The following is a 57,671-nucleotide window of genomic DNA, read 5'->3' as shown; positions in this document are numbered from 1 at the left end:
AGTCTCCTGCCAGGGGCACTGCCAACTTCCAGAATCTTTAAGTTAAATAGATTTGGCAAATACTTTCGGCACAATCTGTCAAAAGCTGAAAAGGTATAGCTTTTGAAATATTTTGTTTCATTCAGTTTATCACCTATATTCTGCAGAAAGTGATTTTTATTATCTGTATGAACATTATCCCAGTGGTTAATTTTTGTAAGACGTTTCATAATACACTCTCAATGCAATATGACTCTGTTATTTAATCGGTTTTTGCTAAATAGTCAATTTTTCAATCCAATGACAGCAATGACTTACGGCAACAACTTTTCTGAAAATTTGAAAAGAATCGAATTATATCAACAGAGTCATATATCATGTTTAGCTTTTGCTGGTATCAGTTTTTTGGCTAAATTAATCATCGTAAGAATGACCAGAACAGTGCAAATACCAATAACTCTATTAATAAGTGTTATCGAAATCGCCATTTCGGCTTCCAGTCCTGATAGATGCAATACAAATGCGGATATAGCGTCTCTTACTCCAAGACCTCCGGGAACAAAACTTATTAAACCTAAAATAAATGCTGCAGTTGTCGCAAAAAGTATATTCTGCAAACTGATGTAACTCCCCGTTGCCAGCACTAAAAAGTACATAAGTAAGCTTCCCAGGATCCATATTGTAGAGGTAATTAAAAAGTTGTATATAGCCTGCGGCATTTTAAAAGCGCCTGCAAAATGACTAATAAAACTCTGGATGAAACTGTTCCCTCGAAAAAAAATGAGACCTGCAATAAGCACAATCACGATACATATCCCTGGAATCAGGAACCTGGAAGCACCTGCAATTTTGCTTCCCACCTGATCATAATACTTTATTGCAAACACAATAAAAACCATACCGGCAAAAAGTATATCATAGATAATCTCCAGACCGATGGATGCAGTGGTCTTTGACACCTTTACTTTGTTTAACTTTAATAGTCCAACTTTTGCCCCGATACCAAGCCCCTGGATCGCAGAAGCATAATTGAGGATGACACCATACAGGTATATATTATATAATCTCAGGAATGGTATCTTAATATCACAAAAGCTCTTAAAACGGTATGTTCCTGTTAACAGATTCAATATCCAACAAAATATTCCCAGAAACAGGTACACAGGGCTAAGATGCAGAAAGGTATTTAAAAGATTACTAAATCCTGCCCTTCTTACCAGTAAATACAGGATGACAAATCCAGTCAGACTGGCAAACACACCAAATAAGTTTTTTATGTGTCTCTTGTATGGCGCAAGAATTGCGATCATTTTTTCATTCATATTTATCAATTAATTTGAAGCAAAATTTATAATAACATCAACAGTTGTAATAATTTCAAGTATTCATAAATCATTTTTCAGAAATTGATTCAACGTAAATTCAAACCAATCTACAATTAATGTATTCTCTCCAGGACACATTCAAGCTCATGAATAATTGCATTATCTCCTGATACATCAAGAAATGTTTCCCTTGCACTGGACGCAATTTTGTTCATTAATGATCCATCTTCTTTCAGCCTGATAATGGCCCTGGATAGGTCTTGAGGGTCGGCAGGGTTACATAACAACGCATTTTCACCATTTTTCAGACCTTCAACGATACCTGGTGTTCTGGCAGTAATGATAGCCTTACCCATAGCCATGTACTGAAAAACCTTATTAGGGATAACTCTTGACGCCTTCAGTGAATCTGAAAATATCCCTAAACATACATCAGTATTTGCAATGTATTGAGGTAATTCCTCATATTTTACCCACTCTATAAAATGTATATTATCAAGTTGCGCGTCCACTACCATACCTCTTATTTTTTGATAAAGCTGACCCTTACCAATGAAAGTAAATTGTATACCCGTATCATCTTTCATTATCTCTGCGGCTTTGACAATAAATTCAATACCATGCAATGGTGTATATTTACCCATGAATAGTACATTAAATTTTCCATTTTGCTTTCTTTGAACTCCAGGGGAAAATATCTCAGTATCAGCTCCGGCAAATATCCTGGCCATTTTTTCTCTGGGGGTACCGAACGTATTATTAAAATAATCAATATGCGCGTATGTATCCAGGATAACAACATCCGCAAGTTTACAGGAATATTTATCAAGCGAGTAAACAACCCTGGCAGAAAAAGAACCCACTTTTAACATCTCCCTGTCACATACCATCGTATCATAAAGTGAAAGAAACGTATCAAAGACAATCTTCTTTTTATTAAATATTGAGAATAATTTTATGAAAAATATATCAAGGTGACCAAAATAACCTACAAATATGATATCGTGATGACCAATAAACAGATATTTAATAAAAAGCCTTGGATAGATAGACATTAGCCTTAAGACGAATTGGATTTTACTTGCCACACCAACAAATGTCCTTGTTTTATCTATTTTGTCTCCCCACAATGAAATATGACACTCTTTTACTTCATGCCCCATCCTTTTGAGGGTCTTAATCATTATCTGGTTTCTTGAATATGTCTCCTCGTATGTACCAAAATAGCAGACCTGAGATTTAACCTTCAATATCTTCTCCAAACTCTCTCTCATAAATACCATTTACTAATTCACTTAAAATCCCCGCGGAAAACCACTGAAGCCCCAGGACCATTAACATGACGCCCATTAGTAAGAGGGTATAGTGGTTTCCAATATTACCCTCTATGAACTTAAGAACGCACAAATAGGCATTGATTGAAAGGCCGACTAATCCGACAGAAACTCCAATCCCTCCAAAAAAATGAAGCGGCCTACCCTGAAACCCTGTTAATAAAACTATTGTGAATAGATCCAGAAATGCCTTTGGTATGCGTGTTATACCGTATTTTGATTTACCGAACTGCCTTGGATTATGTGCTACTTTTATTTCTTCTATTTTATACCCTTTTCTTGCGATTAATATGGGAAAGTATCTATGCAGCTCTCCATATAACCTTAAATCCTTAATTACTGACCTCTTAAATGCCTTTAAACCACAATTTATGTCACTAAACGTTACCCGGCTGAATAGGGAAACTATTTTATTGAAGATCGCGGAAGAGAGAAGGCTAAAGAGTGGCACTTCAGTTCTATGGCCAATGACAAAGTTACAGCCCTTATCAATCTCTTTAATAAAATGATGAATCTCTCCAGGACTGTCCTGCAGGTCCGCGTCCATCGTTATTATTATCTCTCCAACTGAATAATTAAATCCTGCCTGAAGCGCCGAAGCCTTTCCAAAACGCTTGCGTAGCTGTATAATCTTGATACGATCATTTTTGCCGTATATGTCCATCAATATATCAAATGATCCATCATTGCTCCCATCATCGACAAAAACAATCTCGTAATTCTTTCCGCTGTTTGACAGATTTAATTTTAATGAATTATGGAGGATGCTTATACTTTCCCGTTCATTGTAAAGAGGAACGACTATTGACAGATCTACATCTCCGGTCTCCTTTTGATTGTCTCCAATATAATTCCTGATGCTTATCCCCCCCCCTCCCTTAGCTTGTGATATATTAGCAAGCATTTCAGAGAGGAATCCTAACGAAATGGATTGAGAACCGAAAAGAACAGATAAAACACCAAAGTAGGACAGTGGTCTATGCCCTAATATTGAACCGTATGTAATTTGCAAGTATGTTATAAAAAATAGGATTAAAAAACCGACAGTGAGAAATAATGATCCGGTAAATCCAAATAGATATATCGGGGTTCTTATATATTTTGTCAGTAATACAACGGTAAAAAGATCGAAAAAGCCACGGATATAACGTTTCAATCCGTATTTGGATTCTCCGAATTTACGAGGATGATGCTTTATGGGGATCTCTCCTACACGGTATCCCTGCCAATGCGCAAGGGCAGGAATATAACGGTGAAGCTCACCATAAACACTTATTTCATCAAGGATTTCACGTTTGTATGCTTTAAATCCGCAGTTGAAATCGTGTAATTTAAGTCCGGTAAAAAGTGATGTGATTTTATTAAACAGCTTTGATGGAAGCCTCTTCTCAAGAGGATCATGTCTTTTTTTCTTCCAACCGGACACAAGATCATAACCTTCATTAATCTTACTCAGAAAATTGGGGATTTCTTCCGGGTCATCCTGAAGGTCCGCATCCATGGTAAAGACAATATTCCCGCCTGCTACCTTAAAACCCCTGTTTAAAGCCTTTGCCTTACCAGCGTTTGTTCTGAACTTAATGGTCTTGACACATGAGTTCTTATTTTGAATTTTACTGATAATTTCATAAGAATTATCAGTACTGCCATCATCAACAAAGATAATTTCATACGAAATTGACAGTTCTTCAAGCACTCCTTTCAGCTTTTCGTACAAAACAGGTAGAGACTCTTCTTCGTTAAATAAAGGAATTACAACAGAAATGTCTATTTGCCTCCGATATCTATCTGATGTCATATTTTTCATTGGAGAATATAATAAGTGAGAAATATCTTAAGATAATCACAAACTGTTTTTTGTGATTATCATAATAATGAAATTCTTAAATCTGTTCTTCTTTATTTATATCTTTTTTCTTTAAAACTGCAGGATTACCCGCATATACACAGTTTTCCATTACGTCTTTTGTAACAACCGAATGAGCGGCTATAATTGAGTTATCACCGATGGTTACCCCTTTCAGGACCATACTGCCGTTACCAATCCACACATTATTTCCAATTCTTACCGGTTTAACATCTACTTTATCGACAGGCATTCCTAACAGTCTTTTTTCCGGACTAATAGGATGATCATCGCTATCCATGATGATACACGAAGCGATCATGCAATTGTCACCAATGATCACTTCTTTCGCGACACTGATAGTGACACCATAGCCAATATAGGTATTGTTTCCTACCTTTAATACCGGACTATCAAATACCTTACTTGCCCCAAAGGTTGTTCTCCCAATCCTTACATTGTCTCCTATATATATTTTCAGATGGTTTCCAATAACATATGGTATTCCATTCAGTAAACGCAAATCTCTGCCAACCGTTTCACATCTTGCCCTGAAAAGTGGGACTGACCAGAACACATTGATAAACCATCTAATCGTTGACTTAGTAAAACTGTCCAGATAGTAAAGAGGAAGGTGTACTAGTGAAATAGAAGGAATATTGAAATTTAAAAGAAAGTTGGCAATTTTATAGAGAGAAGCATAAAAAGAGTTCTCTCTTCTTTTTATTTTAAGTATTATGTTCTTGAGCATATTCTCTACTGGCCACTCTTTTACCGCATTCAAAGGTAACAGGAATAACTATGTTATTCTTTCAAGAAGGAGGGCTAATTCTTTTACAATATTTCCTGTATCATATTTTGACAAAACTTCAATAGAACTCTGGGTTGATAATAAATCCTTTTCTTTGAAAGCTTGATACAAAAACTCCTTAATTCCATCAACATCTGAGTAATTGAAAACCTGCCCTACTCCTGTAGATTTAATCAAATCCGATGTCTCTCCCTGTCCGGTCAAAGTAAGTATTGTCACTCCCAGACCTATATAATCATAAACTTTAGCGGGTATCTGCAGAGGCTGATCTACTGCCAAAAGCAGCGCTGAATGACTTCTCTTGATAATTTCTAATGACTTTAAATAAGGTACCTGACCTGAAATATCCACTACATGGTCAAGGCCATATGATTTGGCAATTTCAGATGTCAAATAACCGTCCAGATATTTACAGTTTCCGATTAACTTAATTCTCATTTCATCAGCATTGATCTTGCCCTCTGAAATTAACTCTTTTAAAGCTTTAAAAACCACCTCCGGGCTTCTTCCATGATATAGTGTGCCAGTGTAAGAGAGAGTAAAGGTGCTGAATTTATTCAGTCCATTACACCTGGAAACCAGTGCATTATCAAACCCGTTACTGATATGTATGAATTTGTCCGGGTGGTGCTGTTTAAATGATTCCTGGTAAGTACTGCAAAGCCTCCTGGTAGTAGTCAATACCTTATCGGCGTTACCTATCATTTTACGTTCCATCCATAGGCCAATCTTAGTATACAATAATCTACTCGGCCTTGGTTTTGTGTAATCAACCGGTGTTAACCATGGATCTCGAAAGTCAGCAATCCATTTAACACCTGTAATCTTTTTCACTAAAAGACCAACTACATGAGAGGTTACTGGGGGAGAAGAGGTGACAATACAATCAATCTTATTGCGCTTGATTTCCTTAACAGCTTTGAAGAGTGCCGGTATTGTCCACGTCCTATATTCATCCGGAAATCCAATAAATAACATTTCTACCAGGTCTTTCAGCTTTTGGGCTATTGTATCGTATTCAGGATGAACAAACGATTCCTCAAGCTCGTCCAGAGTAACTCCACTCTTCTTGATCCTCTTTAAATAAAACCCTTTTAATAGCAGGTAACCCTGTTTAATATTTGGAAGTCTGCCGGCTTTGAATACTGTTACCATATCCAGGTCTTTCAGTTTCGCTGTATCAAGTGCACTTAGATAGCGGTCTTTAATAGTTAATACGTATGTGTTCCATCCATTTAAAGGTAGTATTCTCGCAAAATTGAAAATTCTTTTTCCTCCGACCTCAGTACTTGGAGGAAAATGATAGGAAATTAATAATACTTTTTTTTTATGCATTTAAATAGATTAGTTAGATATTTGCGGTAGAAAAGGATCGACTATTTATGAAGAGCTGTTTAAAAAAAGCAGGTGCTGTTTTGTTAGTGCTTGAAGTTTTACTAGTTAACATACTTGTTGTATATAATTCTCAACAGGTTTGGTAAAAATAATACAAAAGTTCCAAAATCAATTTTCAATTGTATTAACAATGTATTAAAGTCAATTTTATGAGAATTTGCAATTTCATGTAACAATACTTTCAGAAAGGAATCTCTTCCCTCCTTGAGCCTTCCTCTTATTAATGTTCGTTGATCTATATTTAGAGTGAAACCATTCAAAATATACTTATTTTTTTTAATCTGATTTTGTGCAAACTTCAATGCATTTGATGTTCCCCATCCAGCACCTGCGCAAATGTTTATACCTTCTCCGCAAAAAACCTCAATATTTGTTGAAAAGACTACTTTTACGTTCAATTTAGAAAAATCAAGCCAGAATATCAGGTCCTCTCCATTGAAAAATTCTTCACGAAATCTAAAATTTGAATAATTCTCATATCTATACACAACAGTAGGAGTACCAATAAAATTATTTTGTAATAAAGAATCAAAAAAACTTCCCCTAAATTCATAAAGATTCATTTCTTTATCGATATTTACATGACTGTTTGCTGAAAACTTAAGGTTAGTATCAGGGTGTTGAAACCTGGAGTAATTTGAAAAGTGACGTTGAAAATTACTAAAATAAAAGTCATAACCTTTTTCCAACCCACAAACGGCATTCTTCAAATGTGAAACCTCCCATTCATCATCAGAGTCAAGAAACGCTACGTATACAGTATCTTTTGATACAGAATTTAGCCCCCTGTTTCTTGCACCAGCGGGGCCGGTATTTTTCTGTTCGATAATCTTTATAATACTTTTGTTATCTGCAAGTAAAGACCCCAGATCTTTTTTTGCCGGGACCGGGGAATCATCATCTATAACAATAATCTCATAATTATTGACACCTTTCTGCCTCAAGACAGAAAGAACCGATTTCTTTAATATTCCACTTTCTTTTTGAAAATATGGAATGATAATTGATATTTTATTATTATCCATATTTCAAATAATTTATTTTTTGTTTCGGAATGTAACAGTGACATAAATATTCTTGTTCAGGCATCTCAAACTTCAGAGTATGAGCAGCAGCTATATCGTGTAAAATTCTATATATCACTCATTTACCTCCGTTATATATTGCTTAATTAAGCGAATGACATTATTTCGATCATAATTACGGATTGTCACCTCCCGTGCGGCAGAACCCAATTTATTGCATAAATTGATACTATTGAGTAAATCAATACATGCTTCAGCAAAAGACGCGGGATCATCGCGTAAAAGCAACTCCCGCCCATCATACATTTCAATACCTTCTGCTCCAATTGTAGTCGAGACAACCGGTTTACCATAAGCCGCTGCCTCAATTATTTTAAGACGTGTTCCTCCGCCGGAAAGGATGGGACAACAGATAACTCTCGACTGTTGATATAACTTGTCAAGATCATCCACAAAACCTGTAAACTCAACTCCTGGGATTTTTGTTTTAAAACAGCTAATATTCTCCGGATAGGTCCCGGCAATTAATAATCGGGCATCAGGCACTGCCTTGTATACATAAGGCCATATTTTATTGATCAAGTACTCTGCCGCAATAACATTCGGCGTATAATTGTAGCTGCCAATAAATAGCAGTACCTGTGAATTTGTATGAGAAAGTGGCTTTGGAATAGCAGCCGCATTTGGCACAACGCGAACGCCAGACAATCCCCAAAAATTCTGAAGATAGTTACGGTCTTTTTCCGAACAGACAAAAGTTTTCCTTGCCATTTTAATTGCCCGGCGTTCACCCCACCATAGTGCCGGTACCTGTAAATATAGTAGTGGTTTCCCCATCCATCTCGGAGGCTGACCAATATTACGTATTAATGCCACATGCTCAATATCATCCAGGTCAAAATAGACAGGTATGTCTGTGTGGTTTGTAAGTAACAATGGACAGATCGATTCTAACCTGTGAGCGATGATCGATGTAGGTTTGCGCTGCAGACAATCCCTGAAAGCCTGTACCTGGCGCAACCCGCTTGTACCGGCAGATCTTAGCTGTTTGAAGAAACTGAAAGCTCCTGCCCCATAAAGACCCCAACGTGTCATCCTCTCTTTATGCTCAACCCTCGGGCAGAGAAATAATTTAATATCAACGTCCCAGTATGAGGAGAGAGACTGTTGAAATTTTGCTACTGCGGATTTGGAAGTATCTATATCAGAAGGTACATAAAATAACATATCAAGAGTACCAAGCTCTTTTACAGCACTTATAAACATTTCCATACGTTTATAAGTTGCAGTCGGTTTTCTATCTATGTTGCCCTTAAAGTGATTTGATATAAACAAGAAGTTCATTCAATTTACAAGCAGATTTATGAAACAAAGAAAGGAAAGCTATTCGATAATCTCTATTTCCAGAACTTTTTATGAAGAATCTTATGATTATAATAAGATTAATTGATTACGTACTACTACCAATCAAACTGAAGCTTGCTTTATGATTACCGAACCATAACAGGCAAATGGCAGTAGAAGACAAATCCTAGAAATGTCTCTCCTGAAAAGTCTCAGACAAATATGAAGTATTATCCGGAAATAAAACCAACTTTGCTCGTTTTACAATATGACTTTGCATAGCTCACCGCATCAATGACTACGATAATATAAGACTGATCTTTTGAGAGTGATTATGTCTGAAACTTCATAATTTATATTTCCTGCTCCACTTAACCTTCAAACAGCCGGAAATAAAACCAACTTTATCAAATAATTCTAACTCTTTCCGGAAGTGCCTTGACCATGAAAGAGGAAGCGTAAATATCCATTGAAAAAATATTATAAATGTTTGCCTGATCATATACAAAGGAACTCCAATTATATTTCTATCATGGCAAGGTCCCTTAAGAAGTGCCGACATCTCACTATTATCAAATCGCCATTTGCGAAAGTAAGATTTACGCATACGTTTAGCAGGGATACAGTGATGTACAATTAAATTTGGTGTATACAAAATCTTCTCTCCATTTTCAATCAATCTTTGGAGGAAATCTGTTTCATCGAATGAGCACAACTTTCCGAATATCCTCCCCAGCGAGGTGTTAAAGGTTCCATATTTTTCAAACATTATCTTTTTGACAACAAAGTTTGCTCCCCATATTTTCGGTTTATCCAGATAAAACGGGCTATCTCCGTAATCGAGCAATGCTAAATTACCATAAAAATCATGATTGTTGTCAAGCCATTCAGGACAGGATATCTCCCAGATAGGCAATATCTTACCACCCACACAGGAAATGCTGTTCTCTTTAAAAACATTATCAATATTCTGCAACCAGTATTTGTCAACAATTACGTCATCATCCGTATAGGCAATGATTTCGCCACAAGATTCATTAATTCCTCTGTTTCTTGCATGAGAGTGTCCTTGATTCTCCTCAAGAATATACCTGCAATTTAACCCGGAAGTACTTATAAATTCATCAACAACTTTTCTTGTATTGTCGGTTGAATTATTGTCAACAATAAGCAATTCCCATTCTATATCATCTGATACAGTCATTGCTTTAATACTCTGCAATGTCCTATTTAAACTATCAACGCGATTATATGTGCATACGATTATGCTTATATTCATGACTTAAGAACTTTATTAAATCTATTTCCTTTAAATAAAGATATTGGTCGTATCAGCAAAAACAAGGTTTCCGCTAGGGTTTTTATCTCTCTCTTTAACAAACCTTTTATCAAAATCTTATAAACCCATCTCTTTTGTATTACGTCGCCAATCATCTGGGAAAACGGGTATCTTACTCCCGCATATCTCCAGCCAAGACCCTCATTTTCACAACGATTTATTAGAGATTTCAAGTTATAATTGTGGCCATGATAAGCTATTGAATCCTTCGCATTTGTTATTTTGTAACCTTTATCACCTAATTTTCTTTGTATAACCTTATCTTCACACATCACGGCATCACCAAAACGAGTTTTCGACCATGCGTTACGTTTGATAGCAAAGCTACAGAAAGATACACCTATATTCCCGTAGTTTCTAATAAACTCATCCCCTTCACTGGTAAAATAAAATAACCCTTTTTTTTCCCAGTAGAAAACTGTTTTATCACGTGGAAGAATTGTTCTTCCCTGGACAGCATCTGCTTCACTCTGGATTAACGGTTTAACAAGTTTACTTAACCATTCTCTATTTGCGGGAATAACATCCTGTGATAGAGTTACAATGTATTTACCATTTGCGAGGCTGAAGGCATAATCCCTGGTTGGACCAAAACTGAATTCATATGGCTTTATCTTATATAGTCTGACAGGATATCTGTTCAAATATCTAAGTGTACCATCCGTTGATCCGGAATCAACGATTATAACTTCAAATTTAAAATCAGTTAGCTGTGAGTAAATTGCAATTAGACATGATTCGAAGTCACTACCGCCATTTTTAGTTAGAATTGCTATAGAAACCAGAGGTTTAATTTGTGGATCCATATTAGGTACACATTAATTCAATAATTGTATAAGAGAAATGCATTTGTTATATTCACAACTTATGGATTGCAACGAGCTTCTATGCGGATCAACACAACAATCACATTATTCAGAAAGGCCAAAGTTGTTATTATTTTTCTCAAGCGAATGTATTTGTCCAGTTAATTTTTGACATCAGTCACGGAAGAGAAAGTCTTATTATTTTTAAATAAATCTATCAATAATATCTAGGATTTTTGGAGCACAGACTTCTATATCATTTTTCTCTCTAACTTTTTCAGAAGCCCTGCATCCAAGTTTTTTTCTTAATCCGTCATCATTGGCCAGAATAATAACTTTGTCAGCCATTGCATGAATATCGAGATATGGCACAACAAAACCTGCATCATCCTCAACAAATTCAGGAGTACCTCCCGCTTTATCAAAGCAGATGATGGGTTTTCCAAGGGCTGCAACTTCAAGGTTTACTAATGGATATGAATCTTCACGTGAAATCATGGCAAAAACATTAAAGTCGGCGTAGTAATCAATGGGATTTGACACATGAGGTATTATATGTACTCGCTCTGATAAACCAGCGTGATTGATGTCGTGCTGAATCTGGTAGTAATCGATACCATTCCGCCCGCCCCCACCCACCCATACAAAATGTACACACCTATCCTGAAGCCTTCTAATAACATCAAATGCAAGTTGAACAAAAAGTGTCTTACCTTTTGCCCAGGTTGTCATACCGGAGCCGCCAACAATAAAAGCGGTTTCCGGAATATCAAGTAATTTCCGTATCTGACCAGCATTATCCGGTTTGATGCTTAAGACTGAACCTGGAACAAATCCATGAACCATATCTATTTCATTTTCCGGAATCTGGTGTTTTTGCACTAGATTGTTTTTAACGGCTTGTGACACGGCAATATAGTGCCGTTTGTTACTCTCAAACGTATTTGATTGAGCTTGGCGTATCGCATATTCAAGTTCATGAACATGAGTAATAACAGGACAATTTAGATCAAGCAGAAATCTCAGAATCTCACCATTTGTAATGGTGTTTGAATAAATAAGACCTATATTGTCATCACTAAGTTGCTTTTTAAGACGTTTTCGACAAAACCGATTTTTTAATGCCTGGATGCGGGGATGAAAAAAATTTTTTTAATTAAACCATCGTTGGGGATATTTTTAATATTAAAAATATTGACTGGAGCCAATGCTTGGAATTCAGGTTTTAGTTCGCCATCTTCTCTTAGAATAATCCTAAAAGGAATATTGGTATTATCCTGAAACCATCTTAAAAAGTTCAACAAAATGATTGGAGCACCTGTCCGTGAAGCATCATGACTAATGAATAGAATTTTTTTAGGCATTATCCTGAACAACAACTTCTTTTATTGGTATTAAGTGCAAAATAGATTTAGTAATAAGTTCTCATATAGCTGTATAACTATTCATCCAATAAGACAAAAATATCTTTAATTAATTATTATGACGGGTTAATTTATGATAGACTATTTTTCATGTCTGTCCAAATTAATCAAAAGTAAACCTTGATTGTATATCAAGAAAATAATTTTTAAAAGCCTCTGCCGTAACAAAAAAAAGTATGGTAAACTAACGATCGAGGTATAACTGCTTTTTCAATAGAGTCAATATCTTTATAACTCCCGGTGGAAACAAATCTAAAACTTCACGTATTAGTTTACGATAAGGTAAAACAGGATTACCGGGATATGCCTTAAAACATTTAAAAAGATATAAAACGGCACCTGACCGGTCGTTCTTCTGTTTGTATAGTTCATATAACAAATAATAACGATGAGAAATTCCAGATTTGATCAATTCTCCATATTTTCGATCAAGGTGCTTAAAAAAAATTCTATATGACTTGATTTCTCCTAAATAATTTTCGGCAAGTCCTTTTGAATACCACAAACCACCACTATGGATTCTGTAAACACCCATATCTTGAGTAATACATCCAATTTTTCCATGGTGTGCATTTAGAATGTGTAATGGCCAATCACCTAATGGTGTTTGATAAAACCAGTCTGGAAATTCAAGAATTAAGCCATTACGAAACATAGTGGAGCATGAACCAATGAAATTCCCTTTAATCAAGTCTTCGATGGTGTAACTTTTTTTTACTTGGGGAGAAGGATAAGCTTCTGATTCTTTTTTTCCATTTTCAAAAATCATCGTCAATTTATGGAAACAAATTGTAATTTCTGGGTTATTATCCAAATAATCAACCTGTTTCTGTAGCTTGTACTCATCTGTCCAGTAGTCATCACCATCAAGCAAAGCAACATATTCTCCACTTGCATGTTTAAGGTTATTAATGAAGTTCCACCTTCCTGTGGGCTTTCCATTGATGAAGATAACATTCCTTCTATCATTTAAAAACAATCGAATTTTATCAGGGTATTTTTCAGCATATTCTTTTACAATCTCCCTGGTATTGTCTGATGAATCATCTTCTCCTATCAGCAATTCATAGTCAAAATCAGTTTTTTGCATCAGTACACTTTCAATTGCCTGAGATATGAATTTCTCATGGTTATACGTTAGCATACAAACACTGACTTTCATACCTCATCACCTCTATCCAAGTCTATTCATTCCTGCCTTTCCGTTAACCTTGAGCTTATTTCATCACCATGTTCCACAGCAAATCCAATAATTTGACAGATTTCTTTTATGTCTTCGGGTCGAACAGCTGATCCAGTAGGCAAGCACAGTACACGTTCAGAAAGTTTCTCTGTCTCAGGTAATAGTAAACCCGCAGTCGGATAATATGAGCGGTATGGTTCCATCCGGTGACAGCTTGGATAGAAATAACGCCGCACTCTAACATTTTCAGCATGGAGAATATTCATCAACTGGTCACGACTAATTTCTATCTTATCAATATCTATTTCCATAATTATATAATGGAAATTATTATCCTCACTTTCATCATAGCGTTGCAGGTTGATTCCTGAGATACAAGACAAATAATTGTGGTACAAATCATAGTTTTGCCGGTTTATGTTAATGAATTCGTCTAAACTTTCCAATGAAACCAAACCCATCGCTGCAGATACCTCGTTCATCTTACCATTTGTTCCGATATAAGTCACATTGTCCATCCCATCAAAACCAAAATTCTTCATCAGCCTGATCTTAGTTGCTAATTCATCATTATTCGTTACAACGGCCCCTCCCTCAAGAGAGTTGAAAAACTTAGTTGCATGGAAGCTGAATACCTCCGCATCACCAAAGTTGCCAATCTTCTGCCCGCTGTGCGAGCATGCAAACGCATGGGCCGCATCATACAACAGCTTCAGATTCCTTCTTTGCGCAATCTCTGCTAAAGCTTTTACATCACAAGGACGTCCCCAGATATGTACACCGATGATGCCGGTTGTACGAGGTGTGATCAATTCTTCAACTCGGCCCGGATCAATATTATGAGAGTCAGGGTCTATGTCACAGAACACCGGCGTTATTTCCTGCCACTGTAATGCATGGGCCGTAGCGATGAAAGTAAAGGAAGGAATAATAACCTCCCCCCTGAGGTCTAAAGCCCTGATTGCAATCTCCAATGCCACCGTACCATTGCACATTGCAATACAGTGTTTTACACCAATCAGATCAGCTATTTTTTGCTCAAATTCTCGCACATAGTGACCTCTGTTAGTCAACCAACGCTGATCGAGTATATCGTTGATATACTTCAAAAACCTTTGACGGTTACCAATGTTTGGACAACCAACATGAAGCACTTCGTTGAAAGCCGGCTTACCACCGAAGATTGCCAGATTTTTTACTGTTTTAATCATATGTTTATATCCGCTTTTGATAATTTCTTAAAAGCATCTGAACCTTCAAAATATTTTTTTATTTGCCAGTAGAAGTTTTGACTTTGACTCCTGCTAATAATTTTCCTTTACTTGAAGTTGAGTAATGCCTGCTTCAGACCAAGCTTTCTTTGTATAAAAAATCATTATTGTAAATAATGTACAATTGCATGCTTGTCAGGCGTTCCGTCGTTCCTGTAAAAATTCTCCATATTAAATAGACTCATTATTTCATAACCCCTGTCAATAGTTGAATTGCTTATCAGATTTGCCCATGAACGTATTGTATTTGAAGGCTTTAATAAATCACTGCTCTTTCTCGTTGTGTGGGTGGGTTTATTTAGAACTTGATTTGCATGTTTGAAATCAATTTCTATATGTAAGTTATTTATAATATATCTCAATTCCTCGTCTAAGTTTGTAATTAAGTTTTCATAACATATGATTGATATGTCTTTCGGATTGAATTGTTTCAATGGAACATAATAATAAATACACCAAAAAAAAATCGCTCTTAAATATGCATCGTCAATAGCAAGATAATCATGCTTAAATGGTTGCAAGAAGTCATTGATTAATTCTTTTTGCGCTATAATTCTAGATCTGGAACGAGAACCATCTCCAAAGTTAGCATTTATCCATGAGTCCGCTACAGCAAATGGATTCCTCATAAGTAAAATTATTTCTATATTCGGAAAGTGAGTGTTTATCCATTTTAAAAAAAGATTAATCCTAATATCCTTAATTAATAATTTTTTTGATGATTGATTTGTGTTGAGTTCTTCTGTCCATTGATTTTTTACAGTTCCTGTTAGTATTTTTCTGGCTGGAACTAAATATTTCCTGTCTTTATTTTCAGGTCTTATGTATAAGGGATAAATAAATGGTTTTGCAAGTGCGACTTTTTCAGGGAAAAATGGTTCAAAAATCCCTCTAAAGTCAGAGTTACAATTAAGTAAATTATTTAAGAGTGTGCTGCCACTTCTTCCCATACTTGATATTAAAATAGTTTTATTATAATCTTTCTTTGAGAATGTGAGTATTTTCATCTTTGTTATGTATTTTAAAATTCACATTATTATTTCAATTAATTTTCTGTTTAAGAAACAGAATGCCACCTGCTTATTTCTCACATGCTTATATTATCTCTGAAAATTTTATAGGCAGCCTTAATTTTTGAACGATACTCTCAATAACAAAACATGTGATAAGGCACTCAATGGTCTGTGGTTTTCTATATGTGAGTATAAAGAAAAACCATTATGAGTCACGATCCCTATTTGATTCCGATCTAAATATAATCCCTGCATATAGTGACCTAGGCTAGTCAACCAACGTCGATTGAGTATATTATTGATATACTTCTAAAACTTTTGGTGATTACCAATGTTCTACAACGAACATGATGCACTTCATTGAAAGTAGGCTCTCCATTAAAGTTAGCAAAATCATCTAATCGTTTTTTGTTCATAATACTAACTCCTCACCTGAAAAAAACTTGTAAGATTCAATGACTTTTTCGCCTTCCTCTTCTGGCAATCGAATCTGATTTGTGGGTTGAAAACTATCCTGTCCTGTATAACGCCAATCTGCCCTGTAACCCTGATCTGCTAATTTATTAACAATCTGTTGAAAAATTTTCTCTGGGTCCATACAAAACTCTTCATAGTTGACGTTCAGACATCGTTTAGCATCAATTTGGCTAAGCCCTTTTTCGATAGCACAATTCGTATGAAACACTTGTCCCGCAACCTGTCTGCACGGTTCAAGGTCTTTGAGTCCCTCATATTCTCTCGGTTTGAACGAATACCATGCCTTTCGATTACCGTAATACTTGACTCTGGCGTCTAATAGTGATTGAATGCTATAAAACGGATGACGCTTAACATTGATGAATAAAATCTTATCAAATATGCTGGAGACATAAGGGATATTCCAATTTATGATCAAACCTTTTAAAGCAACAGGTTTATTGAATACTGCCTCAACGGCTGCTAGCTCGGCTACAAATTTGTCAGCGTCAACCTGTTTCAAAGATTGTTCGTCCAGATATTGAATTTCTCCATATGGGAAAAAACGTCTCCAGAAATACCAGAATTCATTGGGAGCTAAAGCTCCCTTAGTTTTACCAAGAACAGATTCAAAAGGAACTTCCTCATTAAAATCGAATATTTCATTATTAAAGTCATATTTTGTCAGCATCAATTGAATTTTAGCACCTATACACGGAGCACCATAAAACCTCGATAGTATATTTGATGGGTAACAAAAATACCCTAAACCTGCTAGCCACTGCAATAATAGTGTAGAACCTGATCTTGCGCATCCAGTGATTAAAACTATTGGATATTCTGGCATTCTATAGTTTTCTATGATTTTATCCTCAATCGGACATAAGATGCTGTTAATTTCCTTTAATATAATCTCTAGGTTTTCATTTTTTTGATGCTTGTTTCTCCTTTTCATCTTTATATTTTACTTGTCAACTTAATCACATAATTTATGAAGTAAAATTACATTAATTTTAATATTAGTATTGCTCTTTAATAAATCTATTTCAGACAAAGTTTATTACCATATCAATAATTTTATTCACATCACTCGATCCATATCTTTGATCTATGGGTAAAGGAATTAGAAATTCTGTAAACTTGTATTCTAAACTACTCTTCTTTACCCTTTCTAAAACCTCCTTCCAATATGTCGCAACGTAAATACCATTCTTGATCAAATACTCTTTTAAACCATCTTTTGAGATTAAAAGTGGATAAACCATTGGTCCATTTAAATTTTCAACGGATAGTTCCAACTCATTCAAACTTGAAAAAACCTTATGAAAGGACAAGAAGTTTCTTTCCCTAGCGGACTTAGCTTGAGCATAATCAATCGAGGCAAGTAAACTCTGTGTAAGCTTTGACATCCTTTTGATTGGTGCATCCTCTAATAATTCTTCATTATTTTTATATATTTCATAGCTCGTACTGGCACCTACATCCAATCTCTTCAATAAATGTTCACACTTATTGTACGATATATCATTTTCTAACGATTCTTCCAGAATTTCATCGATATATAAATACCCTCCATCGGGAACACCAAAGAACTTTCTCGGTGAGTAAAATGTACATAAATTTTCTATCGGTTTAGAAAAAAAAGCCTGAGAATTATCTATTATCAAATATTTATGATTTGCTGCTAACTTGTGAATATTTTTTTCATTAATACCAAAATAATTTACATAAAGCATAAAATTATTTGAAGAAATAACACCATCAATTAAAGGCTCAAAATAATTGTTAATATGATAAAAACCAATAGAGACATTTTCTCTTTGAATATGTGAAATCACACTATCACAAATATAATATGGCAGATAAATTCTCTTAGGCTTCGCAACTTTTATAAAATACCAAAGAGCCTTCCGGCCACTATTTAGTCTTATAGCTTTGGAATGGCATTCTTTTCCCCTATTAAGTTCTAATCCAAAAAAACCTCCAATTTCTTTCATCAAACTAACTCGTATTCATTTAATAGTCTTTGTACTTCACTTCTTGAATTAAACATCAGCAAATCTATAATTGATAAATTTGGTACAAAATCATTGTTAAATTGTTTATAAGTTATTTTTTTTGCCTTAATAAAATAAAGATCGATATGATTTTTTTTAAATTTTTCTCTAGAATATAACTCATAACCACCTGTAGCATTAATGTAAGTACTAGTTTTTAGCATCTTACAAATATCCAAGACTTTATCTTGCCCTTTTAAATTTTTATCATTTTCTAACCCAGAAGAAACTATAAATTCAGTTTTTATATTTAAAATATCTGCTATTTTTTTCAGATTATTGGTTATATATTTCGCAAGATTATCATCTTGAAAAAGTAAACTCTCCTTTATAACTGGAAAAACTTCTTCAAAATACGGAGCCTTTATGTATGATTGAAATATTGTTTTTACTAATTTATCTCTATTAGTTCCAATCTTAATTTCATTAATTAGCTTAAAACTGCTTGCTCCATTAACGCCCAAAGAAATTAAATGTTTTTTGCCATTAATAAGAATATAATTTCTATTAATCCATCCCTGTTTTATATAATTAACATCATCATAAATAACAAAAGTATCAACAGCATTTATAAGCTGGAAATATCCAACGTACGGAAAGAGATAAGGTTGCATAATTGCTAATTTCATAAAGGCAATTTCGTCATTTCACTTTATCATATGATATTTAAACTAATTCTTTGTTATTATTATATTTCAAATCAAAAAGATCTCTGTAATTTGTAAAGATAAGCTTAGCTAATTCAAAGAGAAAACTATAAATGCGTTTAAAAAACGCCAATTTTTTATAAAAGTTCTTGTTTTTCGCCTGCTCATCAGAATCTGTGGATAAACTTATTAGCCAGGCACACGTAAGTGTTGTGTTAACCCTCTGTTATATTTAATATAAGTAGTGGTTAATTTGAAGTTGGTTTAAGCTCTCCAGATATTTTATTAAAAAATATTTCTTTTATTCCCTTCGGAGCCGCCCACCCTCACTGAACGCTGGGGTGGACGGCGGATGAGGGAATAAAAGAAATTCCTTTTGGTGAGCCCTTCTTCAAAAAAATAATAATTTAATTATTCTTACCCACAGATTCTTATGAAGAGCCTGTTTTTCTAACCATAAGATATTCTCACTAAATTAATCACTCACACCCAACTCTATTAACTGTTCAGAGGGTAATCGAGAATTCAAAAGTTGGTCAAAAAAACGATCATTATACGTGTAGTTTAGCTTACCGAATTCCTCTTTGTGGCCTGCCATGACAGCATAATAGCAGCCAAACAACATTGCAAATGTATTCGGTAACGATCCATTTAGATAAATCTTGCAACCATATTTACGCTTTTCCACAAACCGTTTTACCATCTCAAGTTCCTATCCAACTTTATTGCCTGATATCTGAAATTACATTCTTCTATTCCTTGAAAACATTATTTTGATGTATCCGCATATTGTTGTGCCTAAAAGGACCTTTATCCAGCGAACAACTCTTTCTTGTTTGTTCCTACGACTCGTAATAATAGCAAGCAGGGGTAACGTAAATTTTTGGACCAGGGACTCAGCCCACCAGCCATCCTCTGCATATCCAAGTTCGCACAAACATTGACCTGCAACTTCATCAAACACATATTTTTGTATTGGCCTCATATCTTCTCGCCAACTATCAGTTTTTCCTTTTCGATAAAAAGCCGGATTTGTCTTAACTCTCATATCGGCAGATTGTCTCTTTGCCTTCATCTTTTCAAATTGATGAGCTTCAACAATGGAGGATACCTCCTTATTACTTGCAGGCAAACCACAGAAATCAAATACGGTCTTGAGAGTTTTTACTCCAGAAGCCAAAAGATCTTCATATCTTACCTCCAGGTAGTGATCACCATACTGCCTGGCGTTTAGTGCTGCCTTAACATTATTCTGCCAACTCTCAGCAGACCCTTGAATAGTAGAAGTCCCATACCCAATTTCCCTACAAGCAGCCACCATTGACATAGCCACGTCACGTCCATCTCTGATGATGTGTATAAACTGTGCGTTTGGTAAAAGCTTGTAAATGTCTTCTACAAACATGGAATATCCAGGGTGCTTATCAAGCACATGTGTTGCCTGCGGGTTAGTAGCAACAACCTTTTCATAAACCCGAGAAAGAAAGGCCCTAAGAAAATCGTAGAATTCGTCTTTCGTCCAAAGAAATGGCAGCCCCTGATACCATCGCCCTTTTTCGATATTTGAAGCTTCACGATCCCAAGCACGAATCCAAGGTGCTGTATAATTATTAAACAATGTCAATTCTACTGTTGTACATACCATAGGGTGTGCACCAACCATCATCTGCAACCAAGACGTACCGCTTTTCGGAGAACCGATGATAAATATAAACTGTTTATCTATAATGGAATGTGTTAAATCCATGATTTATATTTTTTTAAATATAAAAAAAAAGAGTTTCGTCAAAATTAATCTACACTCCACTTACCTAGCAATAGAAAGTACGCTCAACTCGTATATAAGGTCAATACTTGAAAACATACAACATTATCAATCATTACTAATGTTTCATTGTTTGACAAATCAGTAACACCTTCGCCGATAGAATATGTTTCCGTATTGGACTGCATATTATTAAGTATTAATTTAATTTAACTATAGAAAGTTCTGAAATGATAAAACACATTCAAAAAATGAGGTGCCACAGGAGCAATAATTTGACTGTGATTCCCAAATAAAGTTCTTAACAAATTACTGCCAGAACGTTCTGAGGCTAACAAAACTATTCCGAAATGACTCATTATTTAATTCCCAACCTTCACTGGAATTATTTTTTGATAATCCAAAGTTTTAATAATCTGTTTTAACAGCACTATATTTTCTTCATTTTATATAATAGTCCACTCTCCCTGGAACTGAATTGACGCCCAACCTACCACATCACCAACTATCTGGAAATTTTTTATCGACTCATATCTTGAGAGAATTTCCCCAATTTTACCGTTTTCCAATTCTTCTACAATAGAAACATCAATAGAATAAATACCTGGATTGAGTTGAAATTTTGGGAATTTTATTTGAAATCTTAATATTTCCCCGTTATTGACAATTTCTAAATCAGAGTTTATAGAGTAACATTGGGCGACTGGAATCATCTCCTGGTTCAAAAACGCAATATTAATCAAGCAACGTTTAATTTCAAGATGAACTGAAAAACTCATTTCTATATATAAATTATCTAAATAATTTATCTTAAATATTGAATTATCTGATTCCTTCTTATTATCAGAATAGAGTTTGATTTCATGAATTGACGTTTTTCCTCTTCCTAAGATTTGAGTTTTTGAACGTTGAAATATAGAATAATATTGCTCAATTCCCTTCGATACATTATATCCCTGGAAGACAATATTGGATAAATTTAATACGACAACCCTTGAACATATCCTGGAAACTGCTGGCATTGAATGAGATACAAATACAATAGAAGCATTCCTGGATATTCTATCAATTGCATTCATACATTTAATTCTAAACCCTATATCTCCAACTGCCAGCACTTCATCAATTATCAAAATATCAGGCTCCATGTGGGCTGCAACCGCGAATCCAAGTCGTACTTTCATTCCTGAACTGTAGTTTTGGACCGGTGTATCAATAAATTTACCTATCTCCGCAAATTCAAGTATACTTTCAAATTTGTTTGATATTTCCTCTTCCGTAAAACCGAGGACAGAGCCATTGATATATATATTTTCCTTTCCTGTCAGAATTGGATTAAAACCTGCTCCCAGTTCGATCAGGGCGCCCACACGTCCACGCATGGTTATTTTACCTTTATCCGGCTTGATGAGGCCGTTCAGCATTTTAAGCAGAGTACTCTTCCCCGACCCATTCGGACCGATCAATCCAAGGCACTCACCACGTTTCAGTTCAAAGGAGACATCGTCAAGCGCCCAGAATTCATCTTTCCTTAGATCTCTGTGACTATTGCTGCGCCCTATGAGTTCAGAGCCTAAATCCTTCATACCATACCAGAGGCTGCGTTTCAGCTTGCGGCAGAATTTTTTGGAGACGTTTTCGACTTTTATTAATACTTCGCTATCGTTCATAGTTTTTAGTTCTTGGTTCTTGGTTCTTAGTTCGTTGTTCTTAGTTCTTAGTTACTGGTGCTTGGTTCTTGGTTCGTTGTTCTTAGTTCTTTGTGCTTTGTGCTTTGTATACTTGTCGGGTTAATTCTCTTGCCATCTGCCATGATCCTATATCTTCAAAGCGGATTATCTTCATGAAAGACCTCCTTTTCTTCTTCTATACAACTGAATTGACCTTTTTGCTTTTCACCTTTCGCCAAAAAATTATTGTCTAAAGTAGATGTCTTTCAGTATACTGCATGCGGTTCAATTTCTAACTCTTCAATGCGAGAAATGAGAGGTTTTATCTTTTTTATTCTAATGTATACTACAGACTGATCTTTTTCCATATGTTCTCTGGCCATCTTATTACTCCATTTATTAAAACCTTCATCTCCTTCTAATTGCATAATTATAACGGCATTGTTTGGAATACTTTCAGCAATATCTGGATGCTCACGCATATATCTGTTAAACTCTTTAATCAAATCAGTGTTTTTCTTTTCCATAATATTCATGTTCTCTCTCCCAAATACTTTTGCATATAATTTTCCCAGTTCTCATCTATGTCATCATCAGCTAAAGTTAAAGCATCCTCAAATCGAAGATTTAATTCCTCTTTCGTATGTTTCCCACGCAAATTATAATAATCTCGATGAGCAAAACCATGAGCACAATCGTATCTGACTACTTCATTCCATTTACCTCCATAGTTAACCTCTAATTGTACAACAAATTCTACTATTTTACCTCTTGTTGTCTTGTGAAAGTGCCTTTTCCTGGCATAACCACTGTAAGGAATTATGTATCGTTTTTCAGTCATACCAGAGACTGGGGTTTAGTGCTTGGTTCTTGGTGCTTTGTTCTTGGTGCTTGGTGCTTTGTGCTTGGTGCTTTGTGCTTGGTGCTTTGTGCCTTGTTCTTAGTGCTTGGTTCTTCGTGCTTGGTGCTTTGTGCTTTGTATACTTGTCGAGTTAATTCTCTTGCCATCTGCCATGATCCTATATCTTCAAAGCGGGTTATCTTCATGAAAGACCTCCTTTTCTTTCTGTGTTTAGCTTAATTTTGATTTGCTTTTTTCTTACCAAGCACTAAGCACCAGCCACAACGAACTAAAATGAGTGAGTATGTATCATATAAATGGTTAAGATTCTTTGACCATAACCCACATTACGAGAAAATGATTGTCATTTTAGTTATTTGTTCTTGTTTTGTAATACCCTGGCAATTTCTTCATCACTAAATTTTAATTGCCTAAACACTCTTTTACAATAGTTTGGATCAAGGGTCTTTTTACCCATTAATACCGGTGCAGAATATCTTCTATCATTATAGTATCGTGAGTAAATGGCATGATCTGTTCTCTTTTGTCTTACAAAGGCGGCTCCATCTCTTTCCAACAATTTAATAAATTGTTTGCTGGACATCGATGGGAGCTTATACATAAACAGGAACCTCGTGCACTTCAAACGGCCTAAAATACAAGGTGTCCCCTGATTTACCATGCCACTCAGGCTCTGTATCCCGTAAGAATTCTATCAATTCTTTAACGGTAATCGGCTCAACAACTGTTTCCTGATGTTCCTTGATGTCTTCAAGATATATTTCTATTGCATTTTTTAAGTTTTTTTCAGCATCAGCCAGATCAACACCACTTGCCGAAACATTTAATTCCAAGCATATTGCAACATATTCTAATTTGCTTTTCCTCATTATTACGGTATATTCATTTTCAGCCAACATTTTTTCCTCCCAGTGCAAAAATTATTAAAGGAACAAAAGACGATAAAAAGAGGAAGGATACACAGCTTTTTCCTTCAATAAAAAATAACTTACCTCCCAGATTACCTCCTTATGCAGATCTTAATGACCGGTGCTACGCCTTATGAGTTCAGAGCCTGTATCTTTTTAGTGCTTTGTGCTTTGTTCTTAGTGCTTTGTGCTTTGTTCTTTGTTCTTAGTGCCTTGTGCTTTGTGCTTGGTGCCTGGTGCTTTGTTCTTAGTGCTTTGTTATTGGGTCTTGGTTTTTTGTTGCTTTAGGTATTTTATGAAAGCGCCAATTTTAGAACTTGCATTGCCCGTTAACATGTAAACCTCATCAAATGTTTTTATTGCCAGGTAATGCTGATCAAGTGCAACATAAAGCTGTGATTGTACCTCTGAACACGATCTTTGTGCATAGGAAAGAAATCTGGCAAACTCTGCCCTGGAACCAGAATCAAAACCCTCCGCAATATTAGACATTACAGAAACTGATGCTCTGCAAATCTGGTCCTTTAATCCAAAATCTTTAGAAAATTTATGACTTTTAGTTACATCATATACTTGTCGAGTTAATTCTCTTGCCATCTGCCATGATTCTATATCTTCAAAGCGGGTTATCTTCATGAAAGACCTCCTTTTCTTTCTTTTTTTAGCACTTAGTGCTTAGTTTTTAGTGCTTTGTGCTTTGTTCTTTGTGCTTTGTGCTTTGTGCTTTGTGCTTAGTTCTTAGTTCTTAGTTCTTAGTTCTCTTTATTACTAGCTGCAATACCCATAATTTTTAACTCTATTTCCACATACAATACGGTTAAACTTTCAAGTTCCTTCTGAGATGCTATTTGTCACTTGTCGTTAGTCCAACATTATCTATCAATTTTCCTCTAAAAACTACCCTAAATTCTCTATTACAATATTCTCAATTTTATCAAGCACATCGATAAGTTTAACGGATTTGTTTTCCTTCACACCATCTGGCAAATGTACATGATGAGGAAAGGTACTTAACTCTTTATGGTGTGGAGCATTGTCCCATCTGGTTATCAGGTTATTCTTTTCATCCATATAGTGAAATCTATAATGCATTTTCTGCCCAATGAATATTTCTTTAAAATGGAGAACAGAACCGTCCATGAACACAATATTTCCGCCTATCTTACTGATATCAGCATCTTCATCATATTCTGTATCAATTCTTTCTCGCTCTATCAACCATTCCAGCTCCGTAATCCTCTTTTTGATCTTTTCAAAATAATAAATGGTCATAAAGAGAGTCCATCTATTATTTTCTTCTGCTCAATTATTTTATTATAGGCTTCATAAACAAAAAGCCAATCAAACCACTCTTCATCATCTCCAAGCTTTCCAGTATTGAACTTGTCATAGAACGCTTCACTTTTCATCTTGTGCTTGCTTTCAAAAGCTTTTAGACGTTTAAGGTAGTTTCTCTCCTTTACTGACAGTAATTTTTTTTTTAAAACTATGCCTGATTTCAATATCTGCAATTCTTCATCCTTTACTCTTATTTGTTCCATATTATACCCCTATCTCTGCAAATACGCGTATCATTCATGTCTGGAAAATTAATATTCCAATTTTAGCTGTTTCTTTGTGCTTAGTTCCTAGTTTTTAGTGCTTTGTGCTTGGTTCTTAGTTCTTGGTTCTTGGTTCTTGGTGCTTGGTGCTTGGTTCTTTGTTGCTTTAATATTTTATGAAGGTATCTTTAGTTTTTCCAGATGGGTTGAATGGATTTTCAACGTATCAGCTCTGACATCAAGAATCATATTTATCGGTGATTTTCACAATATCTTTAATCGCTGTTTCCTGATATTGCATGGTAACTGGTTCAGATTTAGTTTTATTTATTTCTGTAACAACTTTGAATAAGAAAGCACAGTTAATCCTATAGCTTTCTTAAAGCCTGAATCCATAGAAAGAATAATATTATCATTTAATTCTATCGTAGTTCTTTTCCCTGGAGTTGATATTGAAAACATTACGACAAGAATATCTCCCTCAGACTACTAATGACTTTATATTCAGAAAAGTTGTTAACGAGACATATCACGTATTTTTTCTAACACATCGTCACATAACTTCCTACTGACCCAGATGTCTTTCCTTACCTTAATCTGTTCTATTGTATATTCTAAATCTTCGAGTAAAAGTATATCCTTTCTGTATGCTTCTAATAAAATGCCGAGAGTGCCTTTAACTTTTACTCCGACTCTCCTAGCCTCGGTTCTTGCCAGTTCTTCATCTATAAGTACAAAATCTCCATTTATTTCTAAAGCAAACCCAATGGCATCTGATTCTCCTTTTCCCAGTTCAATGTTCTCTGGCTGATGTACCTTTTTAACATCAATCACGTCACCATATCTTTCCACAAATAATTTGATATTCAGAGAATCAAGCTTACCTCTTCTTATCCCTGATGTTACCACCTCATGGTAAACAGACTCTGGGATATAAATTGTCCCATAGAGTTTTTTTAGAAGAATTAACAAATTCAACTTACCCAAGGCTATTAGAGATCCGCTATTACAAACAACGATCATTCAATACCAAGCTCTTCTTTTAAAGTATTTTCGCTGATTGAAGGTTCGATGCCAAGAGAAAATGCTTGCATGGCAAGTTCATCTTCAGGAATACCAGCCAACTCTGAGGCCCGTCCAAAGGATATCTTCCCATCGCAATACTTGTTTAAGGCTCTCTTTCTTTTGAGAAATCGAATTCCTTCAAGTAGTGCCTCTTCCAAGACCATATCTTTCTCTCCTTCTAAACCATCCAAAATATTGTCGGGAAGCGCTATTGTTAATTTCTTCATGACTTTTCTCCTTCATTTAAAAAAGTATTGTTTGACGGATTTCAACCACCCGGAATTCATCTTTCCTCAGATCTTGTGGCGCTGTCTCGCGCAATGAGTCCAGAGCCTAAATCTTTCATTTTTTTAGTGCTTTGTTTTTAGTTCTTTGTGCTTTGTGCTTGGTGCTTAGTGCTTGGTGCTTGGTTCTTGGTTCTTTGTTGCTTTACATACTTTATAAAGGTGCCTATGGAATTAATATAAGCATTTAGTTTAGGGGATGGTTCATCAATTATCACGCTAAGTTCTCTTTATTGCTAGCTGCAATACCCATAATTTTTAACTCTATTTCTCCCTATGTTTAGTTTAATTTTGATTTGCTTTTTTTCTTACAAAGCACCAAGCACTAGGCACAAAGCACCAAGAACTAGGCACCAAGAACAAAGCACTAGGCACCAAGAACTAAGAACTAAAAAGAGTATGTATCATATCAAGTCCCTATTAATATACTTCAGTATTGATGTTAATTCAATCTGGGTATCCAATTCATTTATTACCTTTTAGCATATTCCGTGTATTCTGTGGTTTAGAACATTCTACCATAAAACTCTTTTTCAGATCTTCAAATTCCCGCAATATCAAGCTTTTCTGCATTTTTAATTATTTCTTCACAAAAAGGATTGTTGCGGTAAACAACAACATCGATATTCTGTTCACAAACAGAAAAGAATTTAGTTTGGACCTCTAAAGAGAGCTTTAAAGAGTTGACCTTCTCACCATGCTCAGGTAGTAATTATATATCTATATCTCCACCATTTTTTGCATCATCAAGCCTTGAGCCAAAAAGGTATACAGTACCACTGAAATCTGTTAAAGCGTTCTTAAGGGCGATTCTTTCTTGTTTATCCAGCCGCATTTACAAATAGTACCATATTTATTTGTTTGTCGATGGTCTGCATGTCTGGGGTCAAACCTTGATTTGTGATTAAGGCAATCTGTCTATTACTTATTTGTCACTTATCCAATGTTATTTGTTATTGGTCAAGTGTATTAAAAGAGCAGAGTATTATCGTAGTTGGACGAAGCCGCTATCGCGGAGAACAAAATCGGAAATTTATTATATAATGTAACCTCACACCCTCAACGGGAGGGTGAATCTATTAACAAATAGGAGGTTACAGGTCTATGAAAACATTATCTCAATCCGATTTCAACAAAAATTACCAAACGCATCTAAAGCACCTACGCTTGAAAGGACTCCGGCCAAAAACAATCGAGGCTTATTCACGTGCCATCCGACGGATCGGTGATTATTTTGACAATCAGATACACGATCTATCTGAACAGCAACTACTTGACTATTTTTCCAATCTCCTCAATACCCATTCATGGAGCGCAGTCAAATTAGACCTCTACGGACTAAAGTTTTTCTACACTCATGTGCTTCATAAGCGTTGGGAGCAAGTAAATCTTATTAAACCACCCAAAACGCAACGTTTGCCCGATATTGTCACCATTAATGAAGCCCACCAACTTTTCCAGGTGACGAGAAAACTCAGTTACCGGGCCTTCTACTTTGTTCTTTACAGTCTTGGTCTCCGCCTGGGTGAAGGACTACGTCTTGAGGTTAGCGATGTCGATTCTCAGCGAATGCGGGTGCATATCCGCGATAGCAAAGGCAATAAAGACCGTTTCGTACCCCTGCCAAAGGTAACCCTGAATCTCTTACGCCGTTTTTGGCTTGTTCATCGCAATCCTGTCTTTCTATTTCCAGGCCGTCATGGTGGCTTGAAATCAGCCCACCTGGCAAAAACACCTCTGAATAGAAATGGCGTTCAGGCCACTCTGCGTAAGGTAGCCCGGGAGTGTGGAATTAAAAAAAAATTACACCACACAGTCTGCGACACAGCTACGCAACCCATCTGATTGAGGCGGGTGTTGATCTGCTTGAAGTACAAAAAATCCTCGGCCACCACAGTATTTTAACCACTGCCAAATATACCCACCTGACCTCTCATACAAATCGTAATGCCTTGCAATTAATTAATGATTTGATGAATGGTTTTTCCATAGAATGGGGGAATGTTATATGATATCTCTCTCCTCTATAATTGAGACCTTCATTGCTGACTTTATCACTCTTTATCATGGTTCGATCCTGCCAAGTCAATTCAAAGCCCTGGCAGCCATGAAGGATTGTCGCACTACGCAAAGCCGCGTCATGCTGGTCCAATGTAATGACTGTGAAAAACAGGTTTTTGTACCGCACTCCTGCGGTAACCGCAATTGTCCTCATTGTCAGAGTCATGAGTGTCAGCAGTGGTTGGAGCGTCAACTGAAAAAAGAAGTGCCTGCTGACTATTTTATGCTCACCTTTACTATACCCAAAGAGCTTCGATCATTAGCATGGCAGCATCAACGCTTGCTTTACTCGATAATGATACAGTGTTGTTGGGAAACCGTAAAAACCTTTGTCCAAAATGACAGCGTATTACAAGGAAACGCTGGAGCCATCACTGTTTTGCACACCCACTCTCGCTCTCTCGATTACCACCCGCATATCCATCTGGTAATGCCAGCCGGGGCCATCAATCAGAAGAAAAAGCTTTGGAGCTTCAAAAAAAGCGAAGGAAAGACGCGGTACCTTTTCAATCACAAAGCGCTGGCTAAAGTGTTTCGAGCAAAAATGCTCGATGCCGTGAACAAAGCGGCTCTTACGCTTCCAGTTAATTATCCCAAAACATGGGTCGTCGATTGCAAATTTGTCGGCAACGGTGAAAAGGCACTGGTCTATCTTGGTCGTTATCTCTACAAAGGGGTCATTCAAGAGAAAGATATTATTACGTGCAAAGATGGTCAGGTGACCTTTCGTTACCAGGATAGTAAGAGCAAAAAAATGCTCACAAGAACACTTCCCGGCCCGCAGTTTCTCAGGTTGATTCTCCAGCATGTTCTACCCAAAGGTTTCAGGCGAACACGGAACTTTGGTTTCCTCCACCCTAATAGCAAACGCTTGATTGCATTGCTTCAGTACCTTACCGGTATCAACCCGAATAAGTCGTCAGCCTGGTTCAGAGAGCGTCCAAAGCTTACGTGCAAATGCTGTGGAGGAATAATGAAGATCATAAAAACGATGATACCTCCATCACACAAATCCAGGTCTTTCCCCTACAAGTTAACAAAAGAGGAGGCTGTTCTGGTTATGTAATCGAATCCGCTATGCATCTAAGATTTGCAAAAACGGCATTATCGGGTCGAGATGGCCCCCGTTTGCCCAAATTTGAGGTAAAATGGCCGAAAAACCATGTTCTGTAGCTCCTAAAGCATGACGACAGCAATTGAAAAATCCACTTCTTTGGCTTCATAGCTTCTGCGGTAAAAAAGAGAAGTAATCTTCATAAGATATTTTCTTATACAATGTTTAGCACCCAAACAACGGGCTTGTCCAACAAACGGTTCAGATTGTGGTTCGTCCCTCACACAATCTAACCTTATTCGTTAGAGCAGTGAATACTTAGTAATCATCGGAAAATACTATCTAACCGCGAAATATCCGAAAAGATGCTAAAATATCTCTTTCCTGTCTCCATTATTTTTCAGGCACTCATTCTTTCGATGAGGATGGGGAGTGCTACGCGATAAATCATCCAGGCGATAAACAGAGTTATGATTGTTAGTAAACTGACAACCAGAAACGGTCCTATATTGGTAATGACACCTTTTGTCAACAAATCTCTAGCCCCCATGAGTATGGGACTCACCGGGTTAAGAGTTGACATTAATGAATAAGGAAACGATTGAGGTGGTGGGTAAATAACAGGCGTAATAAAGAACCAGAATGATGTCACAACGATTAATCCCTGTGTAATGTCTGAATATAATGTACCTAAAGGGGTAAGTAATAATCCGATAGAGATACCTAACAGGATTAATATAAGTATCGCCATCGGTGCCAATAACAGCCCCCATGTAACTGCTACCTTAAAGTATACAAATATCCCCACAAGAATTACCGATTTAATAAGAAAATTAAATAAGACATCATAAAACGCTGATACAATCAGCGCCTCTCTGGGGAAATTGATTTTAGCAAGCATCGGTTTCGCCGCAATAACAGACTTTAAGGGCGCGTTAAGACCCTCAGTAAACACCTGCCAGAGTGTTGTCCCAACCAGAACATACACCGGATATGGGATGTCAGTCTCACCGAGATTGACCACTCTCTTTGACTGTAAAATAATAAATACCAACCCTGTAACAAGAGGCGGAAGAAACGCCCAGAATATACCAAGTATGCTCTGCCTGTATCTGGCAGAAATATCCCGCACAAAAAGTCTCCATGCCAATTCGCGTGAATCCAGAAGCCCATTGAACATAGAACGTATCAGCCGGTCAGGGGTATGCATTTGTGATTCCGGTGAGTACACAGTGGTCTGCAAGTCTCCAGCGTTACTATTTGTAGTATCTTTATGTGTCATTCTTTTTATTTCTCTGAAATGGCCAATATTTTAACAATTCTCTCTGCCGCCTTACCATCCCACAGTTCCGGAATCATGCTGTTTTGAGTATTTCCATACAGAATATTTTCTGCTTCCTGTACGATTCTCTCCTTTCCGGTACCAACAAGTTTATTAGTACCTTGAGATATCGTAACAGGCCTTTCAGTATTTTCTCTTATGGTAAGACACGGAATCCCAAGCACCGTTGTCTCCTCCTGTATCCCACCTGAATCCGTTAATATGAATCTGGCGTCAGACATAACTTTAAGAAAGTCAAGATATCTGAGTGGTTCACAAAAGGTTATATTGTTGTTAACGCCACCGTTCAATTTATCGATACTGCTTTTTGCCCTCGGGTGTATAGGAAAAACCAGAGGAATTTTCCCGGAAATTTCGTTGAGCGCGGAGAATATCTCTTTGAATCTATTCTGATCATCCACATTCGAAGGTCTGTGAAGCGTTATCACCGCATAATCCTGTGCCTTTAGTCGAAGCGTGTTAAGGATATCTGACTCTTGTGATTTTTCTTTATGTTTCAGGAGTGTATCGATCATGACATTACCTACAAAAAATATTTTGTCCCCATTAACTCCTTCTCGTTTTAGATTTTCCTCAGCGCTTTTCTCTGTGATAAAGAGCAAGTCTGAAATCGCGTCAGTAAGGACCCTGTTAATTTCTTCCGGCATAGTCCTGTCATAACTTCTCAGCCCCGCTTCCACATGGATTATACGGATATTTAGTTTGGAAGCAACCAGCGCGCACGCAATAGTAGAATTTACATCACCAACAACCAGGACATGTGTAGGCTTTTCTCTTAAACACACCTTTTCAAACCTTTCCATTATGAGGGCTGTCTGTTCGGCATGAGAAGCGGACCCCACCTCCAGATCTATATCTGGTTTCGGTATCCTCAAATCATCAAAAAACAACCTGGACATCTTCTCGTCATAATGCTGACCTGTATGGACAAGGACCTGATTAATGTGTCTTTTGGAAGAGTGGTTATGGGCAATAACAGCATCCATTAGAGGCGCTATTTTCATAAAGTTCGGTCTCGCACCAACGACATGGATTATCTTCATTATTGTATTATGTCTCCTCTCTGGCCAGGGGACCATGTTGTGTATGTTTCCCCCTTCAGGTATTGCACCCATCCTAACAGTATCGCCAGGTTTACTGTTGTAAAGGTATAAGACGCGGATGCCAATTTCGACAGTACAGGTAAAAAATGCAAACTGTGATTTATGATTGCAATAAGATAAAAACAGATCTGTGCTATAAAAACAGCAACATATAAAGAGCCCTGAGAAATTAACATCATGTTAGTAAAAAACATTATTAACATAAAGAAAGGGACCAGGAATTTGCATACTTTATGGGACAGCAATTCTAATGAAAAGAACCCACAGCAGAATGGATTTAACAGACTCGCATTATTGAAAATTGCCCTGATAGTCCTGTTGGTAATTCTTATCTGCCGACTAAACTCCCCCCTGATATCACTTGCGGTCTTCTCAATACAAAAGGCGCTGCTTTCAAGTATCCCCCTATGGTTTTGTTTAACCACACTCAAAGGAATTACAAAATCATTGATATCGTAATCCTTAAGTGGTTGATACAGACTTTTACGGACGGCAAAAATAGCCCCATCAGCCCCTACACAAGAGCCAATTCTGCTTTCCAGCATTTTTGTGAATTTTTCAATTCTGGAGTAAAGCCCAACAGATTCGATAGCGTTCTCATCGCTGTTTGTAACATATTTTGTGGTCCCTGTCACAAATCCTATTTTCTGATCACAAAAATGTCTTACTAAATTTTTTATGGCATCCTTATCATAGTTTGAATTCGCATCCGAAAAGACGACAATTTCACCTTTTGACAAAACTACTGCTTTGTTCAAACACGCAGTTTTACCGATTCTTCCTTCAAAGTGTCTTAACATTACACCTTGATCTTCGTATTGTTCTACTATACTTCCGGTTCCGTCGTCGGAACCATCAGAAACAACCACTATCTCTATCAGGTCTTTCGGGTAGTCCAGTGACAAAGAGTTAAGGATTTTATCTTTAATTACGAATTCTTCATTATAAGCAGAGATTAGAAGTGTTACCTTTGGTAACACCAGTGCTGTTGACTCTCTATTAATCTTTGATACAAATAGAGATATAGTCCATAAAAGGACTATATATCCCACATATGGATAAATTATCATTAACCCTGAAATCCAGAATATAACTTTTAATACCAGCATCTCTTTATTCAGTTCATATACGCATCAAACCATGTTTGAAACATTAATAATGACCAGATTAGTGTATCATTGGTCTCTCGACCATTGTAGTGATCATTAAGAATATTACTAACGGTAGTACGATTAAAAATGCCGTGCCTCTCTAAGTTCCTGTCAGATAATCTTTCTAATGTCATTTTCTTCAGATCTGTCTGCAGCCACTTTGTCATAGGCCCGACAAACCCCTGTTTTTTGTGCCTGACAACAGATTTGGGCAGCAGGTGAGATACTCCTTTCTTTAAAAGGTATTTCTTCTGAAACCATTTTAATTTGAGCTCAGATGGTATTGTCGCGGAAAATTCCAGCAACTTATGGTCCAGGAAAGGGACCCTTACTTCAAGAGAGTGGTGCATACTCAACCTGTCGGTACAGGCAAGTATATCTTCCGGGAGATATGTTTTGATGTCACAGTAAAAGACCTTGTCCAGTGGGTCCTCAGCATTTGGTGATTCAAAGTACCTCAAAAATCTGTTATGTGAAGAGTCTAACGCATTTTCATAATCATTATTATCAGAAAAAAACGAATCTTTGTACAACCTGTTTAACTTAGAAGTAAAACCGAGATAACGTTGCGCATTACTTAAGGACGAAGATCTGACAAATCTTTTCAAATGGTTGACTCTATTTCCACCTGAAGAGTTTTCCGGCAACTTTTCTATCAATACTCTAATAATTTTTTCTCTGATAATTCCAGGTATCTTATTATAAATATGGCTGATATGAAAGCCAAGATAACGTTCATAACCACAGAAAGCCTCATCTCCTCCAAGACCGGACAATGCCACGGTCACATTTTCCCGTGCCATTTTACAAACAAAATAAGAGGGTATTGTCGCGTCGTCCGCAAATGGTTCGTCAAATGAATTCACAATTTTTTCAATGACCCCTTCTACATCCGGCAAGACCTCATGTTCTCTGTGGTTTGTATTATATCTCCGGGCAACCAGCCTCGCATATTTTCGTTCATCATCAAACCCACCGGTATCACCACCAAAACCGATAGTAAAGGTATTTGCCGGAATATTGTTTTTATTGCTCATCAATGCAACAACCACACTGGAATCTATACCCCCACTGAGGAAAGCGCCAAGAGGAACATCACTCATAAGCCTCATCTTTACTGATTCTTCTAACAATTCCATATATTCATGGATGAAATCTTCTTCCTTTTTCTTTCTGTCAGGCTCAAAAAACAGGTCCCAATATTGTTTAAGGACCACATTACCTTTTTTCAGTATCAGGGAATACCCCGGAAGTAATTTTTTTATGTTTTTGTAAATTGTCAGTGGCGCGGGAATATAGGAAAACATAAAATATGATGCCAATGCCTCTTTATCTATTTGTTTCTTAAAATGAATATCTGAAATAATTGATTTTATCTCTGAGGCAAATACAAATTTCCCATTATACTGAGAATAAAAAAGCGGCTTAATTCCCAATCTGTCGCGCGCAAGGAAGATCGTTTCTTTACGAGAGTCCCAGATACAAAACGCGAACATTCCTCTCAGTTTTTTCAAACACTCCTCACCCCACTCTTCATAGGCGTGTATAACAGTTTCCGTATCACTATTTGTTGAAAACCTATGGTCTTTGCCCTGTAACTCTCTCCTTAAGTCTCTATAATTATATATCTCACCATTAAAGACAAGAGATATACTTTTATCTTCATTAAACATAGGCTGACGGCCTGTTTCTAAATCTATAATTTTGAGCCTTCTGTGACCCAGGGCGATCTTATCATCAATATAGTACCCACAGTCATCCGGCCCGCGATGCGTTAAAGACGAAGTCATTTTCTTTATATCCTGACCCGTTTCTTTACAATATCTATTTTCTACTATGTATATACCCGCTATGCCGCACATATTTTTTGATATAATTTAACCATGAATTAGATTTTCACCTTTATCCTTCAACCGGCCAGTTTTCAGCGATAAGAGGGATGATCAGTCTTCCAAACTGTATCAGGACATCTTCCGCACCATCCGTTCTACCGTCAATAGATATCCTGACAAACGCACCATCATTCCGGTTGAATCGTACTTTATTAATAAATCGATTTATATTTTGTTCAATCCCTGATTGTATAATTTTATCTCCGTCCTGATACCAATGATAAACTATTCGAGACACACCTCTTCTTTTCACCACCATTCTGTTAACAGCGCCATGACCATCCGCGATAGTAGTGCCTGTATCGCTCATGATTCTCCACCCGGATGACGGATAACAGGCGTTGGGATTGTGCGCTGTTCTTCCTCCTTTTTTGGTTCCATAATATCCAATATAAAGTGTAACAATATGTTTGTCGTTAATATCCACATAATTTCTCGATATAGAAACATCAGTATCCAGCTCATCAATAACGAGCTGGTCCAGACTAAAGTCATCACCTTTCCATGTCTCAATTGTATGAGGTAGATTGGCAAGTCTTTTGTCAACAACGTCAGGCATAGATCTGCCAGACAAATAGATAACCGAACCAAATGTTAGTAATAAAATAATGAGCGGTATATAAAATCTACTCTGCTTCATCGTATGCCTGCTCTCTGTTAAGTAATTTGAATGAAAGAGAAAGTGCCCCAAAACCAAATATAAAGACGAGATAACCGGAAATATCGTGAACATATCCTCTGGCAACTGTCTCTCCATAAATATTAGCCAGAATACCGGTTCCCGTAATTCGTAAAACATTTACCAGTACCGCAATAACAGGAGAAAGTAAAACCAGAATCACTTTTTTGTAAAATTTACCTTTAATCATATAGGCAAAAAAGAAAGCCAGCATAAGCATTGAAGTCATAGACCTGATCCCGCTACACGCCTCAGCAACTTCAAGGGTGCAGGTAGTTAAATGGATTATGTTCCCTTCCTGTACAAGAGGAACACCGTAAGCCTTGATCAGAGGAACGGATATGTTTGTAGCAAATGTCTTCATAGGCAAAGTGATATGATTTACAAAGCTGACAGGAACCGGAATCATGAAAAACAGGAAAAATAACGGAAAGAATAAAATCCTCAACAGTCTCAACCCAAAATAATACCAGACAAGTGATATCAGAGAACATACGAACATCAGCCTTGTTACAAATGCCATATGCCCTATTAGAAACAAAACATATATAAACAGACTAACCACAAAAACAATTAATCCGCAATAGGTTGACCAGAATCTACTTCTTAAATTATGTATATCCGCAAGATACCTCTTTATATTTTCCCTCTTCAGGTATACACAATATCCTGACATTAACGGAACTAATAATCCATGAGAATTATTTGAGTCTCCCAGCCAGACATTGAGCAGTTCCGCCATTATGGGATAATATGTACATATCATGAGTACAAATAGAATAATAAACCGAATAATCAATGGATTAGTTAATGACATAAGTATTTTTGTATTTTCAGTCGCACCTTTGACGAGAGATGATACGACTTAAAAATTTAATTCATTCCTATCTCTTTTAATTGTTGAATAAGTTTAAGTCTGAATGACTTTTTAAATTTTATATGTGTTGGCAGACAAAACAATCTCTTTGGAACTGATGATGCAACCGGATAGTTGTTTCTGTTCTTATATTGCAACTCCGGAATATTATCAATACTATCAGGATACCTTTGACTCATACCAAGCAATTTTAATCTGTTCATATCTAACTTTTTTCCCCCATCCAAATAGAATGGAAACCTGTGATAAGTTGCTTCAGGTCCGCTCTTCAGGCAGTTGATATTGTTAAAACCGGATAATTCCCTGTAATAGTATTCTGTATTTTCTTTTCTTGCCAGATTGAACCTTGTCAAATTCGCACGCCAGTTCCAGGCCAGGCCCGCTTGTGTATTTGACATATTTCTGATTACATAGTGTGTTGAATAAAATGTCCCACCCACACCAAGACCTGGAAAATTTGCTGGAATCCAATAGAGGAAAGGACGTAATATTTGCGAGAAAATCGTTGCTTTTAACAGTATGACAAGCTGTCTAAGTTTAGAATATCTACCAGTTTTGGATAATATCTTTTCTATCTCATCAGCGATATCCGTCCTGTTTGTCATGATTATACCACCTTCTACCGTTGTAAAGTTCTTGCCCCTGTCAAGGCTAAATATTCCGACATCACCTCTGGTCCCTGCTAACATTCCATTTATAGAAACGCCCATCGCCTGGGCAGCATCATCAATTATTAATATCCCCTTACCTTGAACAATGTCATGTAACCTCTCTATATCCGAAAGTATGCCGAACAGACTACACGGAATTACCGCTAAAGTCCGTTCCGACAAAGTATCAGGCAGGAGAGAGTAATTAAAGTCCAGTGTATTTTCGTCTATATCACAAAGCCTGACTTTCAGACCGGCTTTAATGATTGAAGCAGGAACAGAGTAGCACGTATATGCGGGTATAATAACTTCATCTTTGTGAGTATCTCCAGCAACACGATACAATGCCTGAAGTATAACGGTCAAGGCAGCCTTGCCGGATGAGACCAGGTACACATTTCTTGTCTGAAAATACTCCTCAAGCTCTTTTCTGAATTTATATATATAATCCTCAACTCCCAGGAACCCCCTTACGCAATTATATATATCCTTCTCATATATTGGCGCTGCAGATGGTGGTATATGATAAAAAAAGCTCATAAATAAATCAATTCAGACAAATCGAAATTCTTCAATTCCATAATTCCCTATTCACAAAGATATATACTTTCTAATCCTTGAGCCTAAACTATTTGCCACGCATAGTGGCAGCTTTCTCCACAAATAAGTTGCGATTTCTCTGTTTGCATTTAATTTTTCCGGCGTAGTATTCACCTTTGATACTTTTTTTTTCTTTATACTGATATTGTGCCAGTATAATGCTTCCGGTTGCCCTCCCCATTGGGCTTTGAAACGGTAAGTACTTTCACCTGGTGATGAACGACCAAAGTCAAAATATGCATATCCTCCATCAGAAGCAAAAGCCAGAAAGTTCCAGTAAAGCATCATATTGGGTGAAAGGTAGTTATACTTTCTGAGAGTAGAAGCCCATGGGATTGTAACGGTATCATTAACCAGCAACACTATCCCACAAGCTACAGGTTGTGACCCCTTATATACTAACCCCATTCGCACTTTATCCTCATAAAATTCCAGTATAGAGCTGAACCACATCCACGAATGAACAGGAGATCCCAGCTCCTTCATGTTAACAGAGAACACTTGATAGAAATCATTGAGTTTATTAATACTACCCCATTCAAAACGAAGTCCTTCTTTTACCGGTTTATTAATCTGGCTCCGAAGCTTCGATTTAAAACTCTTTAAGAGCTTCTCCGAACTATCCGGCAAATCAAGAAACATTCTTACTTTATGAGAGATCGTTTCAGTCGGAAATGAACCGATCTTAAAACCAGTTTCTGATATTGGAGACCGTATTTCAATCTTTTCTACATCGATTTTTCTGCAAAGTGATAACGTTTCACTGATAAAAATATTTTCAATCTCTTCGCTATCAAACAGAGGCCCGGCAGTATCGCAAAAAGGAAGGGATATCAAGCTTCCTTTCCTGAACGGTATTTTCATGTGAACAAGCGGTAGAACACCTACTGCTTTCCTTGTTGCACTCTCTCCCGTATCATTTATTGCTATAAAATAATAACATTTATGACCATATGCCGACTCTACGGCCTGTTTCCACGCATAAAAGTGATAAGGCGTGGTATCCTTATGCTCCGTAACATATTTGTCCCATATGGTTTTTTCATTTTCTGATGCTAATATGACTTTAATAATACCTTTACCCGTTTATTCTGAAGATTTCAAAGTCTTGCCGAAGTAACGGTTTACTTCAGTTTTCATTGGCATCCAGGACCTGGCTGACAGGAGCAAACCTGAATGAAGATAATAGATATTTTATTTTTCCCATAGTCCTGTCAAGGTTTATATAATGCCTGAACCTTGACTTGATACCTGCCCTGATTCTGGGCTGTTCAGGATCTATCTCCCAAGGGTGAAAATAGAGAATTACCGGTTCCCTTTCACACTCATTTATGTGCCTTAAAGCCCTTTTGATAAACCGCACAGGCAGTAACCTCAGATACCCCCCACCGGATACCGGAATACGAAACTTATGACCGGAAAACCCTACTTCAAACGTAGAGACAGGAAACTCCCTTATAACACCATGTTGCCTGTCTATTGTATGGGGAAATCTGATGGCATCAGGTATTCCATACAAGTCGTGATGAATCGGAAATATACTTGAATCGCATGTAAATCCCTCCTCAATCAGGATATCCAATGCCCATAAAGACTTCTCTGTAATTGAATAACTCGGCGCCCTATAGTAACTCACCTCTCTCCCACATAGATCTTCAAGTAACATCTTTGCTTTTTTGATATCCTGCCTGAACCTGTCATGACCTATATTATATATCAATTCGTGGTTATATCCATGACAGGCTATCTCATGGCCTCTCTTCTGGACCTCTCTGATAAGAGAAGGATGGTGCTCGGCAATCCAACCCAGTATAAAAAAAGTTGCTTTTACAGAAAACTCGTCAAGCATATCGAGGATTTTCAGGGTATTGAGTTCTACCCTTGGAGGAAAGGTGCCCCATTCTTCACATTTTACATATTTCTCAAACGCTGATACCTGGAAATACTCTTCAACATCTATAGTAATGGCATTAAGCATTGATAGGAAAATTATAGACAGTACCTATTCTAAAATCTTTGAATGGAGATTTCTTACTGACAACCTGGCAGGGAACTACTGAAGTCCGGACACAGCTCCGCCATCTCAGTTACATTCCTACCAAAAGTCATACCCGGCAGGGTTGTAAATCTGTCATAAGAATTTTGTATGCCCAATACGAACAGACAAAATATTTATGGCATGAAGTGAATGCTGATTATACGTTTAAATTGATCAGGATGATCCGTAGTCGTAATAGTAGTAGTTTGAAGAATATCCATAATAATCAGAAACGACCACCTCACTCTTATTCATAATAAAACCTACAATCTTACTATCATGAAGCGTTTCAACTGCTCGTTTTACAATTTTTCTTTTGGATTTTTTACAGTTAATTATGAAAACGACACCGTCAGACAGAGGTGCAAGGATTACCGTGTCGGGAAATGACAGTACAGGAGGAGTATCAATTATGACAAAATCGAAATTCTCTCTCAAATATGCAAAAACCTGCAGCATTCTCTCTGATGAAAACAACTCACATGTATTTGAGGGTCTGTTTCCTACGGGAATAAGTGTCAAATTCGGCAAGAACCCATCGATACAAATATCTTTAAAATCCGCTTCATCAAGAAGATAATCCGATAATCCTTTTTTAGGGTTAATACCTAATAATACATTAAGTGTAGGCTTTCTAAAATCACAATCCATAATAGCAACCTTTTTCTGCTTGTCTCCACATAGTGTAATCGCCATATTCAAGGCTATTGTACTTTTTCCTTCCTTCTGCTGTGAGCTGGTAAATACCATCACCTTGCACTTGTTTTTTTTCTGTAAACCATTCAGTGACACCTGCAACCTTCTAAAGTGGACCATTACAGGGCCTTTCCAGGTCTGCTTTCCAATAGCCTCGTAATACGACACTATATGCTCATCTACATTATACTTATTAACCGAAGTTACGGGTATCACACTTCCTGTCTCATCTTTTTTTATACCGGTTTCCTTCAGCCGTGATACAAGTCCGCTATCCTCCATTAACAGGTCATAATCCTCACTTGTCACCGGATCAAATGCGGCAATATTGTTATAACTCTTCTCTATAGCAGATAGCATGTGATTGCTATTTTTATCAGTTATTGAATCATATGGAGATTCAATATCATGAGCTTCTACAGAATCGAGCATTCGTGCGCTATGGTCTGGTTCGGTCTTCTCTGGAGTGGAGGAATTAGCATCACTAACTTTAACACGTAAATCAGGTTGAACCCTATCTTTACGTTCCGAAGCAGATGCTTTCTTTTGAACTTCACTTGCTTTCTCTCTGGATTTTTTTAACGCTTTTTCAATATTTGACATATAAATATTAAGTTTTCAAACTTTTCTTAAAAAAATTATAAACTCTGTTTTATTATCAACTATTTTTTCCGTATTACACAGAAAGTGTGGTAACATCATCTCTAAAATAAAAACTACTTAAATGGTTGACAAAGGCTCTTGTTGCTTTGAATGCCTGCCAAGATCTTCAATCAACTCACTGATCGTTTCTCTAACAAGGTTTTCGTCTATAACTGCCTTCTCCTCAACATACCCGGCAAGTAAAGTAGCATCACATGAGACATTAATGAGACGTGGTATCCCACTTGAATATGAATAGATCTCATAACACGCATCTTTAGTAATGATTTCCCTGCTATCTGCACCGGCAACTTTTAACCTGTGGTTTATATACGCTACCGTTTCTTCTCTGCTTAGCGGATTCACATGATACGCGACTGATATCCTCTGCTTCAATTGTCTGAATTTTGGAAGTAAGAATGTCTCCCTCAGTTCCGGCTGACCAACAAATATCATTTGAACAAGCGCCTGTTTTTCAGTTTCCATGTTTGACAACATACGAATTTCTTCCAGTACGGGGATATCGATGTTTTGAGCTTCATCAAAGACAACAACAACCGGACAGTTCTGCCTGGACTGTTCTATGAGATAATTATAGAACTTAGCTAATAACACATCCTTTGTATAGTCTGCCTCTAATTCTATTATAGAGAATTGATAAAGCATCAACCTGAATAGCTGCTCAAAAGTTGCCTTTGTATTTACGATAAATGCTGATTTAATTTTATTCTTGTTTCTCTTTAATAAAGTTCTCAGCAGAGTTGTCTTGCCACTTCCAATATCGCCCGTAAGCTGGATAAAGCCTTTCCTGGCCTCCAACCCATATGTTAAATATGCCAATGCCTTCTTGTGTATCTTACCAAGAAAAATAAAATCAGGATCAGGGGTCAGATTAAATGGGTTCTCTCTTAAACCGTAGAATTTTCTGTACATTTTATCAGTGCTGTTAAAATTAATGATTTATTTTTTTGACAACTTACTCAACTTTTCCAAACCAACGCTGGCTTTTTTACTGACAATCGTTTTGACAGGCTCTACAACGAGACAAACAACTGTCGTTATAGCAATAAATCCAGCTATTGAACTTGATACAATTATCTTCTTTCTTAATATTTGTTTAGCCTGAGTGTTAGTAATGATTGTAGGGATCATTCCTAATGCAGGAAGATTCATGTAACTTATCACATCTTCCATCGTCTTGAATCTCTGATCAATCTGCTCCAGTCCAAGTATCAACGCAATTCCCAGTCCTAATCCCAAAACAAAACCCATCCCAACAATCTTTGCTTTAACAACCGTTATAGGTTCGTACGATATCCTTGCGGGATCAACAATCCTATAAGGGTTGGTCCTCGAATCAAGGGTCATTTCTCTCCTGAGTTCCGCCTTTTCTTTTTGCATAAGACGTGTTTCAAATAACTGTTTGTTTACATTGTAACCTCGCTTTAATTCAGAAAGCTTCTTTCTAAGAGCAGGCATTGCCTTTACTGATTCTTCCAGGAGGGCAATTTCCTCAATTAAATCCCCCCGTTCTATTTGTAACGCTTTCAGTTCAAGTTGTGCAGTGAACCCTTTTTGCTTAAGATCTTTGTACATAGGATTATTTACTATCTTCTCTTCACTCACAACCTTTTTAGCTACTTTTTCACGCATTTCTTCCAAACTCTTGAGTACTTTCAGCTTCTTTACAATACTTGGATGCTCATCAAAAAATTTAGCACGTAATGTATTGATCTCTATCTCCAGCTTATCAATCTGTTTAGATAAAGTGGCTACTTTAGGATTTGGTATTCGGGTCACTTCTCCTGTAATCGTCTTATCTTCTCTTCCTTCAAGATCATCCAGATATTTTATTCTCTCGTTTATAGCATTCAATGCTCTATCAACTCTTATCAGCTCTTTCCTGGCTATGGATAATCTAACCTGCTTGGAGTTCTGGCTGCCCGGTAAATCTTCAAGTTGTTCCTCCTCAAATGCGAGAAGTTGTTCCTCAGAATGATCAAGATTCTTTTTTAGTCGTTTTAAATCTTCTTCAACAAACTCTACGGTCTCATCTGCCTCAGTTCTTGAATCCTTTAAGCTGGACTCAATAAAGTTTGTAACAAGTCCATCAACTATTCTAAAGTTTATTTCCGGATTTTCTCCACGATATGAAACTGTTAACAGATTCCTCCCCTTTGCTTTCAAACGAACTTTACTTCCTATTTTACGATATAACACCTGTAAACCAGCAGTGTCATCCCTCTCTAAATCTTTATCGAGTTCCAAAATCCTTATAACCGAAACCAAAGATTTCCAACTCAACATTTTTTGTCTGACAATCTGTATCACAGATTTAGCACTAACGCCTCTCTGTCCACCGACAACAGCATCCATCACCTTTGACCGTTCCACAAGCAAAGTACACTCTGATTCATAAACATCCGGCTGAACCGTGGCATAAAAAACCGATCCTATAGTGCACAGGATTGTGGGAATAATCCACATCCACTTTTTTCTTAAAAGCAGTTTCGTATATTTATGTAAATCGAACGATGAATGAGCCTGTTCCATTGTTCTCCTATATATTAATTTCCAGGTGTGTCAAATCCGAATGCAGTAGTTTGCCAACGGCCAGCAGAAGCAGCAGCACTACCAAGTTGCTGAGCAGGTTGTGTCGGTTTTAACACATCTTGTATAACAAAGCCGATCCTCCCAAGTAACGTAGGAGGAATATAGACAATGTCATTTGGTCTGAGGACAATATTATCTCCAGTCTTTCCCTTCTTAAGAATATCATTCAGGTTTACTACAAGACTTTGTGGTTTCTCAATTACATCACTTTCTCCACGAATAACCTTGATTTTACTCCGTTTAGCGGTGCGTGACAATAAACCTGTTTTTGTAATAGCATCGAGCACAGTAAGATTACCGGTAAATGGGATTTGTCTGATACCCCCACCAAAACTATATATATACACCTTCTTGCTGTTAAATCCTCTTACCTGAACAGACACTGCCTCCGCGGGAAGTTCTTTGAGATATCGCCCCAACAACTTATGTATCTTTTCCCGTACCTCTAATGGAGTAAGTCCTTCTATGTAGATATCTCCCAGAAGCGGGAAAAAAATGTTTCCATCAGGTCTAATAGTAGCCGCAGTGTTTAGATCTTTATTATCATTGACTGATATTGCAACAACATCAGGAGGTGATAGTTTGTAAGTACCGTTTATGGCTTCCAGTCTATTATCAACCTCCTCATTCTGCTCGTTAACTGCCAATTTAGGAATCTCATCAAACAGTTTAGACGAAGACGGCGTAGTACATCCGGTATGAAACAATACTAGTACTAATGATATTAAGATTATTACATTTCTGATCATTTTAATTTTTCTCCACTTTAAATATTATCGACATTCTTTTCATTTTCTTTAAATAAAAAAAGCTACGAATATATGATAATTTTTACTCTTATTTCCGGAAATATTAGAATTAATTTAAAACCTGATCAGCCACACACGCTTTTGCGTTTAATATAAACCGATACTTATTAGTTGTCAAACAATACTTTTGGGAATATGTCTAATAATTAGACATAACTATCGAGAGACATAAGTGTAAATAATTAACATATTTGCAAATCTGGGTGAAACAAATATAAAAGATATCAGACAGAAATAGAATATATGGTAAAAAATGATTTATGAAGTGAAATAGATACATAAAGATATTACTAATCCGGGTCCCATACTATACCTTGATCAGCATGCCCGTCTGGCCATCCATCGTTGGTGGAACCGTCAGTATCTCCATTCTGTACACGCCCGACGTGACCATCTAAAAAAAGGATGTTCGCACCTCTTGAGTGCCTTTGCGCAACGCTACCATAGGAACCTTCAAACTTACTTGCAACAGTCTGATTATTTATTCTGCCATCGAATAACAAGACTGTTTTGGAGGGAAACCTGATTGAATCAATCATTCGATTACACATTGAACCTTGAGTAAGCTGAGTATTCATTTTAATGGTTCTGGTATTGTCTTTTTTATCTTGAGCTACCGTATTAATGACAGGGTCTTGTTTTATCAGCATAAGTCTTTCCTTTGTTGAAATCTCAGTCTGATTATCAGGTAATATGTCCGTTGTTATATATCTGTCAACAGCTTTAAACCAGACCTCGCCGCTGCATGATCCAGTATTACTTTCCAACGGGAGATATCCATCGTTTTCAATTGCATATTGCGCAAAGCACTTAAATATCTGCCCCATGTTACCCATGCATACTGTCTGTTTAGATTTAGCCCTGATTGTTGAAAGAGCCGGAAGTACTAAACCCATAATTGCAAAAACAATGAATACAACTATGAGTAGTTCAATTAATGTAAATGCGTGGTTGTTGTTATTCATAATTTAACTATGCTTCCATGCTCAGCTAAACTAATTGTGGTGGCCTTTATACCGGATTCGTTGCAAACTTCCTGTTCAATCCGGAAATTATTAAATAAATCTATTCAGTATCTTTCGTTCTTTTCCTGATAACGGTATCAGAATATTTTTACAAAAGCTATTTTTCCGCAAAACAAAAGAAAATATGGGATTCCAGGTTTTGCTCAAAAAAACTCTATGTTATGAAAAAAAAGTAAAAGTAATTCTCTCTCTACTCAAATGTAATACACACTAATATGGGAGTCATTCAATCGCAATCATGTCCTTAATTTTATTATAAATCCCATCTCCAACACCTTTTACGTCTTTCAAGCCATCAATTGTAGTAAAAGATCCAACTGCCTCACGATGTTCGACTATAGATTCCGCCTTCCTTTCGCCAATGCCTTTCAAAGACATTAACTCCTCAACTGTTGCCGTGTTAATATTAACCTTTGCTTTATGTTCCGCATAGGCAAATCCACCAACAAAAGATACCAAGGCTACTACTATTAACACAACAGATACTTTGCGAATAACGTCCATGTAATTCTCCTTTCCTAAACCGGAATCCCATATTAATGTTGTAAGTATACCCATCACGAATTGGTTTTCAGTTTTCATTACCAGATTTCACCAGAACTTATAGATTTTTCTCAATCACAAAATCCTCGACTTAGCATTGCTATGCCTCTGGTTTTATTCAATCGAAAAATCAAAATTTCAGGCAAACTCCTGTCCTGAAATTCCTAAAACAACTTCGTAATGGGTATAAATCTTACGAATAAAATCTACCGCAAAAAAAGACATGTCTGAAGCTCTGAAGCATTTATTCTCCCAGGAAAATAATAAGCCCGTCTGAATATTTTTTCTTTAATCGATACATTCAATATGCTGTTGCCATTTAACATCCACTATAAGACAATGTCAAGAGAAATATGATGTATGGTTTTCTGATAATTAACACATATCAAGCTTCTTATTAATATTTCAAGCATCTACAATGTATCTCTTTTTCCTTGCAACTGTTACATCCAACCCCATTGTGTCTAGTTCCTTCTTCAAAGACTTTTTTGATTCTGCTTCTCCATGAACAAGGAATATTTTTGAAGGTTTATTACGAAACCTCATTACCCAACGAACAAGATCATCTTTATCCGCATGAGCTGAATACCCTGAAATTTCATGGACTCCGGCGCCAACATCTATCCTTTTACCATCAATGGTCACATACCCATGTCTCATTTTATTGTTTCCACAAGTAATAATATCTCTCCCTGGTGTCCCACAAGCCTGATATCCTACAAACAGAATATCATTTCTGCTATCCGGCAAGAACTCTTTCAGATAGTTTACAACCCTCCCTCCCGTACACATACCGCTACCAGCAACTACAATAGCGGGCCCACCTTTATCATTCAACCATCGTAATGCTTTTATAATGGTCCTTATGATTATTAATACTAACAAGCCCAGGGAATACAAACGGGTCATCACCGCCTCTCAATCGTCTCCTGGATTCCTTGTCCCAGAAATCCTTAAGGTCAGAATATAGAGCAGTGAACCTGTTTGCAAGAGGTGAATCGATGATTACCGGAAGCCTGGACAGTTTTTCTCTTTCAACTATTTCATTCAGTTCATAAAGCAGTTCCTGTGTACGTCCGATAGCAAACGCGGGAATAATAATTATCCCATTATCTGAAAGTGATTTCTTTAATACCTTTAATAAGTGATGACGACGTTCCTTTCTTCCGGAGTGCTTCCTGTTTCCATATGTTGACTCCAGCACGAGAACGTCAGCCTGAAAGGGTGATTGTGGCATAGACAGGATTGGGGTATAAGGAGCACCAAGATCACCTGAAAAGACAATACGTTTTGTGTTGTTTAAACTCTTATGTTTTTTCCCTGGAATTACCTTAACCGCAATCTCAACAAAAGCACTCCCAAGTATGTGACCAGCAGGGTGAAATTTAATTTTAAAACTATCCGATACCGATATCCACTGCCTGTATTTACAGGGAACGATACGTTTCTGTAGTACACTAATAACACTATTGATAAGTTTACGGTTTTTCGTAAACCCGATTTTCAAAGCATCTTGAAGTTGTCCCGGTACAAGATATGAGGTTGGAACAGACGTGTATATGGGGCCGGTATACCCGGATGCAAGCAGATATGGAATACGGCCAATGTGATCCAGATGCGCATGCGTAAGAATCAACCCTTTAAGAGTCGATATATTAAAATTAATTTTTAAATCAATGTATTCTCTGGCCTCTTTACCCTGAAAAAGACCACAGTCAACAAGCAGGCTCTCATCTGCGAATGATATCTGGGAACACGATCCGGTAACACCTTCAGTAGCACCATGGAATTCAAGAATTACAGGCATATCACAAAATACAACTTGCTGGCATGGATATCAAGAATAAGTATCACGTGTTCTTAACATAATTTACGCATCCTGTTTTTTGTCTATTTTTACAAATAAAAAGATCGGTAATTACCAGCTTCATCTTGCCCCGCTTCCAAGTAATACAACTTTTATGGTCTTAACAATTATAATCAAGTCAAGCAGGATTGATTTGTTCTTTATGTAATAAAGATCATATTGAAGCTTCTCAAGAGTATCTTTCTTTGATGCAACATATCCATGATTTACTTGTGCCCAACCTGTTAATCCAGGCCTGACCGAATGACGCAAGGAAAAATAAGGGATTTCTTTTTCCAGGTCTTTCACAAATTCTGGCCTTTCCGGCCTTGGCCCAATTAAACTTATATCTCCTTTAAGCACATTCCACATTTGAGGCATCTCGTCAATTCTTAATTTCCTTATAATTCTTCCTATTTTCGTCACTCTTAGATCACCTTCTTTTGCCCACACGGCACCATTTGCTTCTGCATCCGGCTTCATTGAGCGAAATTTAATCAACTTGAATATCTTTCCATTATGTCCAACTCTGTCTTGTATATAAAAAATACTCCCTTTTGAACCAAGCTTTATCAGAACAATAGTAATTAAGCTTACCGGCAGCGATCCAATAAGGCCCAGTACACAGAATATCACATCCACAATACGTTCGATTCTCTGAGTGAATATACTCCTTTTTATCCCTGATAATGCTACATATATAAACCATGAATCCCTTATATGCTTTACTGGAACCCTTCCTGACAATTCTTCATATAGTGAAGGCATATCATAAACTTCAATACCAGACATCTTCACAGAGAGTATATTTTTAAATAATTCACTTCTTTTCTCTTGTGTAATTGCAACCACAACAACATCTATTTCACCTCTTGTTGCCATATCTCTTAAATTACGGCTATTACCCAGAATAGAATATTGCTCAACAGTTTGATTATGCAATTTCGGATTGTCGTCAAAAAAACCGACTATATTATAGTTAGTGTTCTTACGAAGCAATCTACAGATAGTTTGTCCGGAAACTCCAACTCCCATTATTCCAACATTTTTTTTGTTACCTTTGTTTAATAGAAAAGACTCAAAAGCAGCCCTCCATAAATACATGAAGATAGTAAGAAAAATTATTTTAATAAAAAATATACCTCTTCCAAATTGATAATGAGGAATAAGATAAAAGCTCAAGGCCACAAGCGTACTCCCAACAGCAACAGCAAGTAGCAATTTTAGAAAATAATTTATAGTTGTAAATTTATACTTGAAACTATAAATGTCAAATATATAGAAAGTAAATATATGTATGGTGAGTGTTATAATAGACGCGCCAGTGAAATTTGATAATAAGTCAAACCTGCCCAACCTTACATAATAAGCTACCGCTATAGACAGAATAATAAAAATAATATCACCTGATAAAAGGAGTATTGTCTTTTTTGGAATATGTTTTAACAGCATAATCAGTATGTTAGTGATCTTTTGAACATTTTAACACAGGAACGTTGGATGGTACCCACCTGTACTGCTATTATTAAAGCCATATAGCATTATTTAAACTTACGATATTCATTTACTCATACAATTTGATTCTGATAAAACAATATAATCAGAATCTGAAAATCTATACAGTGATTACGTCTTCTTTTTATTTAACTTGTTTACTATATCAATATTATAAAATATGCAGAAAAAAGCCAATGATTTCTTACTTATTGAAGAATTCTGAATGTAGTCTTAAAATGACCGGCACTGGCGAGGACCGTATATTCTGACTCGGCGGCAAGACCATACGGAGACATTGATTTGTTGGTGTATCCTGAGCAAATAACCTTAGCCGAAAAACACATTTCTGGCCTGGGTTACAAGTGCCAGGATAAAAGATTTGAAAATTCCAGAGATTTCTATTACGAAGACACTTTCTACAATCAAAGCAACAAGAAAAAACTCATATATTGAACTACACTGGGCATGGCATAAATTTTCAGGAATCAGTCAAGAGGCAGGCATCCATGATATTTTCCAAAGAATCATAGAGGTTAAGTATGGTATGTTATTATTGAAGACAATACATCCTGTGGACAGCCTTATAAATTGCGCGTTGTATATGCCTATGTTCAACAACAATGAAATAGGGCTTATGTGGATTAATAAAGCTGCATTGCTTTTTTTGAATTTATTTTAATAGCTTAAAAAACTCTAAACCGAAACACTAATTCAATAGTTACTGTTTTGTCAATATTGTCTCATATACTTTATTCTGTGGATTGTACTCTGGAACTAGTTTTTTCAGCACTCGTATGGCACCATCAATATTTTCCTTATCTGCAAAGTGTAAAAGCTCTTCTATATCACTATTAAATTCTTCCCAATTGACATTGGTAACACCCGCGATTGTGATGCTCTCATATTTTGTATCCTTTTCGGATTCATCTATTAACAGCTCTTCATAAAGTTTTTCTCCGGGTTTTAACCCAGAATATTTAATTTTCACATCTTCAGGACCAAAGCCCATCATCCTTATCATGTCTTTTGCCATATTTTCTATATTTACTGGCTCTCCCATATCCAATATAAATATTTCCCCTCCTTTCCCCAGACTGGCAGCCTGCATCACAAGCTGAACGGCCTCAGGTATAAGCATAAAATAACGGGTAACATCAGGATGCGTTACTGTTACCGGACCACCTTCTTTTATTTGCTGCTTAAATTTTGGCACTACACTACCTGAGCTATCAAGCACATTACCAAACCTGACTGCGATAAAATCGGTATTACTTATCTTATTAAAGTTTTGAATGTATAATTCACACACCCTTTTGGTAGCACCCATCACACTTGTAGGTCGGACCGCTTTATCCGTTGATATTAAGACAAACTTTTCCACCTTATACTTGTCTGCCAGTTTTGCGGTTTTAAGTGTACCCAGTACATTATTGATCATCGCCACACATGGATTTATCTCAACAAGTGAAACATGTTTGTAAGCAGCAGAATGAAAGATTATGTCTGTATTAAATCTCCTCAAATGATTTTCCGTACAAATAGGTTTTGTTACGCTTTCCAGGATTGCATGAAATTCCACTGCGTTATTATTTCCATTCAACTCAGAATCAATTAGATATAATCCATGCTCATTATTATCAACTAACATTTCAATTGAAGGGTTACATTCTGCTATTTGTCTTGATAATTCAGACCCAATAGAACCGCCTGCACCAGTTATTAAAACCGATTTACCATCAATAAAGCTATTAATGCGACGCCTATCTAAATCCTTTGGCGCACGCTTCAAAAGATCATCAATCTCTATCTCTCTTATTTGATTAACACTTACACTGCCACCAACTATCTCCGACAAGCTAGGCAGTGTTTTGAATTTTACCTGTGACGCCTTGCAACTCTCAATTATATTTCTTACTTTTACACCAGATGTAGAAGGGATTGCAATTAAAACATCTTCAATATTATTTTCTCTAATTATTTCATCCAAATCAGTATTTCCAGAATAAATAGGAAGGCTATGTATACTCCTTCCAATCTTGTTTGGATCGTCATCTACAAAACAAATGGGACAATATCCAAGCAAAGGGTCATACCTCATCTCTTTTGCTATCATTTGTCCTGCAGATCCTGCGCCGTATATCAATACTCTACGCCCTCTCCCTCTTTTAAGGACAAAATAATATCTATAAACTCTCGTGCTAAAACGCACACCTCCGGTCCCTAATAAAAACAGCAACCAATAAATAATAAATATGCTTCTAGGCATTCTATATGTCTGAAAAAAGAAAACAAGTACAACAGCAATAAGAACGCTAATTGTAACAGCTTTCAGAATCATAACGAAACTATCTACACTTGCATATCGCCATACAGCATTATACATTCCCATTCTGATGAATACCCCAATTGTTATGATAATAATAATTGGCAATGAGGTATAAATAAAATGAGCATATTCTAAAGCACCTTTAAACTCAAACCTTAAAAGAAAGGCAGTAAAATACAATATGCAAATTAAGCAGATATCAACAATAATTAGTAAGCTCTTCTTTTTCATTATTTACACTTTAAAATTATATGTAATTCTATGATCGATATACAAAAACCAATCAACAACCCCCAAGCTATTTAACCGGATAAACTTTATGAATAATATTTACTACCCTCCTAAGATCTTCCCTGGAAAGGTTCGAACCTGATGGTAAACACAGACTTTTATCAAATAGATCTTCTGCTACACAGGAACCGTAATAGGGATAATCTTTGAAAATTGGTTGCAAATGCAGAGGCTTCCAGACAGGACGTGCTTCTATATTCTCAGACTCCAGGGCTAAACGAATCATTTCTCTCGTTACGCCAAGTTCAGAGGGTTCTATAGAGAAACATGTCAACCAACGATTACTCCTTCCGAAATCGGCCTCAGGCATAAACTCAATACCAGGTAATGCACCCAGTTCTTTTTTATAAAACTCAAAATTAGCCCTGCGTGCCTTTACCCTATCTTTAAGAACAAGAAGTTGCCCCCGTCCAACCCCAGCAAGAACGTTGCTCAGTCGATAGTTATAGCCTATATGCGAATGTTGATAATGTGGTGCCGCGTCTCTTGCCTGAGTAGAGAGAAATTTAGCCTTCTTAATTAGTTCTTCATTGTCTGACACTAACATCCCTCCAGACGATGTGGTAATAATTTTATTACCATTAAAAGAGAAAACTCCAAACTCACCTAAAGTACCAGTATGTTTCCCTTTATAATAAGCACCCACCGATTCTGCCGCATCCTCAATTAACGGTATATTGTACTTTTTACATACATCTAAGATGGAATCAATATCAGCACTTTGGCCATATAAATGAGTCAGGATTACAGCCTTGGGAATTTTGCCATTTTTGATTCTTCCTTGAATTGCCTCTTCAAGAAAAGCTGCATCCATATTCCAGGTAGCTGTTTCACTATCAACAAATACCGGAGTTGCTCCCTGGTAGACTATCGGATTAGCACTGGCAGCAAACGTAAAAGAAGAGCATATTACTTCATCACCTTGCTGAACATTTAGCAAAATTAATGCAAGATGGATAGCTGCTGTTCCTGAGCTTAGTGCAACGGAATGCGGAGAACCTGTTAATTCACAAAATTCCTTCTCAAATGCATCCACATGTGGGCCGACAGGAGCTATCCAATTAGTCTCAAATGCTTCCTTTACAAAAGCAAATTCCTGGTCTCCCATATGAGGGGACGACAAATAAATACGTTTATTCATGTTGATAAGATATTTTTCACAAGATGGTATAATGCATTTAGAATCAATGAAGTGTTTCTGCTTTTTTGATTTCCCTCATAACTTTTGCCGGCACTCCAACGGCAACAACATTATTTGGAATATCTTTATCAACAAAACTAAAAGCTCCTACTATCGAGTTTTCTCCAATAGTCACACCAGGCATAAGAACACTATGGGATCCAATTTTACAATTTTTCTTCAATCTAACCATTCCCTTTTTATTATCAATAGTTGATATAGAGTAAATAGAACAATGTGAACCGACTTGAACAAAATCTTCTATAACTACTTTAAATTTTGCATTTATGTATGTAAAAGCACCAATATCAGTTTTGTAACCTAAGCTGAAACCAGCTAGATTTTGTACTAACCAATTATATTTATTCGGCTTTCCTTCCTCTAAGCAGGGAAGTTCCCAATCTTTAAATCTATCATCCATAACTATTTTCTTAGATAGTTTTCTCTCCATTAAATTCGTGCATAGTGGCACAATTATCCGCATTAATGTCTCTTCTACATAGGACATACCAACATGTTAGTAACAATATTTTCAAGTCCAACTTAAAATCATGATTATCCACATACCATACATCCAAATCAAACTTCTCTTCCCATGAGATAGAGTTGCGCCCTTTTATCTGCGCCCAACCTGTAACTCCCGGTTTAACCTCATGCCTTCTCGCCTGCGTTGGTGTATATCTTTCTAAATATTGCATAAGAAGCGGTCTTGGCCCCACCATGCTCATATGTCCCATTAATACATTGAACAACTCAGGAAGTTCGTCAATGCTGGTCGCACGCAAAAATTTCCCAAAAGGCAACAGGCGTTTTTCATCAGGTAAAATATTGCCTTTCTTGTCTTTTTCTGTCGTCATTGTACGAAACTTATAAATACAAAATGGTTTCCCATTCAATCCTGGCCTTTGTTGCTTAAAGAAAATCGGACTACCTATTTTCATACGTACCAGAACTCCTATACTTAGCAGAAATGGAAAGAGGATGAGTAAACTAAAACAGGCAGTAATAAGGTCAAAAATCCTTTTTAAGGCAGAAAATAATTTAATTTTTTTTGAATCCATAAAACATATCAATCAAACTCTATCATTAAATTCTATTTTATTCATTTACAATATATCCATCCGGTTAAACCAAAAGAAATCACTCTACCAAAAACCGCAGCAAGAGCAAAATAATACTTAAACATAATAATAAGCCTATTGGTTGTTTCTTTTGTTTCTGTTCAGCAATAAAGACACTTTCAGTATTACTGATAACATTCAAAAACTTTTTATCACTATTTAATTTCTTTTAATTCAGGTGAAACAATTTTTTCTAAAAACCGAACAAATTGATCAGCAAGATAAGTACGATCAAAATCAGATAAGGCCAACTTTATAGCATTATCACCCATTTCTTTTCTTTTCTCAGGATTCTTATATAAATAGATCAATGCTTCAGCAAAAGCATTTGGATCATCGGGTGAAACAGCCACACCACATTTATGCTCATTGATCATGTCTGCCAACCAACCTGGATAATTATTGATTACCGGTAAGCCAACCGATAAGTAATCAAAAAACTTATTTGGCGATGTTCCATAGTAAAATGCCGGAACATTTGCTAATACCATTAAACCTACATCCGCAACTTTCAAATACCCAACCAGTTCGGTTTTTGGTACAGGATCCAGGAACAAGCAATTATCAAGTCCCTTTTGCTTTGCGCATTCCATTAGCTGGGGCTTTAATTTACCATCACCGATGAAAGCCAGTTTAATATTATTATATCCTTGCCGTTTAAGCACTTCTGCTGCGTCCAACACCGCGTTCAATCCATTAGCAATACCATGTGCTCCGGTAAACACGGCCATCAGATCGCTTTCATTAATACCATGTGGCCGTTTTGCAATATTGTTTTTAGAAAACAACTCTAAATCACAACCATTGGGGACCATAGTTATCGGCTTATCTTTACCGCTACAGCGTCGAATCCCATCCACAATTCCTGGTGACAAACCTATACAAGCATGAGCAGAGCGATAACTTACCCGCTCCAACAGGGACATCAGCCATAGGGTAATCGGATTTGTAATAACACCCATCTCCCGAGGTAATTCAGGCCAGAGATCACGCACCTCAAAAACAAATCTCTTCCCTTTTAACCAACGTGCGAAGATACCAGGTAGCCCGGCTGTAAGCGGAGTACTTGTCGCAAAAACCAAATCACACGGTTCTTTAAATACAATTCCTATGCTACGCACGGCAAATTTAAAAAAAATACTGCTTCGTTTGATGAAACTATCATGATTTGAATACTCCAACGCCAATTCTATGACACGGATACCGTCCACTGTTCCGCTACGCTTACCATCTTTGAAAGCGCTTTCAAGCCCGGTATTACCATCTAGATAGCTGCCACAAACCATCGTTACTTCATGTCCTGCCGTTACCAATGCGCGCGCCATTTCATAGGAACGAGTACCGGTTGAACCTGATGGTGTGGAAAAATGCTGATGAAAATAGAGAATTCGCATATACAAAGAGAACTTGACCAAAAACGCTCACTTTCGGTCAAAAATTAGAAATCCAAAAAAATAAAAAACTCGGTCTTCAAGGTCGTACTGTTATTGATTTGTCATTTTTGCCTTAGTATATTGTTTATTTAATTCTGATATTGATAATTTATGTATTGTTTAGTTTTTCTTTTTTAGATATCAGTGTTTTTTTAAGCCAGCTGAATATGAGTTACTACTCTCCCAGGTTGGTGACAGATCACTTCCAATACGGGAATCAACTTTTTCTGCAAGTAGTAGCGAGATTCAAACTGCTCAGTTAATTTCAATACAACTGCGATTTCAGTATTAATTTCAAGTTTCACACTGTCACATGACAGGGCCTGTCCATCCAAGAGCCACTTTTCAGGTGCTAACCGCCATCTAATGACAGCTTCCTTCTTAAATCCACCCAGATCATCAACCACACGCCATCCATTCGCCGCACGACGTAACTCTCTGGTATGATGTGAACCTAAATAATCAGTATATCCACTTTTAACATAACCTTTTTGTGCATCAAACTCAAGCACATCTGGCTTTAACCATGCGCCAAACAAAAAGCGCCCCAACCTGGGCATCTGATCATGCCCATCAAAGCATACTGTACTGTGACTCTCTGTTCCAGGAAAGTACTCCAGGCTAGTATCATCTACGTTATAACTATAAGAGCCAGCATCCCTGATCCAATTTACACCATTATACCACACATCCAAATGCAAGGCATCGGCGTGGCTGGGTCGAAAGCTATAAACGGGGAGACGTAACATAGCAAACCCTGCCTCATGATTAATCCTTGCAAATCCCCCTTCAGAGAAAAGTTTCGACGAAGTTGCCTTAAGTGGCGCAAGATTATTGAGATCTATTGAAAAT

59 protein-coding genes and 1 pseudogene (2 of these 60 cut by a window edge) are annotated in these 57,671 nt (G+C 36.8%); 4 read left to right on the top strand and 56 right to left on the bottom strand.

The window, feature by feature from the left end:
- The 31 genes from SCALIN_RS20950 to SCALIN_RS23590 all read right to left on the bottom strand — a co-directional run.
- Nucleotides 1-209 carry the start of a class I SAM-dependent methyltransferase gene (locus tag SCALIN_RS20950; RefSeq protein ID WP_096896377.1) on the bottom strand. It extends 604 nt beyond the left edge of the window, so the window shows 209 of its 813 coding nt (coding positions 1-209); it begins with the start codon at nt 207-209; its stop codon lies off the left edge, out of view.
- 138 nt (nt 210-347) lie between these two features.
- Nucleotides 348-1,301 (bottom strand): lysylphosphatidylglycerol synthase transmembrane domain-containing protein, encoded by a 954-nt coding sequence (locus SCALIN_RS20945; protein ID WP_096896376.1) that lies wholly within the window; start codon nt 1,299-1,301, stop codon nt 348-350.
- A 116-nt stretch (nt 1,302-1,417) separates the two neighbouring features.
- The gene (locus tag SCALIN_RS20940; RefSeq protein ID WP_162532453.1) at nt 1,418-2,554 is read right to left on the bottom strand and encodes a glycosyltransferase family 4 protein; all 1,137 of its coding nucleotides are present in this window, start codon (nt 2,552-2,554) and stop codon (nt 1,418-1,420) included.
- Complete coding sequence (locus SCALIN_RS22475) at nt 2,544-4,445, bottom strand: glycosyltransferase family 2 protein (RefSeq protein ID WP_162532452.1); 1,902 nt, start codon at nt 4,443-4,445, stop codon at nt 2,544-2,546. The genes SCALIN_RS20940 and SCALIN_RS22475 overlap by 11 nt, the downstream gene beginning before the upstream one ends.
- 76 nt (nt 4,446-4,521) lie before the next feature.
- A complete protein-coding gene (locus SCALIN_RS20930; RefSeq protein ID WP_133112128.1) occupies nt 4,522-5,235 on the bottom strand; it encodes an acyltransferase in 714 nt (237 codons plus the stop codon).
- Between the two features lie 48 nt (nt 5,236-5,283).
- Nucleotides 5,284-6,630 (bottom strand): glycosyltransferase, encoded by a 1,347-nt coding sequence (locus SCALIN_RS20925; RefSeq protein ID WP_096896373.1) that lies wholly within the window; start codon nt 6,628-6,630, stop codon nt 5,284-5,286.
- A gap of 101 nt (nt 6,631-6,731) precedes the next feature.
- Nucleotides 6,732-7,715 carry a glycosyltransferase family 2 protein gene (locus tag SCALIN_RS20920; RefSeq protein WP_096896372.1) on the bottom strand — a complete coding sequence of 328 codons (984 nt, stop codon included), beginning with the start codon at nt 7,713-7,715 and terminating at the stop codon, nt 6,732-6,734.
- Between the two features lie 114 nt (nt 7,716-7,829).
- Nucleotides 7,830-8,987, bottom strand: coding sequence for a glycosyltransferase (locus SCALIN_RS20915; RefSeq protein ID WP_203415603.1), 1,158 nt, complete (start codon nt 8,985-8,987; stop codon nt 7,830-7,832).
- 418 nt (nt 8,988-9,405) lie between these two features.
- A complete protein-coding gene (locus SCALIN_RS20910; RefSeq protein WP_096896370.1) occupies nt 9,406-10,338 on the bottom strand; it encodes a glycosyltransferase in 933 nt (310 codons plus the stop codon).
- Nucleotides 10,335-11,204 (bottom strand): glycosyltransferase family 2 protein, encoded by an 870-nt coding sequence (locus SCALIN_RS20905; RefSeq protein ID WP_096896369.1) that lies wholly within the window; start codon nt 11,202-11,204, stop codon nt 10,335-10,337. Before SCALIN_RS20905 ends, SCALIN_RS20910 begins: the two co-directional genes overlap by 4 nt.
- A 204-nt stretch (nt 11,205-11,408) precedes the next feature.
- Nucleotides 11,409-12,335: a glycosyltransferase family 4 protein gene (locus SCALIN_RS20900; protein WP_478210005.1), complete on the bottom strand. Its 927-nt coding sequence runs from the start codon at nt 12,333-12,335 to the stop codon at nt 11,409-11,411.
- The gene (locus tag SCALIN_RS20895) at nt 12,323-12,568 is read right to left on the bottom strand and encodes a hypothetical protein (protein WP_096896367.1); all 246 of its coding nucleotides are present in this window, start codon (nt 12,566-12,568) and stop codon (nt 12,323-12,325) included. The genes SCALIN_RS20900 and SCALIN_RS20895 overlap by 13 nt, the downstream gene beginning before the upstream one ends.
- A gap of 244 nt (nt 12,569-12,812) precedes the next feature.
- Nucleotides 12,813-13,790: a glycosyltransferase gene (locus SCALIN_RS20890; RefSeq protein ID WP_096896366.1), complete on the bottom strand. Its 978-nt coding sequence runs from the start codon at nt 13,788-13,790 to the stop codon at nt 12,813-12,815.
- A 26-nt stretch (nt 13,791-13,816) separates the two neighbouring features.
- Nucleotides 13,817-15,022: an aminotransferase class I/II-fold pyridoxal phosphate-dependent enzyme gene (locus tag SCALIN_RS20885; RefSeq protein ID WP_096896365.1), complete on the bottom strand. Its 1,206-nt coding sequence runs from the start codon at nt 15,020-15,022 to the stop codon at nt 13,817-13,819.
- A 164-nt stretch (nt 15,023-15,186) separates the two neighbouring features.
- Nucleotides 15,187-16,089: a sulfotransferase gene (locus SCALIN_RS20880; RefSeq protein ID WP_096896364.1), complete on the bottom strand. Its 903-nt coding sequence runs from the start codon at nt 16,087-16,089 to the stop codon at nt 15,187-15,189.
- A 418-nt stretch (nt 16,090-16,507) separates the two neighbouring features.
- Nucleotides 16,508-17,506 (bottom strand): sulfotransferase, encoded by a 999-nt coding sequence (locus SCALIN_RS20875; RefSeq protein WP_096896363.1) that lies wholly within the window; start codon nt 17,504-17,506, stop codon nt 16,508-16,510.
- A 91-nt stretch (nt 17,507-17,597) separates the two neighbouring features.
- Entirely contained in the window at nt 17,598-18,548 is a 951-nt protein-coding gene (locus SCALIN_RS20870) for a hypothetical protein (protein ID WP_096896362.1), read from the bottom strand.
- A complete protein-coding gene (locus SCALIN_RS20865) occupies nt 18,548-19,237 on the bottom strand; it encodes a WbqC family protein (protein WP_096896361.1) in 690 nt (229 codons plus the stop codon). Before SCALIN_RS20865 ends, SCALIN_RS20870 begins: the two co-directional genes overlap by 1 nt.
- A 493-nt stretch (nt 19,238-19,730) precedes the next feature.
- Nucleotides 19,731-19,958: a hypothetical protein gene (locus SCALIN_RS20860; RefSeq protein WP_096896360.1), complete on the bottom strand. Its 228-nt coding sequence runs from the start codon at nt 19,956-19,958 to the stop codon at nt 19,731-19,733.
- Nucleotides 19,959-19,997: 39 nt separating this feature from the next.
- A complete protein-coding gene (locus SCALIN_RS20855) occupies nt 19,998-21,002 on the bottom strand; it encodes a sulfotransferase family protein (protein ID WP_096896359.1) in 1,005 nt (334 codons plus the stop codon).
- Between the two features lie 464 nt (nt 21,003-21,466).
- Nucleotides 21,467-22,690: an ABC transporter ATP-binding protein gene (locus SCALIN_RS20850; protein ID WP_096896358.1), complete on the bottom strand. Its 1,224-nt coding sequence runs from the start codon at nt 22,688-22,690 to the stop codon at nt 21,467-21,469.
- A gap of 266 nt (nt 22,691-22,956) precedes the next feature.
- A complete protein-coding gene (locus SCALIN_RS20845; RefSeq protein ID WP_096896357.1) occupies nt 22,957-23,226 on the bottom strand; it encodes a DUF5647 family protein in 270 nt (89 codons plus the stop codon).
- Nucleotides 23,223-23,531: a DUF7718 family protein gene (locus tag SCALIN_RS20840; protein WP_096896356.1), complete on the bottom strand. Its 309-nt coding sequence runs from the start codon at nt 23,529-23,531 to the stop codon at nt 23,223-23,225. The genes SCALIN_RS20845 and SCALIN_RS20840 overlap by 4 nt, the downstream gene beginning before the upstream one ends.
- Before the next feature lie 373 nt (nt 23,532-23,904).
- A complete protein-coding gene (locus SCALIN_RS20830; protein WP_096896354.1) occupies nt 23,905-24,153 on the bottom strand; it encodes a type II toxin-antitoxin system HicA family toxin in 249 nt (82 codons plus the stop codon).
- Complete coding sequence (locus SCALIN_RS20825) at nt 24,146-24,451, bottom strand: type II toxin-antitoxin system HicB family antitoxin (protein ID WP_096896353.1); 306 nt, start codon at nt 24,449-24,451, stop codon at nt 24,146-24,148. The genes SCALIN_RS20830 and SCALIN_RS20825 overlap by 8 nt, the downstream gene beginning before the upstream one ends.
- 267 nt (nt 24,452-24,718) lie before the next feature.
- Complete coding sequence (locus SCALIN_RS20820) at nt 24,719-25,096, bottom strand: four helix bundle protein (protein ID WP_096896352.1); 378 nt, start codon at nt 25,094-25,096, stop codon at nt 24,719-24,721.
- 261 nt (nt 25,097-25,357) lie between these two features.
- A complete protein-coding gene (locus SCALIN_RS20815) occupies nt 25,358-25,732 on the bottom strand; it encodes a toxin-antitoxin system TumE family protein (protein ID WP_096896351.1) in 375 nt (124 codons plus the stop codon).
- Complete coding sequence (locus SCALIN_RS20810; protein WP_096896350.1) at nt 25,729-26,001, bottom strand: hypothetical protein; 273 nt, start codon at nt 25,999-26,001, stop codon at nt 25,729-25,731. The genes SCALIN_RS20815 and SCALIN_RS20810 overlap by 4 nt, the downstream gene beginning before the upstream one ends.
- Before the next feature lie 516 nt (nt 26,002-26,517).
- Complete coding sequence (locus tag SCALIN_RS20805; protein WP_096896349.1) at nt 26,518-27,024, bottom strand: PIN domain-containing protein; 507 nt, start codon at nt 27,022-27,024, stop codon at nt 26,518-26,520.
- Entirely contained in the window at nt 27,021-27,293 is a 273-nt protein-coding gene (locus tag SCALIN_RS20800; RefSeq protein ID WP_096896348.1) for an antitoxin, read from the bottom strand. Before SCALIN_RS20800 ends, SCALIN_RS20805 begins: the two co-directional genes overlap by 4 nt.
- A 769-nt stretch (nt 27,294-28,062) precedes the next feature.
- Nucleotides 28,063-28,185 (bottom strand): hypothetical protein, encoded by a 123-nt coding sequence (locus SCALIN_RS23590; protein WP_261341060.1) that lies wholly within the window; start codon nt 28,183-28,185, stop codon nt 28,063-28,065.
- 269 nt (nt 28,186-28,454) lie between these two features.
- Here SCALIN_RS23590 and SCALIN_RS20795 point away from each other — a divergent pair.
- A pseudogene (locus SCALIN_RS20795) lies at nt 28,455-29,362 on the top strand (tyrosine-type recombinase/integrase).
- Nucleotides 29,359-30,477: an IS91 family transposase gene (locus tag SCALIN_RS20785; RefSeq protein WP_096892569.1), complete on the top strand. Its 1,119-nt coding sequence runs from the start codon at nt 29,359-29,361 to the stop codon at nt 30,475-30,477. The pseudogene SCALIN_RS20795 and the gene SCALIN_RS20785 overlap by 4 nt, the downstream one beginning before the upstream one ends.
- A gap of 110 nt (nt 30,478-30,587) precedes the next feature.
- Here SCALIN_RS20785 and SCALIN_RS22470 read toward each other — a convergent pair whose 3' ends face one another.
- The 19 genes from SCALIN_RS22470 to SCALIN_RS20700 form a co-directional block, all read right to left on the bottom strand.
- Nucleotides 30,588-30,749 (bottom strand): hypothetical protein, encoded by a 162-nt coding sequence (locus tag SCALIN_RS22470; RefSeq protein ID WP_162532141.1) that lies wholly within the window; start codon nt 30,747-30,749, stop codon nt 30,588-30,590.
- Nucleotides 30,750-30,865: 116 nt separating this feature from the next.
- Nucleotides 30,866-31,747 (bottom strand): ABC transporter permease, encoded by an 882-nt coding sequence (locus SCALIN_RS20780; protein ID WP_096896347.1) that lies wholly within the window; start codon nt 31,745-31,747, stop codon nt 30,866-30,868.
- Between the two features lie 5 nt (nt 31,748-31,752).
- On the bottom strand, nt 31,753-32,850 hold the full coding sequence (wecB, locus tag SCALIN_RS20775; RefSeq protein ID WP_203415602.1) for a non-hydrolyzing UDP-N-acetylglucosamine 2-epimerase: 1,098 nt from the start codon (nt 32,848-32,850) through the stop codon (nt 31,753-31,755).
- A complete protein-coding gene (locus SCALIN_RS20770; RefSeq protein WP_096896346.1) occupies nt 32,850-34,019 on the bottom strand; it encodes a glycosyltransferase family 2 protein in 1,170 nt (389 codons plus the stop codon). The genes wecB and SCALIN_RS20770 overlap by 1 nt, the downstream gene beginning before the upstream one ends.
- An 8-nt stretch (nt 34,020-34,027) precedes the next feature.
- Entirely contained in the window at nt 34,028-35,923 is a 1,896-nt protein-coding gene (asnB, locus tag SCALIN_RS20765) for an asparagine synthase (glutamine-hydrolyzing) (RefSeq protein ID WP_096896345.1), read from the bottom strand.
- Between the two features lie 40 nt (nt 35,924-35,963).
- The gene (locus tag SCALIN_RS20760; protein ID WP_162532451.1) at nt 35,964-36,593 is read right to left on the bottom strand and encodes an exosortase C-terminal domain/associated protein EpsI; all 630 of its coding nucleotides are present in this window, start codon (nt 36,591-36,593) and stop codon (nt 35,964-35,966) included.
- On the bottom strand, nt 36,580-37,449 hold the full coding sequence (locus SCALIN_RS20755; RefSeq protein ID WP_096896343.1) for an exosortase/archaeosortase family protein: 870 nt from the start codon (nt 37,447-37,449) through the stop codon (nt 36,580-36,582). The genes SCALIN_RS20760 and SCALIN_RS20755 overlap by 14 nt, the downstream gene beginning before the upstream one ends.
- A gap of 56 nt (nt 37,450-37,505) precedes the next feature.
- Entirely contained in the window at nt 37,506-38,699 is a 1,194-nt protein-coding gene (locus SCALIN_RS20750) for a DegT/DnrJ/EryC1/StrS family aminotransferase (protein ID WP_096896342.1), read from the bottom strand.
- Nucleotides 38,700-38,750: 51 nt separating this feature from the next.
- Nucleotides 38,751-39,596, bottom strand: a complete 846-nt coding sequence (locus SCALIN_RS20745; protein WP_162532450.1) for a GNAT family N-acetyltransferase — start codon at nt 39,594-39,596, stop codon at nt 38,751-38,753.
- A gap of 292 nt (nt 39,597-39,888) precedes the next feature.
- Nucleotides 39,889-40,737 (bottom strand): XrtA system polysaccharide deacetylase, encoded by an 849-nt coding sequence (locus SCALIN_RS20740; RefSeq protein WP_096896340.1) that lies wholly within the window; start codon nt 40,735-40,737, stop codon nt 39,889-39,891.
- A 234-nt stretch (nt 40,738-40,971) separates the two neighbouring features.
- A complete protein-coding gene (locus SCALIN_RS20735) occupies nt 40,972-42,096 on the bottom strand; it encodes a CpsD/CapB family tyrosine-protein kinase (RefSeq protein WP_096896339.1) in 1,125 nt (374 codons plus the stop codon).
- A gap of 117 nt (nt 42,097-42,213) precedes the next feature.
- Entirely contained in the window at nt 42,214-43,068 is an 855-nt protein-coding gene (locus SCALIN_RS20730; protein ID WP_096896338.1) for an ExeA family protein, read from the bottom strand.
- Nucleotides 43,069-43,095: 27 nt separating this feature from the next.
- Complete coding sequence (locus tag SCALIN_RS20725) at nt 43,096-44,688, bottom strand: Wzz/FepE/Etk N-terminal domain-containing protein (protein WP_096896337.1); 1,593 nt, start codon at nt 44,686-44,688, stop codon at nt 43,096-43,098.
- A gap of 14 nt (nt 44,689-44,702) precedes the next feature.
- The gene (locus SCALIN_RS20720; protein ID WP_096896336.1) at nt 44,703-45,497 is read right to left on the bottom strand and encodes a polysaccharide biosynthesis/export family protein; all 795 of its coding nucleotides are present in this window, start codon (nt 45,495-45,497) and stop codon (nt 44,703-44,705) included.
- A gap of 350 nt (nt 45,498-45,847) precedes the next feature.
- Complete coding sequence (locus SCALIN_RS20715) at nt 45,848-46,522, bottom strand: prepilin-type N-terminal cleavage/methylation domain-containing protein (protein WP_096896393.1); 675 nt, start codon at nt 46,520-46,522, stop codon at nt 45,848-45,850.
- Between the two features lie 282 nt (nt 46,523-46,804).
- Nucleotides 46,805-47,164, bottom strand: a complete 360-nt coding sequence (locus SCALIN_RS20710) for a ComEA family DNA-binding protein (protein ID WP_203415601.1) — start codon at nt 47,162-47,164, stop codon at nt 46,805-46,807.
- 366 nt (nt 47,165-47,530) lie between these two features.
- The gene (locus SCALIN_RS23585) at nt 47,531-47,962 is read right to left on the bottom strand and encodes an MBL fold metallo-hydrolase RNA specificity domain-containing protein (protein WP_203415600.1); all 432 of its coding nucleotides are present in this window, start codon (nt 47,960-47,962) and stop codon (nt 47,531-47,533) included.
- Nucleotides 47,955-48,932 carry an MBL fold metallo-hydrolase gene (locus SCALIN_RS20705; RefSeq protein ID WP_203415599.1) on the bottom strand — a complete coding sequence of 326 codons (978 nt, stop codon included), beginning with the start codon at nt 48,930-48,932 and terminating at the stop codon, nt 47,955-47,957. The genes SCALIN_RS23585 and SCALIN_RS20705 overlap by 8 nt, the downstream gene beginning before the upstream one ends.
- 120 nt (nt 48,933-49,052) lie before the next feature.
- A complete protein-coding gene (locus tag SCALIN_RS20700; RefSeq protein ID WP_096896335.1) occupies nt 49,053-50,423 on the bottom strand; it encodes a TIGR03013 family XrtA/PEP-CTERM system glycosyltransferase in 1,371 nt (456 codons plus the stop codon).
- A 345-nt stretch (nt 50,424-50,768) separates the two neighbouring features.
- Between SCALIN_RS20700 and SCALIN_RS24235 the strand changes: the two genes are divergently transcribed.
- Both SCALIN_RS24235 and SCALIN_RS21840 read left to right on the top strand, forming a co-directional pair.
- Nucleotides 50,769-50,921, top strand: coding sequence for a hypothetical protein (locus SCALIN_RS24235; RefSeq protein ID WP_420885450.1), 153 nt, complete (start codon nt 50,769-50,771; stop codon nt 50,919-50,921).
- Nucleotides 50,848-51,147 carry a hypothetical protein gene (locus SCALIN_RS21840; RefSeq protein ID WP_133112124.1) on the top strand — a complete coding sequence of 100 codons (300 nt, stop codon included), beginning with the start codon at nt 50,848-50,850 and terminating at the stop codon, nt 51,145-51,147. Before SCALIN_RS24235 ends, SCALIN_RS21840 begins: the two co-directional genes overlap by 74 nt.
- A gap of 39 nt (nt 51,148-51,186) precedes the next feature.
- Here the strand turns inward: SCALIN_RS21840 and SCALIN_RS20690 are convergent, their stop codons facing one another.
- The 6 genes from SCALIN_RS20690 to SCALIN_RS20665 form a co-directional block, all read right to left on the bottom strand.
- The gene (locus SCALIN_RS20690; protein ID WP_096896333.1) at nt 51,187-53,025 is read right to left on the bottom strand and encodes a polysaccharide biosynthesis protein; all 1,839 of its coding nucleotides are present in this window, start codon (nt 53,023-53,025) and stop codon (nt 51,187-51,189) included.
- Between the two features lie 67 nt (nt 53,026-53,092).
- Nucleotides 53,093-54,226 carry a DegT/DnrJ/EryC1/StrS family aminotransferase gene (locus SCALIN_RS20685; protein WP_096896332.1) on the bottom strand — a complete coding sequence of 378 codons (1,134 nt, stop codon included), beginning with the start codon at nt 54,224-54,226 and terminating at the stop codon, nt 53,093-53,095.
- Between the two features lie 43 nt (nt 54,227-54,269).
- Nucleotides 54,270-54,716, bottom strand: a complete 447-nt coding sequence (locus SCALIN_RS20680) for an acyltransferase (RefSeq protein ID WP_203415598.1) — start codon at nt 54,714-54,716, stop codon at nt 54,270-54,272.
- The gene (locus SCALIN_RS20675) at nt 54,697-55,326 is read right to left on the bottom strand and encodes a sugar transferase (RefSeq protein WP_096896331.1); all 630 of its coding nucleotides are present in this window, start codon (nt 55,324-55,326) and stop codon (nt 54,697-54,699) included. The genes SCALIN_RS20680 and SCALIN_RS20675 overlap by 20 nt, the downstream gene beginning before the upstream one ends.
- A 215-nt stretch (nt 55,327-55,541) precedes the next feature.
- Nucleotides 55,542-56,780, bottom strand: coding sequence for a glycosyltransferase family 4 protein (locus SCALIN_RS20670; RefSeq protein ID WP_096896330.1), 1,239 nt, complete (start codon nt 56,778-56,780; stop codon nt 55,542-55,544).
- Between the two features lie 191 nt (nt 56,781-56,971).
- Nucleotides 56,972-57,671 carry the 3' end of a heparinase II/III family protein gene (locus SCALIN_RS20665; protein WP_133112122.1) on the bottom strand. It continues 1,130 nt past the right edge of the window, so the window shows 700 of its 1,830 coding nt (coding positions 1,131-1,830); its start codon lies beyond the right edge, outside the window; the stop codon is at nt 56,972-56,974.

It is taken from the genome of Candidatus Scalindua japonica, assembly GCF_002443295.1.
In the GTDB taxonomy this organism is placed as follows: domain Bacteria; phylum Planctomycetota; class Brocadiia; order Brocadiales; family Scalinduaceae; genus Scalindua; species Scalindua japonica.
The sequence above is the reverse complement of the archived record's forward strand: the minus strand, read 5'-3'. Positions and strand labels throughout refer to the sequence as shown.

Coding starts and splice junctions, on each gene's coding strand:
- SCALIN_RS20945 (WP_096896376.1), bottom strand. CDS start 1,301: ATGAATGAAAAAATGATCGCAATTCTTGCGCCATACAAGAGACACATA.
- SCALIN_RS22475 (WP_162532452.1), bottom strand. CDS start 4,445: ATGAAAAATATGACATCAGATAGATATCGGAGGCAAATAGACATTTCT.
- SCALIN_RS20930 (WP_133112128.1), bottom strand. CDS start 5,235: ATGCTCAAGAACATAATACTTAAAATAAAAAGAAGAGAGAACTCTTTT.
- SCALIN_RS20925 (WP_096896373.1), bottom strand. CDS start 6,630: ATGCATAAAAAAAAAGTATTATTAATTTCCTATCATTTTCCTCCAAGT.
- SCALIN_RS20920 (WP_096896372.1), bottom strand. CDS start 7,715: ATGGATAATAATAAAATATCAATTATCATTCCATATTTTCAAAAAGAA.
- SCALIN_RS20915 (WP_203415603.1), bottom strand. CDS start 8,987: ATGGAAATGTTTATAAGTGCTGTAAAAGAGCTTGGTACTCTTGATATG.
- SCALIN_RS20910 (WP_096896370.1), bottom strand. CDS start 10,338: ATGAATATAAGCATAATCGTATGCACATATAATCGCGTTGATAGTTTA.
- SCALIN_RS20905 (WP_096896369.1), bottom strand. CDS start 11,204: ATGGATCCACAAATTAAACCTCTGGTTTCTATAGCAATTCTAACTAAA.
- SCALIN_RS20895 (WP_096896367.1), bottom strand. CDS start 12,568: ATGCCTAAAAAAATTCTATTCATTAGTCATGATGCTTCACGGACAGGT.
- SCALIN_RS20890 (WP_096896366.1), bottom strand. CDS start 13,790: ATGAAAGTCAGTGTTTGTATGCTAACGTATAACCATGAGAAATTCATA.
- SCALIN_RS20885 (WP_096896365.1), bottom strand. CDS start 15,022: ATGATTAAAACAGTAAAAAATCTGGCAATCTTCGGTGGTAAGCCGGCT.
- SCALIN_RS20880 (WP_096896364.1), bottom strand. CDS start 16,089: ATGAAAATACTCACATTCTCAAAGAAAGATTATAATAAAACTATTTTA.
- SCALIN_RS20875 (WP_096896363.1), bottom strand. CDS start 17,506: ATGAAAAGGAGAAACAAGCATCAAAAAAATGAAAACCTAGAGATTATA.
- SCALIN_RS20870 (WP_096896362.1), bottom strand. CDS start 18,548: ATGAAAGAAATTGGAGGTTTTTTTGGATTAGAACTTAATAGGGGAAAA.
- SCALIN_RS20865 (WP_096896361.1), bottom strand. CDS start 19,237: ATGAAATTAGCAATTATGCAACCTTATCTCTTTCCGTACGTTGGATAT.
- SCALIN_RS20860 (WP_096896360.1), bottom strand. CDS start 19,958: ATGGTAAAACGGTTTGTGGAAAAGCGTAAATATGGTTGCAAGATTTAT.
- SCALIN_RS20855 (WP_096896359.1), bottom strand. CDS start 21,002: ATGGATTTAACACATTCCATTATAGATAAACAGTTTATATTTATCATC.
- SCALIN_RS20850 (WP_096896358.1), bottom strand. CDS start 22,690: ATGAACGATAGCGAAGTATTAATAAAAGTCGAAAACGTCTCCAAAAAA.
- SCALIN_RS20845 (WP_096896357.1), bottom strand. CDS start 23,226: ATGAATATTATGGAAAAGAAAAACACTGATTTGATTAAAGAGTTTAAC.
- SCALIN_RS20840 (WP_096896356.1), bottom strand. CDS start 23,531: ATGACTGAAAAACGATACATAATTCCTTACAGTGGTTATGCCAGGAAA.
- SCALIN_RS20830 (WP_096896354.1), bottom strand. CDS start 24,153: ATGTATAAGCTCCCATCGATGTCCAGCAAACAATTTATTAAATTGTTG.
- SCALIN_RS20825 (WP_096896353.1), bottom strand. CDS start 24,451: ATGTTGGCTGAAAATGAATATACCGTAATAATGAGGAAAAGCAAATTA.
- SCALIN_RS20820 (WP_096896352.1), bottom strand. CDS start 25,096: ATGAAGATAACCCGCTTTGAAGATATAGAATCATGGCAGATGGCAAGA.
- SCALIN_RS20815 (WP_096896351.1), bottom strand. CDS start 25,732: ATGACCATTTATTATTTTGAAAAGATCAAAAAGAGGATTACGGAGCTG.
- SCALIN_RS20810 (WP_096896350.1), bottom strand. CDS start 26,001: ATGGAACAAATAAGAGTAAAGGATGAAGAATTGCAGATATTGAAATCA.
- SCALIN_RS20805 (WP_096896349.1), bottom strand. CDS start 27,024: ATGATCGTTGTTTGTAATAGCGGATCTCTAATAGCCTTGGGTAAGTTG.
- SCALIN_RS20800 (WP_096896348.1), bottom strand. CDS start 27,293: ATGAAGAAATTAACAATAGCGCTTCCCGACAATATTTTGGATGGTTTA.
- SCALIN_RS23590 (WP_261341060.1), bottom strand. CDS start 28,185: ATGCGGCTGGATAAACAAGAAAGAATCGCCCTTAAGAACGCTTTAACA.
- SCALIN_RS20785 (WP_096892569.1), top strand. CDS start 29,359: ATGATATCTCTCTCCTCTATAATTGAGACCTTCATTGCTGACTTTATC.
- SCALIN_RS20780 (WP_096896347.1), bottom strand. CDS start 31,747: ATGACACATAAAGATACTACAAATAGTAACGCTGGAGACTTGCAGACC.
- wecB (WP_203415602.1), bottom strand. CDS start 32,850: ATGAAGATAATCCATGTCGTTGGTGCGAGACCGAACTTTATGAAAATA.
- SCALIN_RS20770 (WP_096896346.1), bottom strand. CDS start 34,019: ATGCTGGTATTAAAAGTTATATTCTGGATTTCAGGGTTAATGATAATT.
- asnB (WP_096896345.1), bottom strand. CDS start 35,923: ATGTGCGGCATAGCGGGTATATACATAGTAGAAAATAGATATTGTAAA.
- SCALIN_RS20760 (WP_162532451.1), bottom strand. CDS start 36,593: ATGAAGCAGAGTAGATTTTATATACCGCTCATTATTTTATTACTAACA.
- SCALIN_RS20755 (WP_096896343.1), bottom strand. CDS start 37,449: ATGTCATTAACTAATCCATTGATTATTCGGTTTATTATTCTATTTGTA.
- SCALIN_RS20750 (WP_096896342.1), bottom strand. CDS start 38,699: ATGAGCTTTTTTTATCATATACCACCATCTGCAGCGCCAATATATGAG.
- SCALIN_RS20740 (WP_096896340.1), bottom strand. CDS start 40,737: ATGCTTAATGCCATTACTATAGATGTTGAAGAGTATTTCCAGGTATCA.
- SCALIN_RS20735 (WP_096896339.1), bottom strand. CDS start 42,096: ATGTCAAATATTGAAAAAGCGTTAAAAAAATCCAGAGAGAAAGCAAGT.
- SCALIN_RS20730 (WP_096896338.1), bottom strand. CDS start 43,068: ATGTACAGAAAATTCTACGGTTTAAGAGAGAACCCATTTAATCTGACC.
- SCALIN_RS20725 (WP_096896337.1), bottom strand. CDS start 44,688: ATGGAACAGGCTCATTCATCGTTCGATTTACATAAATATACGAAACTG.
- SCALIN_RS20720 (WP_096896336.1), bottom strand. CDS start 45,497: ATGATCAGAAATGTAATAATCTTAATATCATTAGTACTAGTATTGTTT.
- SCALIN_RS20715 (WP_096896393.1), bottom strand. CDS start 46,522: ATGAATAACAACAACCACGCATTTACATTAATTGAACTACTCATAGTT.
- SCALIN_RS20710 (WP_203415601.1), bottom strand. CDS start 47,164: ATGAAAACTGAAAACCAATTCGTGATGGGTATACTTACAACATTAATA.
- SCALIN_RS20705 (WP_203415599.1), bottom strand. CDS start 48,932: ATGCCTGTAATTCTTGAATTCCATGGTGCTACTGAAGGTGTTACCGGA.
- SCALIN_RS20700 (WP_096896335.1), bottom strand. CDS start 50,423: ATGCTGTTAAAACATATTCCAAAAAAGACAATACTCCTTTTATCAGGT.
- SCALIN_RS20690 (WP_096896333.1), bottom strand. CDS start 53,025: ATGAAAAAGAAGAGCTTACTAATTATTGTTGATATCTGCTTAATTTGC.
- SCALIN_RS20685 (WP_096896332.1), bottom strand. CDS start 54,226: ATGAATAAACGTATTTATTTGTCGTCCCCTCATATGGGAGACCAGGAA.
- SCALIN_RS20680 (WP_203415598.1), bottom strand. CDS start 54,716: ATGGAGAGAAAACTATCTAAGAAAATAGTTATGGATGATAGATTTAAA.
- SCALIN_RS20675 (WP_096896331.1), bottom strand. CDS start 55,326: ATGGATTCAAAAAAAATTAAATTATTTTCTGCCTTAAAAAGGATTTTT.
- SCALIN_RS20670 (WP_096896330.1), bottom strand. CDS start 56,780: ATGCGAATTCTCTATTTTCATCAGCATTTTTCCACACCATCAGGTTCA.